The sequence below is a fragment of the Aquisalimonas sp. APHAB1-3 genome, from assembly GCF_048323695.1.
In the GTDB taxonomy this organism is placed as follows: domain Bacteria; phylum Pseudomonadota; class Gammaproteobacteria; order Nitrococcales; family Aquisalimonadaceae; genus Aquisalimonas.
In genome coordinates, this window is sequence record NZ_JBLWFT010000001.1 from 1 (window position 1) to 57,671 (window position 57,671).

46 protein-coding genes and 1 pseudogene (1 of these 47 running past the window's edge) are annotated in these 57,671 nt (G+C 66.1%); 17 read left to right on the forward strand and 30 right to left on the reverse strand.

The window, feature by feature from the left end; genetic code table 11:
* Positions 1–172: 172 nt before the first annotated feature.
* Positions 173–589, reverse strand: a complete 417-nt coding sequence (locus ACNSTU_RS00005; RefSeq protein ID WP_418211946.1) for a type II toxin-antitoxin system VapC family toxin — start codon at positions 587–589, stop codon at positions 173–175.
* The gene (locus tag ACNSTU_RS00010) at positions 586–828 is read right to left on the reverse strand and encodes a DUF6364 family protein (RefSeq protein ID WP_418211947.1); all 243 of its coding nucleotides are present in this window, start codon (positions 826–828) and stop codon (positions 586–588) included. Before ACNSTU_RS00010 ends, ACNSTU_RS00005 begins: the two co-directional genes overlap by 4 nt.
* A 150-nt stretch (positions 829–978) precedes the next feature.
* Between ACNSTU_RS00010 and ACNSTU_RS00015 the strand changes: the two genes are divergently transcribed.
* Complete coding sequence (locus tag ACNSTU_RS00015) at positions 979–1,572, forward strand: hypothetical protein (protein WP_418211948.1); 594 nt, start codon at positions 979–981, stop codon at positions 1,570–1,572.
* 124 nt (positions 1,573–1,696) lie between these two features.
* On the opposite strand, the gene ACNSTU_RS00020 is transcribed toward ACNSTU_RS00015, so the two are convergent.
* The 9 genes from ACNSTU_RS00020 to ACNSTU_RS00060 all read right to left on the reverse strand — a co-directional run bounded on the left by ACNSTU_RS00020 (position 1,697) and on the right by ACNSTU_RS00060 (position 12,219).
* Positions 1,697–2,932 (reverse strand): type II toxin-antitoxin system HipA family toxin, encoded by a 1,236-nt coding sequence (locus ACNSTU_RS00020; RefSeq protein WP_418211949.1) that lies wholly within the window; start codon positions 2,930–2,932, stop codon positions 1,697–1,699.
* Complete coding sequence (locus ACNSTU_RS00025; protein ID WP_418211950.1) at positions 2,929–3,213, reverse strand: helix-turn-helix domain-containing protein; 285 nt, start codon at positions 3,211–3,213, stop codon at positions 2,929–2,931. The genes ACNSTU_RS00020 and ACNSTU_RS00025 overlap by 4 nt, the downstream gene beginning before the upstream one ends.
* A 144-nt stretch (positions 3,214–3,357) precedes the next feature.
* Positions 3,358–4,557: a Wadjet anti-phage system protein JetD domain-containing protein gene (locus tag ACNSTU_RS00030; RefSeq protein ID WP_418211951.1), complete on the reverse strand. Its 1,200-nt coding sequence runs from the start codon at positions 4,555–4,557 to the stop codon at positions 3,358–3,360.
* A 3-nt stretch (positions 4,558–4,560) separates the two neighbouring features.
* A complete protein-coding gene (locus tag ACNSTU_RS00035) occupies positions 4,561–4,929 on the reverse strand; it encodes a type II toxin-antitoxin system VapC family toxin (RefSeq protein WP_418211952.1) in 369 nt (122 codons plus the stop codon).
* Positions 4,926–5,147 (reverse strand): ribbon-helix-helix domain-containing protein, encoded by a 222-nt coding sequence (locus ACNSTU_RS00040; RefSeq protein ID WP_418211953.1) that lies wholly within the window; start codon positions 5,145–5,147, stop codon positions 4,926–4,928. The genes ACNSTU_RS00035 and ACNSTU_RS00040 overlap by 4 nt, the downstream gene beginning before the upstream one ends.
* A gap of 131 nt (positions 5,148–5,278) precedes the next feature.
* Positions 5,279–8,662: an ATP-binding protein gene (locus ACNSTU_RS00045; protein WP_418211954.1), complete on the reverse strand. Its 3,384-nt coding sequence runs from the start codon at positions 8,660–8,662 to the stop codon at positions 5,279–5,281.
* 94 nt (positions 8,663–8,756) lie between these two features.
* Positions 8,757–9,350, reverse strand: coding sequence for a DUF4194 domain-containing protein (locus ACNSTU_RS00050; protein ID WP_418211955.1), 594 nt, complete (start codon positions 9,348–9,350; stop codon positions 8,757–8,759).
* Entirely contained in the window at positions 9,347–10,792 is a 1,446-nt protein-coding gene (locus tag ACNSTU_RS00055; protein ID WP_418211956.1) for a DUF3375 domain-containing protein, read from the reverse strand. The genes ACNSTU_RS00050 and ACNSTU_RS00055 overlap by 4 nt, the downstream gene beginning before the upstream one ends.
* 368 nt (positions 10,793–11,160) lie before the next feature.
* Positions 11,161–12,219, reverse strand: coding sequence for a TRAP transporter substrate-binding protein (locus ACNSTU_RS00060; RefSeq protein ID WP_418211957.1), 1,059 nt, complete (start codon positions 12,217–12,219; stop codon positions 11,161–11,163).
* Positions 12,220–12,532: 313 nt separating this feature from the next.
* On the opposite strand from ACNSTU_RS00060, the gene mntA reads away from it, so the two are divergent.
* Positions 12,533–12,943, forward strand: coding sequence for a type VII toxin-antitoxin system MntA family adenylyltransferase antitoxin (gene mntA, locus ACNSTU_RS00065; RefSeq protein WP_290630348.1), 411 nt, complete (start codon positions 12,533–12,535; stop codon positions 12,941–12,943).
* Positions 12,944–13,025: 82 nt separating this feature from the next.
* Positions 13,026–13,349: a type VII toxin-antitoxin system HepT family RNase toxin gene (hepT, locus tag ACNSTU_RS00070; RefSeq protein WP_290630350.1), complete on the forward strand. Its 324-nt coding sequence runs from the start codon at positions 13,026–13,028 to the stop codon at positions 13,347–13,349.
* A 108-nt stretch (positions 13,350–13,457) separates the two neighbouring features.
* On the opposite strand, the gene ACNSTU_RS00075 is transcribed toward hepT, so the two are convergent.
* Positions 13,458–14,105 carry an outer membrane beta-barrel protein gene (locus ACNSTU_RS00075; protein WP_290630352.1) on the reverse strand — a complete coding sequence of 216 codons (648 nt, stop codon included), beginning with the start codon at positions 14,103–14,105 and terminating at the stop codon, positions 13,458–13,460.
* Positions 14,106–14,487: 382 nt separating this feature from the next.
* Here ACNSTU_RS00075 and ACNSTU_RS00080 point away from each other — a divergent pair, with 382 nt between their 5' ends.
* Complete coding sequence (locus tag ACNSTU_RS00080; protein WP_290638108.1) at positions 14,488–15,318, forward strand: alpha/beta fold hydrolase; 831 nt, start codon at positions 14,488–14,490, stop codon at positions 15,316–15,318.
* A gap of 37 nt (positions 15,319–15,355) precedes the next feature.
* Positions 15,356–15,988, forward strand: a complete 633-nt coding sequence (upp, locus tag ACNSTU_RS00085; RefSeq protein ID WP_290638106.1) for a uracil phosphoribosyltransferase — start codon at positions 15,356–15,358, stop codon at positions 15,986–15,988.
* 19 nt (positions 15,989–16,007) lie between these two features.
* Here upp and ACNSTU_RS00090 read toward each other — a convergent pair whose 3' ends face one another.
* The 3 genes from ACNSTU_RS00090 to ACNSTU_RS00100 are packed head-to-tail and all read right to left on the reverse strand — an operon-like array spanning position 16,008 to position 18,462.
* Entirely contained in the window at positions 16,008–16,460 is a 453-nt protein-coding gene (locus ACNSTU_RS00090) for a methyltransferase family protein (protein ID WP_290638104.1), read from the reverse strand.
* Positions 16,460–17,644, reverse strand: a complete 1,185-nt coding sequence (locus ACNSTU_RS00095) for a YbfB/YjiJ family MFS transporter (protein ID WP_418211958.1) — start codon at positions 17,642–17,644, stop codon at positions 16,460–16,462. Before ACNSTU_RS00095 ends, ACNSTU_RS00090 begins: the two co-directional genes overlap by 1 nt.
* A gap of 8 nt (positions 17,645–17,652) precedes the next feature.
* Complete coding sequence (locus ACNSTU_RS00100; RefSeq protein WP_418211959.1) at positions 17,653–18,462, reverse strand: prolipoprotein diacylglyceryl transferase family protein; 810 nt, start codon at positions 18,460–18,462, stop codon at positions 17,653–17,655.
* A gap of 161 nt (positions 18,463–18,623) precedes the next feature.
* Here ACNSTU_RS00100 and ACNSTU_RS00105 point away from each other — a divergent pair, with 161 nt between their 5' ends.
* Both ACNSTU_RS00105 and ACNSTU_RS00110 read left to right on the forward strand, forming a co-directional pair.
* Positions 18,624–19,322 carry a hypothetical protein gene (locus ACNSTU_RS00105; RefSeq protein ID WP_290636958.1) on the forward strand — a complete coding sequence of 233 codons (699 nt, stop codon included), beginning with the start codon at positions 18,624–18,626 and terminating at the stop codon, positions 19,320–19,322.
* A gap of 329 nt (positions 19,323–19,651) precedes the next feature.
* Positions 19,652–21,997, forward strand: a complete 2,346-nt coding sequence (locus ACNSTU_RS00110; RefSeq protein WP_418211960.1) for a S8 family peptidase — start codon at positions 19,652–19,654, stop codon at positions 21,995–21,997.
* A 104-nt stretch (positions 21,998–22,101) separates the two neighbouring features.
* On the opposite strand, the gene ACNSTU_RS00115 is transcribed toward ACNSTU_RS00110, so the two are convergent.
* The 8 genes from ACNSTU_RS00115 to ACNSTU_RS00150 form a co-directional block, all read right to left on the reverse strand.
* Complete coding sequence (locus ACNSTU_RS00115; RefSeq protein ID WP_290635809.1) at positions 22,102–22,806, reverse strand: RES family NAD+ phosphorylase; 705 nt, start codon at positions 22,804–22,806, stop codon at positions 22,102–22,104.
* Positions 22,806–23,216, reverse strand: coding sequence for an antitoxin Xre/MbcA/ParS toxin-binding domain-containing protein (locus ACNSTU_RS00120; protein ID WP_290635811.1), 411 nt, complete (start codon positions 23,214–23,216; stop codon positions 22,806–22,808). The genes ACNSTU_RS00115 and ACNSTU_RS00120 overlap by 1 nt, the downstream gene beginning before the upstream one ends.
* 76 nt (positions 23,217–23,292) lie before the next feature.
* Positions 23,293–24,708 carry a PP2C family protein-serine/threonine phosphatase gene (locus ACNSTU_RS00125; RefSeq protein WP_290635813.1) on the reverse strand — a complete coding sequence of 472 codons (1,416 nt, stop codon included), beginning with the start codon at positions 24,706–24,708 and terminating at the stop codon, positions 23,293–23,295.
* Entirely contained in the window at positions 24,705–26,162 is a 1,458-nt protein-coding gene (locus ACNSTU_RS00130; RefSeq protein ID WP_418211961.1) for a class I SAM-dependent methyltransferase, read from the reverse strand. The genes ACNSTU_RS00125 and ACNSTU_RS00130 overlap by 4 nt, the downstream gene beginning before the upstream one ends.
* Complete coding sequence (locus ACNSTU_RS00135) at positions 26,143–26,535, reverse strand: hypothetical protein (protein ID WP_290635817.1); 393 nt, start codon at positions 26,533–26,535, stop codon at positions 26,143–26,145. Before ACNSTU_RS00135 ends, ACNSTU_RS00130 begins: the two co-directional genes overlap by 20 nt.
* Positions 26,536–26,570: 35 nt before the next feature.
* Complete coding sequence (locus ACNSTU_RS00140) at positions 26,571–27,047, reverse strand: hypothetical protein (protein WP_290635819.1); 477 nt, start codon at positions 27,045–27,047, stop codon at positions 26,571–26,573.
* Complete coding sequence (locus ACNSTU_RS00145; RefSeq protein WP_418211962.1) at positions 27,037–29,103, reverse strand: putative bifunctional diguanylate cyclase/phosphodiesterase; 2,067 nt, start codon at positions 29,101–29,103, stop codon at positions 27,037–27,039. Before ACNSTU_RS00145 ends, ACNSTU_RS00140 begins: the two co-directional genes overlap by 11 nt.
* A gap of 171 nt (positions 29,104–29,274) precedes the next feature.
* Positions 29,275–29,853 (reverse strand): chalcone isomerase family protein, encoded by a 579-nt coding sequence (locus tag ACNSTU_RS00150; RefSeq protein WP_290634666.1) that lies wholly within the window; start codon positions 29,851–29,853, stop codon positions 29,275–29,277.
* 251 nt (positions 29,854–30,104) lie between these two features.
* Here ACNSTU_RS00150 and ACNSTU_RS00155 point away from each other — a divergent pair, with 251 nt between their 5' ends.
* The 3 genes and pseudogenes from ACNSTU_RS00155 to ACNSTU_RS00165 all read left to right on the forward strand — a co-directional run.
* The gene (locus ACNSTU_RS00155) at positions 30,105–31,865 is read left to right on the forward strand and encodes an AMP-binding protein (protein ID WP_418211963.1); all 1,761 of its coding nucleotides are present in this window, start codon (positions 30,105–30,107) and stop codon (positions 31,863–31,865) included.
* A gap of 50 nt (positions 31,866–31,915) precedes the next feature.
* Complete coding sequence (locus ACNSTU_RS00160) at positions 31,916–32,818, forward strand: bile acid:sodium symporter family protein (protein ID WP_418211964.1); 903 nt, start codon at positions 31,916–31,918, stop codon at positions 32,816–32,818.
* Between the two features lie 192 nt (positions 32,819–33,010).
* Positions 33,011–33,526 (forward strand): annotated as a pseudogene (locus ACNSTU_RS00165) (alpha/beta fold hydrolase); the annotation flags it as partial.
* Between the two features lie 20 nt (positions 33,527–33,546).
* On the opposite strand, the gene ACNSTU_RS00170 reads toward ACNSTU_RS00165, so the two are convergent.
* Entirely contained in the window at positions 33,547–35,142 is a 1,596-nt protein-coding gene (locus tag ACNSTU_RS00170) for an HAL/PAL/TAL family ammonia-lyase (protein ID WP_290635424.1), read from the reverse strand.
* A 120-nt stretch (positions 35,143–35,262) separates the two neighbouring features.
* Positions 35,263–35,757: a copper chaperone PCu(A)C gene (locus ACNSTU_RS00175; protein WP_290638099.1), complete on the reverse strand. Its 495-nt coding sequence runs from the start codon at positions 35,755–35,757 to the stop codon at positions 35,263–35,265.
* A gap of 111 nt (positions 35,758–35,868) precedes the next feature.
* Here ACNSTU_RS00175 and ACNSTU_RS00180 point away from each other — a divergent pair, with 111 nt between their 5' ends.
* Positions 35,869–36,261 carry a DUF423 domain-containing protein gene (locus ACNSTU_RS00180; RefSeq protein ID WP_290635428.1) on the forward strand — a complete coding sequence of 131 codons (393 nt, stop codon included), beginning with the start codon at positions 35,869–35,871 and terminating at the stop codon, positions 36,259–36,261.
* A 208-nt stretch (positions 36,262–36,469) separates the two neighbouring features.
* The gene (locus tag ACNSTU_RS00185) at positions 36,470–37,789 is read left to right on the forward strand and encodes a glycine cleavage T C-terminal barrel domain-containing protein (RefSeq protein ID WP_290638098.1); all 1,320 of its coding nucleotides are present in this window, start codon (positions 36,470–36,472) and stop codon (positions 37,787–37,789) included.
* A gap of 129 nt (positions 37,790–37,918) precedes the next feature.
* On the opposite strand, the gene ACNSTU_RS00190 is transcribed toward ACNSTU_RS00185, so the two are convergent.
* From ACNSTU_RS00190 to recC, 4 genes are all read right to left on the reverse strand, one after another.
* Positions 37,919–38,323 carry a thiol-disulfide oxidoreductase DCC family protein gene (locus tag ACNSTU_RS00190; protein ID WP_290638096.1) on the reverse strand — a complete coding sequence of 135 codons (405 nt, stop codon included), beginning with the start codon at positions 38,321–38,323 and terminating at the stop codon, positions 37,919–37,921.
* A gap of 116 nt (positions 38,324–38,439) precedes the next feature.
* A complete protein-coding gene (gene recD / locus ACNSTU_RS00195; protein ID WP_418211965.1) occupies positions 38,440–40,260 on the reverse strand; it encodes an exodeoxyribonuclease V subunit alpha in 1,821 nt (606 codons plus the stop codon).
* Positions 40,257–43,847, reverse strand: a complete 3,591-nt coding sequence (gene recB / locus ACNSTU_RS00200; protein ID WP_418211966.1) for an exodeoxyribonuclease V subunit beta — start codon at positions 43,845–43,847, stop codon at positions 40,257–40,259. Before recB ends, recD begins: the two co-directional genes overlap by 4 nt.
* Positions 43,844–47,152: an exodeoxyribonuclease V subunit gamma gene (gene recC, locus ACNSTU_RS00205; RefSeq protein ID WP_290636938.1), complete on the reverse strand. Its 3,309-nt coding sequence runs from the start codon at positions 47,150–47,152 to the stop codon at positions 43,844–43,846. Before recC ends, recB begins: the two co-directional genes overlap by 4 nt.
* Positions 47,153–47,371: 219 nt before the next feature.
* Here recC and ACNSTU_RS00210 point away from each other — a divergent pair, with 219 nt between their 5' ends.
* Both ACNSTU_RS00210 and ACNSTU_RS00215 read left to right on the forward strand, forming a co-directional pair.
* Complete coding sequence (locus ACNSTU_RS00210) at positions 47,372–50,437, forward strand: EAL domain-containing protein (RefSeq protein ID WP_418211967.1); 3,066 nt, start codon at positions 47,372–47,374, stop codon at positions 50,435–50,437.
* Positions 50,434–51,492, forward strand: a complete 1,059-nt coding sequence (locus ACNSTU_RS00215; RefSeq protein WP_418211968.1) for a diguanylate cyclase — start codon at positions 50,434–50,436, stop codon at positions 51,490–51,492. Before ACNSTU_RS00210 ends, ACNSTU_RS00215 begins: the two co-directional genes overlap by 4 nt.
* A gap of 17 nt (positions 51,493–51,509) precedes the next feature.
* Here ACNSTU_RS00215 and ACNSTU_RS00220 read toward each other — a convergent pair whose 3' ends face one another.
* Positions 51,510–53,114 carry a diguanylate cyclase gene (locus ACNSTU_RS00220; protein ID WP_290630560.1) on the reverse strand — a complete coding sequence of 535 codons (1,605 nt, stop codon included), beginning with the start codon at positions 53,112–53,114 and terminating at the stop codon, positions 51,510–51,512.
* A 291-nt stretch (positions 53,115–53,405) separates the two neighbouring features.
* On the opposite strand from ACNSTU_RS00220, the gene ACNSTU_RS00225 reads away from it, so the two are divergent.
* The 3 genes from ACNSTU_RS00225 to ACNSTU_RS00235 form a co-directional block, all read left to right on the forward strand.
* Positions 53,406–55,490, forward strand: a complete 2,085-nt coding sequence (locus tag ACNSTU_RS00225) for an EAL domain-containing protein (protein ID WP_418211969.1) — start codon at positions 53,406–53,408, stop codon at positions 55,488–55,490.
* 130 nt (positions 55,491–55,620) lie between these two features.
* The gene (locus ACNSTU_RS00230) at positions 55,621–56,679 is read left to right on the forward strand and encodes a hypothetical protein (RefSeq protein WP_418211970.1); all 1,059 of its coding nucleotides are present in this window, start codon (positions 55,621–55,623) and stop codon (positions 56,677–56,679) included.
* Positions 56,680–56,986: 307 nt separating this feature from the next.
* A protein-coding gene (locus ACNSTU_RS00235; RefSeq protein ID WP_418211971.1) for a hypothetical protein crosses the window boundary here: on the forward strand, positions 56,987–57,671 show its beginning. 1,247 nt of this gene lie beyond the right edge of the window; only the first 685 of its 1,932 coding nucleotides appear in the window; its start codon is at positions 56,987–56,989; the stop codon falls past the right edge of the window.

The following is a 57,671-nucleotide window of genomic DNA, read 5'->3' on the forward strand; positions in this document are numbered from 1 at the left end:
CAGGTCAAAGAGAGGGCCGGGGGCTGAATCTACGTCACAGAGTCAACGCTCTTCGGGTGGACTCGAGCTCACCCGGCCCTTGTGTGGTCGTCCTCTTCCACACAACCGATAAGATACAAGGGTGGACGTTCACGTCCACCACAGGTTGTGTCGGTACTACGGAGGAGCGGCTTCAGCCGCGATCGGTTCCGTCGAGCAGGTACTCTTCGGGCGTGAAGGCGGGCACTGGCGAGCCGGAGAAATCCCGTACGTTCCGTGTGACGATCGCTTCGCATTGCACCGTCTTCGCCGCAGCAGCGACAACGGCGTCCTCGAAATCCTCCCATGCAAGCGACCGTGCGCGAATCTGTTCTGTGCGGCCCACCGAGGCGACGTCGAAACGCGCCAGTATCCAGTCGACGACCTGGGATGCCGTTGTCTGGTTCTGATACCGCTGGACAAGGAAGTGAATCGTGGTAATTGCGTGTGCGGGAAGAGCCGCCAGAGTGCGCTTCCGGACGACCCGGTCAATCACGGCTGCCGATGCCCGGTAGTGAGGTTCCCGCTGCTGGATGACGTCCAGAATGACGTTGGTATCGATCAGTATCATCGATGCTTACGGTCCAGGTGATCGCGATGCGCTGCCTCGGCGTCTACATCTGGGGGGACGAGGCCGGTGATGAACTCCAGCTCCGGGGAGGGTGCGCTTTCTTCCAGCGCCCGCATACGGCGTAGATAGCGATCAATCACCTCGGTGACTGTCAGCCCGTGGGCCTTGGCGTACGTCTTCGCGAACTCGACGTCCCGCCGTGGCAAGCGAACGGTCAATTTGGTGGTCTCGTTGTCCATGGCAGCCCTCGTTAATACGGCTAATTGAGTGAAAATGTACGGCATCAGCGGTATTGGATCGACCACCACGACGCTTTGCGATACAGGTCCGACTCCCTCCGCCGATAACCGTTACGTTAACGCCTTTCAGGGTCCTCTCGGAGTAACGGTATGCATCTGGCCATCGTGGTAACTATCTATAGTGCTTCGCTGCCACTATGGCTATTGGTGTGGTGGGCCGTGGACGGCTATGCGCTGTTCCGGCGCGCTCCGCTGTTGTGGCTGCCGTTCGGATTCGGTGTGTTCTATCTGGTGGGCAATCTGGTCATGGTGCTGGTGTTTGGCGCAGATACCGGATCGGCGGAATACGAGGAAAGTCGGTTCCAGTTCATCGGTGAGCGGGCAATGATTGCGGTGCAGGCGACGGCGTCGGTGCTGATTGTCGCCACCTTGGTCTACGGGCTAACCATCCGCAAAGTGCCGGTGGATTTCATTCGCTTCATGGTTTATTCGTTCGTGGCACTGCTTGGCCTGATGGCACCGATCATCTGGATACCGGAGGGGTCGGCCACGGGCCTGTTCACGCTGCGGCACTTCCAGACCGTGGCGCTGACGTTCGGGCTGTTCCTGTGCGTGGGTGGGATCGTGATTCTGCTGCGCGACCTGTTAGCCCATGGCGATGCGCGGATCAGCTTCGAGGAGCCCTCCGGGTTCGCCACCGGCAGCCCCGCATCCGACCCGGAGCGCGCGCGGCGGGATGAATGATTGAATGGGGCGTGCGGACCGGCGCGTGGGTTTTGGTGGACCTGAAGGTCCACCCTACGCCTCCTACGTCTCCCTCCCGCACGGATCATACGCCGAGCCGTAGGGTGGACGTTCACGTCCACCATCATGCCTGCGCCAGGTCCAGGCGAAAGCACGTTTCCATTGTGAGTATGTCGGTGCGGGAAAATCCCAGCGCGCGCGCCCTGGATTCCCAGCCGCTGACGGTTTCCGCGACGGTGTCGATGATTGCGTCTGCGGCGCGCGCGGTGAGGGCGTAGTACTCACTGGTTTGGCGCAAGGCATGAAGGCTCGGCGCCGTGCTGATCTCGTCGAGTGCCAGGGCGTGCTCCGGTGCGTCCGGGTTCGGGTTGACGTCGAATGCAGGAGCAAGCGCGAGACCGTTAGGGGTAACCAGGAATCCGTGGTTGCGCAGATGGTCGTCGGTGTTGCTGATGAGCACGTTGAATGCGGCTCTGCGAAAGAGTTCATGCAGGTCGGATTCGATGCGCTGAGGCGCACCCTGTGTCTGGATAATTTGTGCGATTTCCGCATATGACGCGGGTTCTGGATCGTTATCTTGCCGCTCCAGCAGCGTCATTGCCGATGCATAGGGGATTCGCTCGGCGGCGTTGCGATCAAACCGCTCAACGCAAAACGTACGAAAGCGGTGCCCGGGGACGTCCTGCAGGGTCGCGTGCGGTACGGTGATGCCGGCCGTCACCGCGAGTTCGTGTGCGAGATATTCCCAGCCGCCCATGTCTGCTGCATCGGATTTTGAGGGGAACTTGGCGATCCAGTAGGCGCCGTTGTCTGCCCGGAAGTTGGCTTTCGGGCGAGCGCCGCCCAGTGAAGCGCCCGGTGCGACCAGGACCGCGAGCCAGCGCCGGAGCGCGTCGAGATCGTCTACCGAGTCGTCAGACGCTGCGTAGGCGATGCTGGCCAATTCTCTGAGTTCAGTGATCGGCGGCACTGGTAGAGGGTCGTTGGCGACGAACTGGTGGCCATCAGACAGGCGCAGGGCACCCTGACGGGTTTCGTCCTGCACGCTTGCGAGAATATCCAGCTCACTGAGTCGCCGTGGTTTCCGCCCCTCATCACGCGCCCGTAGCGCTTCCCGGCGTTTGATGAGTGTGCGGCCCCAGCGGTCCGGTGCCATGTCCTCGAACACGCCAAAGGTTTGGCGTCGTCCGCGGGGGTACTGCATCCCATCGACGAGCGGGAGCTGTGGGTCGATGGGGAATGCGTCATGCTGGGCGAGGTGCTCGGGCGAGTACGCGAAGCCGAGCCTGCCCCGTGTTTCGCGCAGCGTGCCGACGCGTGCCGCGTTGAGGACGACGTCCAGTTGATCGGCTTCGCTCATGATGACCGCCCCCTGGATTTCATGCCCGCGTCCTGAAGGTCTCGTCCGAGCCTGTCATCGGACGCGATCAGATCGAGGTCACCTTCAAGGCCGTAAACCGCGAGGATGCGCAGGTACACACCCATGCTAATCGCGGCGCTGCCTTTTTCCGCACGGTAGAGCGTAGTGCGCGAGATTCTTGCGCGGGCCGCGACGAGTTCCGTCGAGAAACGACGCCGTTGCCGTGCCAGACGTAGTCGCTCGCCCAGACGCTCAAGGATGCGTTGGTCCGACGGAAACATGACTGGTGGTTTGCTTGGCATGGGATGGTTGCCCATTGAATGTGTTTCGCATAATAAACATTAGGTTGTTTTTTGTCTATTATGAGAAACATTCGTGTCTGCAAGGGTTAGGCGTGATTGGGGGTTAAGGGGCGTCCAAGGAACTCAGAGCGTACGCCCGGTGACTGCCTCGCAGACGTGCGTATACCCGATGCGCTCCTGCTCGAGACGGATTCGCTCGCCGATTGTGTTTTCCCGCAGGGCGGTGAACAGGGTGTGTTCCTCCGGCGTGAGGTGAAGGAGCTCCCCGGTGAATCGTTGATGGGTGGCTTCCTCGCCCCAGAGTCCGTGGTGGGTGTCGAGGGTCTCCCGGTCCATGAGCAGGGAGCGGGTGTGCGTTACGTGCTGGCGCAGGCGGCTGAGCATGGCGAAGCCATGGGTGTCGATATCACCCCAGTAGTGAACGGCAGCCTCGTGGAGCCAGGGAATGTCCGCGAGCCGATCCAGACCGTAGCCCAGGCCGAAAATCACCAGGCCGCCGGGGCAATCGGGAAAGGCGAGGCCGTTGATCTCGTTTTCCGTGATGAAGACGTGCCGGACCGGCGGCCGCCAGGCCGCCAGCTCCTCCACGGGGACGGTGAGGTCGCTGAACGGCCCGACGTTCAGTGCCGCATCCAGCGCCCGGAAGCGCACCAGAACGGGCTTGTCGCGCAGGCCGTACCGCTGCTCGAACCGTGCCGCGCCGGTGGCCGTCGCGTCGATGGCCGCCTCCGGCAGTACCTGATCCAGCAGTTCGCCCAGGAGCTTGCGGCGATTGCCGATGAACTTGGTGTCCACACCGGGGATGTCGAGCTGGCGGAGGTAGACGCCCGGGCGTGGATGGGCGGTGAAGTGGTCCAGGATGGCGAGGATGCCCGGCCACTCGTCGGCGCGCTCCAGCGCAGTCAGTGGTCGGCGCGCGAGCCAGTCCTTCAGTGCGGGGTGTCGCCGGAGCGTCTCGCGGGCGAGTTCCTGGAACCGCGCTAGCTCCCGGGTGCGGCCGATCAGCCGCAGGCCGTCGGCCTCGGTGGGCACGGTGATGCCAGCGGGCAGGTCGTTGCTGCCGTGCACGCGGTGGTTCACGCGCTCCCAGGTGATGTCGTAGCCAAGTCCCCGTTGCTCGCGGCTGCCGTCGCGCAGGGTGCGCACCCAGTCGCGGACCTCCATGAAGCGATCAGCAATGTCCTTGGCACCGGGGCGCTTCAGGCGGAGTTCCCGCGGGAATAGCGGCTCGCCGGTGACGTGAGAGGCCAGCCAGTCGCCCTTGTCCCACAGCCGCTGGAGTTGTTGGCGGATGGCGTCAGGTGTCGTCCAGGATGGCTGCATGGCTCAGAGCGTGTAAGGAATACGAATGCCTGGATGCGTTGCCTCGAAGTCCTTGGTGTTGCGCGTCACCAGCAAGGCATTCTGTGTTTCCGCGCTCGCCTGAATGATGGCATCGGGGAGGCGGATGCGGTTCTGCTGTTGTCGAAGGGTGATGGCCTTTTCAGCGATGCTGCCGTCGAGCTCGATGACCTGGAACCCGGCGAGGAAACCACGAATCACGTGTTCCTCGTTTTCATCCTTGGCGCCGACGAGCACTTCCATCCAAGTGACAATACTGATGGCACGGCTCTGGTGACGCCCGAGTTCGATGCGCGCTTCGTCGATGCCGTTGAGGTAATCAATGAGTATATTGGTATCGAATAAAGCCTTCATCGTTCCCACTCGTCCCTGAGTGCGTCTTGATACGCCAGCCCATCTGCCCGGTCGCTCCAGATACCAAACGCCGTGGTGTCGATGGGCCCCTTTGATTGTGCCTCGAGGTAGGACCGAACGGCGCGGCGAATGGCCTCGGCCTGGGATATGCGCTCACGCTTGGCCATGGCCTTGATTGCTCCGAGATCTTTGTCCGGAATATCGATAACCGTTCGCATAGCTTCGCCCTACACATGATGTCAGATGATGACATCATGTGTTAGGCGCCTGTGCAAGTAAAGCCGGCACAGGCACCCGTAGGGTGGACCTTCAGGTCCACCGCGCCGAGGGTAACTCCGGCCACCCTGGTTTACGTGTTACCTGCGAGCCGACGCCAGGCGTCTTTCTCCGCGTGATATTCCTCGATGGTGAGATTGCGCAGCAGCGATTCACTGTTGTCGTTGCTGTGCACGAAGCCGACGCTTGCCACAAACGGCTCGATGATGTGGATCTTCTGCAGTGGGGTGACGATGAGGAGCTGGAGGTTGAGCCGCTTGAACAGCTCCAGTCCGTAGCGGGCGGAGTCGTCGGAGCCGCGGCCGAAGGCTTCGTCGATGACCACGAAGCGAAACGAACGTGAACGCTCTTCCCCCCACTCCAGGCCAAACTGGTAGGCGAGGCTGGCGGCGAGGACGGTGTAGGCGAGCTTCTCCTTCTGCCCGCCGGACTTGCCGCCGGAGTCGGCGTAGTGTTCGTATTCGCTGTCGTCCTCGCGCCAGCGCTCGGAAGCGGAGAAGGCGAACCAGTTGCGCACGTCGGTAACCTTGCGCGTCCAGCGCTGGTCGGCATCGGTGGTGCCTTCACGACCGCGGAAGCGCTCGATGATGGCTTTCACCTGCAGGAACTTCGCCTCGGAGTACTGTTCGTCATCGGAGCCGGTGATGGCGCCCTCCGTGCAGGCGCGGAGCTCCTGCTGGAAATCGCGGATGTCGGCGTCGGTGGCCGGCTCGGCCAGCAGTTTGATGTAGCGGCCGCGGTTGTACTCGATCTCGTGCAGGGAGCGGTTGATGGTGTCGATGCGCTCGCGGATCGCCTGGCGCTGGCGGTGCAGCTCGCTCTGAAAAGCGGCCACCTCGCGGATGGTGTTCTCGTTCAGCAGGTCCTTGAAGCGCGCTTCGAAGCGGGGCAGGTCGTCGCCCTGGAGCTGCTCCAGCATGGCCCGGTAGTCGCCGGCGGCGTCCACGCTCACGTCCACCTCGCGGGTCTCCAGCGGCCAGGCGTTCTGGAAGCCGCGCATGGCGTCGATGATGCGATCACGCAGGGTCTTGAGGCGTGACTCGCGGGTGTCAATGCGCTTCTGCAACCACTCGCGCATCTCCCGCTCGCGGTTGTCGCAGGACTCCACGGTGAGGGTGTGCTCGCCCAGAGCCTCGTAGCGCATCGCCGCGAGCTTCGGGAAGTAGTGGGACTGGGCGTCCTCCGGGGTGGCGGCGAGCAGGGTGTTGCACTCGGTGCGCTGCTGCTCGGCTTCCTCGCGCCGGTGCTCGGCCTTGCTGTGCTCGCGGTTAGCCTCGGTAATGGCTTCGTCGGTAGTGGTCTGCTCCTTCTCCAGTTCCGCGAGCTGCTGCTCCAGGGTGCGCAGGATGTCGGACTGTTCCTGGAGGCTGCGGTATTCGGCGTCCAGCCGGTGGATCTCCTCGGCCGAGGGCTGCCAGTCGATCTGGCGGAAGTCCGTGTAGTGGGCCAGCGCGTTGATGCGGTCGCGTTGCTCCTGCAGGGAGTCTTCCTCCTGCTGCAGGGTGGCGATGCGCTCTCCGGCTTCCTGCATGCGTCGGGCCAGGCCCTCGGCCTCGTGCTCCAGGGCGGCGATCTTGGCCTCGTTGCTCCAGCCGAGCACGAAGCGGGAGCGGTCGTCGATGCGGTGGCGGTCGTCCTTTTCGTGGCGCTCGCCGCCGGCCTTGATCTGCCCGGCCCGGGTCAGGGCGTGGGTCTCGCGCCGGAACTGCTGCAGGTCGGTGCAGCAGGCATAGTCGAACCGGCGCGCCAGTTCCCGCTCCAGCCAGCCGTAGTAGGCGGACTCCGGCCGGATGGCCAGCTTGCGCACCAGCGAGTCCGGCCGCAGGTCCGGTGCGGCCGACTGCTTCGGCTCACGCACGCGGAAGTACACCAGGCGCCCGCGCAGGTGGGTGCGCTCCACCCAGTCGGCCACGTTGCGGTACTGGCTGTCGGGCACCAGCAGCGACAGGCCGAAGTTGTGCAGCACCCGTTCGATGGCGCCTTCCCAGTCGCGTTCGTCGTCGCGGACTTGGATGAGTTCGCCGACGAAGGGGATGTCGTCGGCGCCCAGCTCCAGGGCCTCGCACAGGCGCTCGCGAATAGTGAGCATGTTGGCCGGGATGTTGGAGCGGCGCTGGCGCAGGGAGGCCAGCTCGGTGTCGATCTCCTCGTGCTGGGTTTTCAGGGTGCGCAGGTCGACGCTGGCCTCGGTGATGGCGTTCTGCAGCTCGGTTCGACGGGACTCAGTGCGCTCCAGGGCAGTATCCAGCGCTTGGCGGTTGGCCGCGAAGGTACCGCTGTCGGTGGCGTCTGGCAGCTCCAGGGCGTGGGCCAGCTCCCGGTAGCGCTCGGCTTGGCGCTGGCGGTCGTCCCGCTCGCCGCGTTTGCGTTCGAGCTCTGCCTTGATGCGCTCGAGCCGGTCGCCGCCGTTGTCGGCGATGGCCTGCTTGAGTTCATCTCGCCGGGCGCGCTGCTCCCGGCGTTGTTCGTCGAGGCTGTCGATGCGGTGATTCAGCCGGGCGAGGGTCTGCTGCAGGTTCTCCAGACGCTTGTCCAGCAGTTCGCGCTTGAGGCTGGCGAACCAGGGGCGCAGGGCCTCGCGGCAGCCCTTGAGTGCGTCGATGTCGGCGGCCACGGTGGCGTGCTCGTCGGTGTCCGCGACCAGCGGCTGCAGGGCCTGGATCTGCGCCTTGGCCTTGAGCACGGCCTCGTGGGCGCGATTGAGGTCATCGAAATGGTCGATGAGGGCGCGGATGCGTTCGGCCACTGGAAAGGCCTCGAGCATGTGGCTGCGCACGAACTCGGTGAGGTTGCCCACGGACTTCATGGACACGGTCTGGTTGAACAGCTCCAGGGCCTGCTCGGAGTCGATGCCGAAGCGCCGACGGAAGGCGCCGCCGTAGGGTGGGAACGTGTCGAACAGCTCCACGTTGGGCATCTGCCGCAACCGCTTGCGCAGGTTGGCGAGATCGCTGCCGAAGCCGGCGAAGTGCTCGGTGATGGCGAGCGGTTGGTCGGCGACCACATAGAAGCGCTCTGGCTGACCCTGCGTGTCCCGGAAATGGAACACCTGGGCCAGAGTGACGTTGAGATCGAAGCCCTCATTGTAGAAGTGCGCCAGGATCACCGAGTAGCTGTTGTGGTCGCGCAAGGCGACGGAGCGGCTGGCGGCGGAGTCTTCACCGCGTTGGGACTTGTAGTGGCCCAGCACGTACGAGCGCAGGCTGCGCTCCTTCGCCTCGGCACCGGCGGCCTTGTTGTAGGTGATGCGCTGGGCGGGCACCAGCAGGGTGGTGATGGCGTCCACCAGGGTGGATTTACCGGAGCCGATGTCGCCGGTGAGCAGGCTGTTCTCGCCCTCGGGCTGGATGCTCCACACCCGGTCGTGGAACGTGCCCCAGTTGTAGACCTCCATGCGCTGCAGCCGGAACCCGGTGCGGGCGGTGTCGGTGGCGAAGTCGAGGGATTGGAGTTCCATTACGTGTCCCGTTTTACCGCGTGCACCGGGTCTCTGAGGATGACGGGCGCAGATTGGATGTGGTCAGAGTACAACGGGCCGTGTAGGCCGGTCATCAGTGGTTATCCCTTTCTTCCGCATGCCCACGATACTCACCCAGCCGCGCATCCAGTTCCGACAGCCACTGGGCGTCCACGAACGACTTCAGAATCCGCCGCACCTCGAACTGCCCCTCCTGGCCACGCAGGCGGCGGAGAAAGCCGAGTTCCACCACGCGATTGATGTCGCTGTCGATGCGATTGGTGAGCTTCACTTCGTTGGCCGTATCCGGCAGGAACACGCGCACCAGGTCCACGATGGCGTCGCGGTGGAGGATGAGCCTGGGGTCGCCGCCGGTGGCGTCGTGTTCGGCGAGCTTTTTGCGCAACAGCGCCAGCAGCAGGCTGACCGGGTAGCTCAGTTGCCGCCGCGGGACCAGGCGGGGGAGTTCGGGCTCGTCCTCCCGGGGCTCGCGGTGGCGCAGGAAGGCGTAGCCCTCAGCTTCGTCGAGCATGAGCTCAAGCCCCAACACGCTCACGTGGTCGCGCACGCGCGCCTGGTGATCTAGCATGGCCTGCCAGTATTGCGGGTGCTGGTCCTGGTAGAGCACGCCCTTGAACAGCGTGATGAGCATGGGCGAGAAGCGGTTGTCTGCTGCGGTCTCCGTCATGGTACTGCACTCCGTGTGAAGATCACCAGGGGCACCCGGGCGCGGCGCAGGGTGCCTTCGCTGTCCAGCCACTCCACGGCCTGTTCGCGACCTTCCTGAATGGTGGCTGCGGCGTCGTCGGTGGCGACGCTGATGTAGGTGACCAGCTCGGCCAGGCCCTGCTCGAGCGGGTAAGCGTCCACCAGGTCGGCCAGGCTGATCTGGTCCTGAGTCTGTAGGGCGTGGCGGATTTGGCCGCGCAGGCGGTCTCGGTCCACGTAGGCCTGCTCGAACAGGGCGTCGGTGGCCACCGTCTCTTCGCCGGCCAGCAGCGTTTCAGACTGGATCACCGGCTTGATCGGCGGGGTGAACAGCCGTCGCTCCATGGCCAGCTCCGCCTGCGGTGCAGGTTCGTCGACGGGCATGGTGAGGTCCGGCATGTCCTCGCGCACGGCCAGGGCGTGCTGTTCCACCTCGCGGATGAGCGTCATGATGCGACGATCCTCCAGCCACGCCTGGTCGTCCAGGTAGCGGCGCAACTGCTCGGACAGCCGCGCCACGGTGCGCTGGGTGCTTTCGCCGGCGGCAAGCCAGTCGTAGTGTATGCGGCGCAGGCGCGCGTCCGGTTCCAGTTCGGCAACGGGCTCCAGCCCGAGGGAGCGTTCCAGCAGCTCGGTGAACTCCTCCTGCTGCGCCGGGGACATGAGGAAATCCCAGAAGGCCCGGAAGCTGCGGCCCTGGTCGGAGTCGGTGATGGCGTCGCGCTCGCCGAGCACCTCCGCGAGGATGTCGCCCTTGTTGCCCTCCCAGGTGGTTATGCGCTCGCGCACCTGGCGGTCCAGCTCGCGGAAATTCTGCTCCACCTGGCGGAAGTCGCCCAGCAGGCCGCGGGCGGTGGATTCCATTTGCAGGAAGCGCTCCCGGAGCTGAGTGTCGTCCATGAAGGCCATGTGCCCGGCGCGGATCTCGTCGATCTCCGCGTCGATGGCGTCGCGCTTTGTCTCCAGATCCCGGATGCGGGCCTCCGGGTCGGTTTCGGCACCCTGGACGATCTGGTGCAGAAGGTCGAAGACCAGTTTGAGCCGTGATTCGGCACCGATGAACGCTTGCTGCTCCAGCCCGGCGATCCACTGGATGGCGCGTTCCGTGGCTGGGGTGAGGTCGTAGTGGGGTTCATCGCTGTTGGCCGGGAAGTATTTCCGCAGCCAGGCGCGGTCGTCGCCGGACCAGTCGCTAAGGTACTCCAGCGCGGGTTTGGGGAACGCGTCCTCGCCCAGTTCGTCGCGAAGCCGGAACAGGGTGTCGTCGAGCCGTGTAGCCACGTCCTGCTCCGGCAGGCTGCGCACGTTGGGCACGATGAAGCTCTGATAGAGGAAACCGATGATCAGCGGCGCGTGGTCGGCCAGTAGCAGTCGCCAGGCGGGGTGTTTGCGGCGCAGGGTTTCAAGGTACGCGTAGTCCAAGATGTGACGGCTCACGCGGCTTCGGGTTCGTGGTGTACGGTAGGGTGAACCCTCATGGGTTGCAACAGGGTGGCGGGCGTCCGCGCCGCTCCACCGCCCGTTTGCTTGAGCTGCACGAGCAGGTGACTGAGGAAACCTTGCTGAACCCTGATGCAGCCGGGCGGCCGCCGCGTCCTCAGGAGCCGAAGGTAACCGTGCAGGATCACGTGTCGGGCCGGGTAGTACATCATCCGCCCGCGGCGCATCCATACACCGACCCGTAGGGTGGACGTTCACGTCCACCATCACACCCGCAAACACCTCGCAGCCAAAAAAAACGGCGGGCCACCCGGCCCGCCGCTCTCTCGTGTCGCCTTTCCGGTAACGCCTTAAAGCTTCCCGGTGAGCTCCATGAACTCGTGGAGGATGTCGCCGACGCGGCCGGAGTATTCCGGATCGTCCTCGGAGACTTCGTCCACGACGTCCATGGTGTGTCGGCGCATCTCGCTGATGACTTCGTCGTCCATGTGGATGATCTCGCCGTCGTACTCGTCCACGAACTCCTGCATGAGCTGGAAGTCCTGGTGGCGGAACTTGGCGCTGGAATCGGCGCTGGTGGCGCGAATGGCATCGTGCATGACGCGCTTGTGGTCTTCGCCCAGCTCGTTCCACTTGTTCATGTTGACGATCACTTCGCCGTTGGTGTGGCTCACCAGGTCCGGCTGCATGATGTAGCTGTTCACTTCCTGCAGGTTCATGCCCCAGCCGGCTGCCACGCCGCCCCAGTGCACGCCGTCGGCGACGCCGGTCTGCAGGGCCTGGTAGAGCTCGCCGCCGTCGATGGCCACGGGCGCGGCGCCCATGCGCTGGAACACCCGTGCCGCCGTGCCGGTGGAGCGGATGTTGAAGCCTTCGAAGTCGGACACGCTCTGGATCGGCTCGCGTGCGTAAATGGCGATGCCGCCGGACGACCACGGGCCCACCTGGTAGACGCCATGGTTGGCGTAGGCTTCACGGATCACGTCCAGCGCACCCATCTCGTAGAAGAAGAAGTGCATCTCCTCGTGGCTCTCGAACGTGGCGAGGTTGCCGTTGAGGTGCCCGGCCACCGGGATCTCGCCGATCCAATACGACGGCCAGGTGAAGGCGCTGTCCAGCGTGCCGCGGCGCACCGCGCGCAGGGTGTCGCCGGTGGACACGACCGAGCCCGGGCGATGGGTCTCGATCTCCAGTTCGCCGTCCGTGGCTTCATAGACGCGGTTGGCCAGCTCCTGGAAAACCGCTTCGTAGTACCAGGTCCCCGTGGGCCAGTGAGTCTGCATCCGCCATTTGAAGCTGTTGTTCGAGGCGATCACCGCCGGCGCGCCAATGGCGGCCGTGGCACCCGCCGTGGCGGCGGCACTGGTCTTGAGAAAATTACGGCGCGACATGGATTTGTCTTGTGTCATTACGGCTTCTCCTCCGGCCTGCGAAGGCAGGCTTGGTTCTATTGAGCGTAAGAAAAACGCCGTTATCAAGCTACTGAGAAGCACGACAATGTCAAGCGTGGCGAGCTGGAGAGTCCAGCGGCCGTGTGGTGGTGGACCTGAAGGTCCACCCTACGACTACTCGCCACCGCCCTCCCATCCGTAGGGTAGACCTTCAGACAGTAGGGTGGACCTTCAGGTCCACCAAGCGGCCTACTGAGTCAAGCGCTGGCGCTTGCCGGGGTCGACACTCACCCTTACTGTAGGATCTACATATGATGAGCGACGGCAGGGAATGGTGAGAGTGACACGGGACGATGCATTGATTGCGCGCCTGAGCAGGGCAATAGCCGGGAGCGACCTGGATGTGGCCTGCGTGTACCTTTACGGAAGCAGGGCCAGAGGAAACGAGCGGTCTGATAGCGACATAGACCTGGCAGTGCTGTTCCGTGACGTACAGCCAGCTCGCCTGGTAAGTCCTCTGAGCGGGTTGGCGGAGAGTGTCGAGCGGGCGACCGGTTTGACGGCGGATGTTATCGATATGGAGCACGCGCCAGTCGACCTGATCCACCGAATCCTCAGGGATGGCCACCTCATCGCAGACTACGCCCCCGCACGCCGGATTGCGTTCGAGGTTAACGCCCGCAACCAGTACTTCGACCTGTTGCCCTACCTTCAGGAATACCGCAAAGGAACTGCTGCGTGACTGATACGGCCCTTCTGCAGAAAAACTCGCGTTCATCGAGACCTGTGTCCGCGAGCTCAGAGAAATCGCCCGGCCGGAGCTTGTGGGTGCGGATCTGCGCGAAACCCGTTTTGTTGAACACACGCTGCAACTGGCGATCCAGGCGGCCCTGGATGCCGCGTCCCACGTCGTTTCATCCAGAAGGCTAGGGGAGCCGGAAACGAATCGCGCATTGTTCTCGCTCTTGCAGCGTCATGGCGTGATCGGTGCCGATCTCGCTCGTTCGCTGAGCGCCATGGCTGGATTCAGGAACATTGTGGTTCACGGTTACCAGGAGGTCGACACGAGGGTCGTGATCGATATCCTTGAGAATCACCTCGACGATTTAATCGCTTTCGTCCATGCGATCCGATCCCAGGCAAGTTGAGAGCCGTAGCCCCAAGCCCGTAGGGTAGACCTTCAGGTCTACCAGGCCACCTCAGGCAGGAATCCGGCCCGGGGCTGGCAGGCCCCGAGCACCCCGGGTCGGATTTGATCAGTACCGGAAGCCGGCGCCGAAGTACATCACGTCGAACTCCATTTCGGCTTCGCCGCCGCCGACGAGGTCGAAGTCTGCAGCGTAGTGGCGGTAGCCGAAATCGGCGTAAAACCGGCCGCGAACGGGAATCTCCACGCCCACATCGAAGTAGGAACCGAATTCAGTGGCCGAACGCGCCGAGTTGTCGGCGCTGGCCCGCACGAGACTGACACCCAGGGAGCCGTAGATGCTGCCGCCACGCAGTGGTAGCTGGATCAAGTCAAACGGCACGTGTAGCCGCGCGGCCAGGTTCGCGCCACCGAAGCTGTCCGACGTCTGATCGGACTCACCGAGCATGTCGAGACCCGCCTTGAGGCTGAAGAAATTATTGAGCCGCTGGCCACCATGCGCCCACGCCGTGAGCTCACCGTCGTTATCCAGTTGCGGCGCGGTGCCGGATGCGTCCTCTAGGTCGACGATGGCGAAGCCGGCGGAGACGAAGTTATCCGCACCCATGGCCCGGTCGCTCAGGTTGAGCCAGCCTGGGTCCCCGTCGTCCGTGCCGGCCAGGGAGTCCAGGTCGATCTCCTGGGCGAGCGTTGCACCGGGCAGGGCCAGGGCGCTGGCCACAAACAGCGTGGTGATGTGCTTTTTCATTTTCATCATGGGTGTATGCCCTTTTCTAGTTAAGATAAACAGGCACAACTTCCCCCCTTTCCGAAATCTTTGGGGTGATTCCGGATTCGCAATTACCGGCGTTTTCCATTGAAGAACGCGATCTGTGCGTGTAGGTGTGTTGTGCCACTTCCCGCGCTACTGAATGTTCTTTTAGCGGCTATTCACTGTCAATTCGCCCGATCCCGGGTTGTGAATGCTCTCTCACAACCGCGACAACGGGGTTGCATTCCGGATGCACCGCGTTCCATGCCGCATTCGTAGGGTAGACCTTCAGGTCTACCACCCAATCCCATCAATTCCCCATCCCCCTTCTTCTCCCGCCACCAACCCCCTACAATCCCCCTGATCCCACGATCCCGGAGCCTCGCCCATGCCGTACCTCACCACCAACGGCTTCCAGTGCTGGTACGACCACCGCGTGGTGGACACCGCTGCGCCGACGGTGGTGTTCTGCAACGGCATCATGAGCACGCTGGAGGGCTGGGACCGGCAGCTTGAAGTCACGGATCGGCTGGGTTACAACGCGCTGCGGTTCGAGTATCGCGGGCAGTGGCGCTCCGAGTTGACGCGGCCGTGGCCGTGGACGTTCGACACCCATGCCGACGATCTGCTCGCGCTGCTGGACGCCCTGGATATCCGCGGCGCCTGTCACGTGGTGGGCACCAGTTACGGCGGTTTCGTGGCCATGCGGTTTGCCGCGCGCCACGCTGCCCGCACCGAGAGCCTGATGGTGCTGACCACCGCCGCCCGTATCCGCCCGCTGCCGCAGCGGATCGTGACCAACTGGCGCGCCTGGGCGGAGGCGGGCGATCTCCACGCCAAGTTCCATGGCATGATCCCGGATCTCTACTCCGAGGGCTTTCTGGCCCGCTTCGGCGAGCGGATCAACGCAGGGATGGAGGCCACACGCGAGGGCGCGGAGGGCCTGGCGGATTTCTGCGAAGGGCAGGTGGCGCTGCACGACACCAGCTTCCGGGAGCTGGTGGACGGCGATGCGTTTGACGCCCTGGGGCGGATCCAGTGCCCCACCCTGGTGGTGGCCGCCGAGGCGGACCGGCTCTACCCGCCGGAGGACAACCGGGCCGTGGCCGACGCCATCCGCGATAGCCAGTTCGTGACTGTCCCTGGTGCCGGGCATGCGCTGGTAGTGGAACGCCCGCGGCTGGTGAACCTGCTCCTTGCCGGCCACCTGACGGTATGAACCAGACCCTGCAATCAACCAACAACAAGGCCGAGCCATGACCGCAACCACCCATGTGATCGACCATCCGCTGGTGCAGCACAAACTGAGCGTGCTGCGCATGAAGGAGACCTCAACCTCCAAGTTCCGCGAGATTCTGCGCGAGACGTCGCTGCTGCTCGGCTACGAGGTCACCCGCGACCTGCGACTGACCACCGTGCGCATCAATACCCCCCTGCAGTCCATGGACGCGCCCATGCTGGACGGCAAGAAGCTGTGCTTCGTGTCGATCCTGCGTGCGGGCGAGGGGCTGCTGGAGGGCATGCTCGATCTGGTGCCATCGGCGCGGGTCGGGCACGTGGGCCTGTACCGTGATCCGAAGACCCTGGAAGCGGTGGAGTATTACTTCAAGATGCCCTCGCATCTGGACGAGCGCGAGGTGATCGTGGTGGACCCGATGCTCGCCACCGGCCACTCCGCCGTCGCCGCGATCACGGGCCTGAAGCAGGCCGGTGCAAAGCACATCCGGTTCGTCTGCCTGCTGGCAGCGCCGGAGGGCATTGCGGTGCTCCACGAGACCCACCCGGACGTGGACATCTACACCGCCGCCGTGGATGAGGGGCTGAACGAAAAGGCCTACATCGTCCCCGGTCTGGGCGATGCGGGCGATCGCATCTACGGCACCAAGTGAGGCGCCCGGCGGATAACGCCTAAAGCCACCGCCGGACCCGCCGGCGGTAGTCCCGGAACGCGTCGCCGAAGTGCTGCTCCAGTGCCGCTTCTTCCGGCCGGATCTGGAAGTGGTTGATGTAGAGCACGAACACCGGCAATAGCGCGAGCGTCAGCGGGTTGCCCAGGTACACGGCCCACGCCGCCAGCAGGACAAGGTCCGCAAGATAGATGGGGTTGCGGCTCCAGGCGAATGGCCCCGTGTTCACCAGGTGGCTGCTGTCCGCGGGGCGCATGGGGTTGATGGTGGTGCGGTGGCGGTGAAGGGCCCAGGCGGCCGCCACGGCGAGGGCGATGCCGGCGGTGGCCATGCCCATGGCCAGCCAGCCCATGCCGGGCAAGCTCAGCGTGAGCGCCGGGGTCCAGCGTGCCACAAGCCACATGGCGGCGCCGACGAGCACCATGACCACGGGCGGCGGAATGCGCGCGTCCATCAGTGAGCCTCCTTCGGTTTGCGTGCCACCAGTGTGACCACCAGCCCCAGCACCAGCGATGCCCCGCCGATGATGAACACCGGCGGGTAGCTGCCCACGTAGCCGAACACCGCCGCCAGGGCGTAGCCGCCCACGGCCTGGGCCAGGGCGAACGACGTGGTAGCCCAGCCCCAGGCGCGGCGGTGCTCCTCCAGCGGCACCAGTTGCGACAGGTAGCCGGAGGTCATCGACACCAGCCCCGGCACCATGGCGCCGACCACAAACGAGCAGAGAGAGGCCAGCCACAGGGTGTCGGCGACACTGGAGCCGAGCACCGCGGCCGCCATGAACGCCACCGATAGCAGCAGCGCACTGTACCAGCCCAGACGTGCGGCCACCCAGCCGGCGAGAAACGGCCCGGCGATGGCGCCCAGGGCGAAGATACTCCACTGCACCGAGGCGAAGCCCATGCCCAGGTCCTGCTCGCGGGCGAGAAAATCCACCCAGAACAGCGTATGGGGCACGTAGCCCACGGACTGCAGCCCGTAGCCCACCACCACCAGCATCACCGCCAGGGGCAGTGCGGCGCTTGCCGATGACGCGGCCTGGGTGGCCTGCGCCGGAGATGCGCCGGCGGCCGTGCTCACGCCGCGCCACGCGCCCCAGGTGGCCGCCGTGAGCAGAAGGCACAGCACCCCCAGCGAGACCCACGCCCAGCTGATCGAGACCGTGGTCAGCCAGGGCACCACGTTGGCGGAGAAGAGAATGCCCACGCCCACGCCGCTGAACACGATGGCTCCCGCCAGCGGCCGTTTCGACGGCGGCGTGGTGGTCAGCACCGTGGAGGCGGCCACCACCATCAACACGCCGCCCGCCCAGCCGGAGATGAACCGCCAGATGAAAAACCACGCGAAGGGCGCCGCCCAACTCAGCACCAGAAAGCTCACGGCGATCAGCAGCAGCCCCAGGCGGATGGCCGCCGCGGCACCGACCCGGCCGGCGAAACGGGACGCGGTGAGTGCGCCGAGCAGGTAACCCAGCAGGTTGGCGGCGCCCAGATACCCCGCCGCGGCGGCGGTGAACCAGTCGGCATCCACCATGCCCGGCACCAGCGGCGGATAGCCGAAGCGTGCCAGCCCCAGTCCCACAAGAATGGCCACCGAGCCGGCCAGGACCCGGTCCATGCGCATCTGCTCTGTCGTCATTGTTGTTCTCAGCCGTCGATGTCCTGCAGGTACTGGTGCAGCCGGGCGCCCGAGACCTCGCCCATGTGCGCGTCCACGAGCTGGCCCTGGCTGTTGAAGAACAGCGTCACCGGCATGCCGTGGGCGCCGAAGTGATCCGCGACCCGGCTGGCCTGATCCAGCACTACGTTCTCCAGGCCCAGGCCTTCCTCGTCCAGATAGGCGGCCACGTCGTCCGGCGACTCACCCTGGTTGGCAAACACGAAGTGGATGTCGTCTCGCTGGGACTGGGCCGACTCCAGCACCGGCATCTCCCGGCGGCAGGGCGGGCACCAGGTAGCCCAGAGGTTCACCACCACCGGCTTGCCGGTGAAGCTGTTCAGCGCCAGTGGCTGGTCGTCCAGATCGTAGACCACGATATCCGGAATGGGGTGCTCGGACGTGTCGCTGAACTGCGCCGCGCCCAGATTGAGGCCGAACCACAGCACCGCGCCGGTGAGCAGCGGCGCCAGCAGGTGGCGCTGCGGTGCCCGGCGCCATACGCCCAGCAGCACGGCGGCCACCAGGGCTATTGCGATGCCTGCGGCGGCCGAGTAGCCCTCCTGCCACAGGTAGAGCATCTCCACGGGCGCATCGCGGTAGTAGCTCCAGTGCTGCACCACGTAAACGGCGCGGCCGCCCAGAAAGCCTGCCACCACGGCGGCCGTCAGCGGCGCGGTCAGGGCCACGTCACGGCGCCGCTCCCACCAGGAGGCAACCACGAACGCGGCGACAACGGAGAGGATCAGGAACAGACGCGGCAGCGAGATGACCAGTGGCCCAAGTGTGACGGATTCCATTGCGACCTTCGATTCTGCGGGAATGGGATACCGACCGCACTATACAGTACCCGCTGCAATCGGGACTGCTTCACAGTCTCGCTATTCCGCGGTCCCCGGCGGCCGGGGGGCGTGCTAGCGTCGATCGGCAATGCAGGGCAACAAGTAAAAAAGGTGCGTGTATGTCGATTGTGAGTCAGGTGCTTGGGCTGTTGAAGAAGAATTCCAACGTTGCACGGCAGGCGGCGCGCCAGGTGGACAGAGCGCGCCGTTCCACGGCCGGCGTGACGGCGAAAGAGGCGCTGGAGCGCAGCGTGTCTGCGGTGACCACGTCGCAGACGGCGCGGGCGCTGTCGCAGCTGAACCTGAAATGGTCCGACGCCAGCCGCTATCACGACCGCGGCGATGGCCGCGTGCTGAACAACGAGCAGCACGGGCTCACGGAGGAGTTCGTGGACCTGTACCTGAGCTGGGAACCGCAGGATATCGGCTTCGTGCGCTACCACGTGGTGGTGGGCTGGAAGGGGTGGCCGGACCGCGTCATCGACCCGGCCGACGACCTCTTCAATCCGGACTACCTGGACGCCCTCTGGGAGAACGAGCTCAACACCGTGCGCCGGGTGCCGTTTGAGGCCGGCGACGTGCCGGATCGCTGCGTGCGGTTTCCCGCCAGCGAGGAGCGCAACGCCTTCGCCCATGTCAAACTCATCGGTGAGGCCGCCGACGGCGCGCTGCACGACATCCGTGGCGTGGTGTTCGCCAGCGAGGGCAAGCGCGCACGGGAGGAGCACCTCCCCGCAGTGGACGCCCATGCCATGCCGGACATCACTGTGCCCGGCGGCCCCGAAAAGAACGCCCGCGAGGAAGCCCTGACCGCCTGAGGGTACCCGTGCGGTGGACCTCGTTCCGGTAGACCTGAAGGTCTACCCTACGGACTGACGGTGCCCGTAGGGTGGACCTCGTTCCGGTAGACCTGAAGGTCTACCCTACGGCCTGAGGGTACCCGTGCGGTGGACCTCGTTCTGGTAGACCTGAAGGTCTACCCTACGGACTGACGGTGCCCGTAGGGTGGACCTTCAGGTCCACCGGAAAGGCCTCGATACGCACGCAGGGCGAAGGCGTAGACGTAGGGTGGACCTTCAGGTCCACCAAAGAAAATCGGAGACCCCTGTCCGTGCCCCCAGCGCGACAACAACGCGGCACCGCGGCAATGACGGCACTCCTGGCCGCATTGGGCGCCGCCGCGCCCGGCACCGAGGCCCGACCACCCCAACCGCCCGCCGCGGCTGCGGAGGCCGCCGCGCCGGCGTTCAGCCCCGTGGTGGCCGCCGGCGTTGGTGCTATCGCCGGAGTGGCGCTGCTCACCCTGGCCCGTAGCGGCAGCAGCGGCGGCGCCGGCTCCGGTCTGCCGAGCCAGTCCTGCACTGCCGACGACCGGGAGCCGGACGCCCTTACGCCCGGCGCCATCGAGCCCGCTCCGTCCGGGCAGGATTTCAACAGCACACGGCCCGCGCCGCGGCCGACCAGCGCGTGGCTGTGCGCGCCCCGGCACGACCCCGAAGACTTCCGCACGGCGGTGTACACCGATCACCCGCACCTGGAGCGCATCGGCCTGGCCGAGGCCTACCAGTGGGGCTATTTCGGCGAAGAGGTGACCATTGGCGTGGTGGACTCGCTGCCGGAGGCGTCCCATACGGCGTTTCGCAACCGCATCCAGGTGGAGTCCATTGTTGGCGGGTCCGACGACGAGAGTCACGGTACCGAAGTGGCGGGCGTGGCGGCGGCCAATCCGGTGGATCACGATCAGACCCGCCCGGTGCATGGTGTGGCGCCTCAGGCAAAGGTCTTCGGTGTGGGCGTGGTCGATGAGGCGGACACGATCTCCCAGAACGCCCTGCGGAGTGGCGTGGAGCGCATGGTCGCGCGTGATGTGCCGATCATCAATGTCTCGCTGGGTCTGACCGGACAGCAGGCTCTGGTCGGTCGCGACTCGGTTTCGCCCTCTTTGCAGCGCGCCATGGAGTCCGCCTATGGCGCGGTGCTCGGCGAGGACAGTGTCATCGTGCACGCAGCCGGCAACAGCGGCCTGGAGGGCCTGGCCGCCGACGCCGGCCTGCCCGCACTGAACGACGACTTCGAGTCGCATTTCCTCACGGTCACCGCCGTGGATCGTGACGGCCGGATCAGCGGTTTCTCCAACCGCTGCGACGGCCACGCCTGGTGCCTGGCGGCGCCGGGGGAGGGGGTGCGTACCACCACGCTGGACGACGGCAGTGCCACGGTCAGCGGCACGTCGTTCTCCGCGCCCATGGCGGCCGGCGCCATGGCGGTGACCATGAGCCGGTTCCCCGGGCTGACGGCCCGGGAGGCGCGGGTGCGGCTGCTGGAATCCGCCGACAGTACCGGGCGCTACGGTGACGAGAGCGTTTATGGCCGCGGGCTGCTGGATCTGGCGGCGGCGCTGGAGCCTATCGGCGGGCTGGCGCTGCAGACCGGCGGCACCCTCTATGAAGAGGAGGTGGCGCTGGAGCATTCGGCCATGACCAGCAGCCAGGCGTGGGGCGGGGCCGTTGCGGCCGGCCTGGGGCAGGTGCGCACTCTGGCCTTCGACCGCTACGGCGGCGGCTTCGAAGTGGCCCTGGACGCCGGCGTGCGCGAGCAGCCGTACCGTCACGATCTGGACGGCTGGATGCGGCGGCATCTGCAGCGGCCGCCAACACCGGCGGCCGCGTCCGGTGTCCGCCTCAATGCCCGCCCGCCCGCGATGGATGCGGCGACCGCAGGGCTGCCTGCCGGACCAGAGGGGCTGGCCCTGGATGCCCTGGCGGATCACGGCGTCTACTATGGGCTGGTGCACGATCGCATCGACCTGACCGTGGGCTATGCCAGCCACGACCCGGACGGGGCGCTGACCGCGGCCGCACCGCGCACCCAGGGTCTCTGGGCCGACAGCGTCGTTCGCGGCCCCGTGCTGGGGCTGTCGGCCCCGGTGTCGGCGGCGCACCCGCACGGTCCACGGCTGGGGCTCCACTGGGCGCGGCTGGACGAGCGCGACGGCGCCCTGGGGTTGCGCGGGGCCGGCGGGCTCGCCGTGGACGACAGCCGCCACCGGGTGCTCGGCGGCGAGCTGCTGCTGCCCGCCGGCGCAGCCACGGCGCATTTCACCTACGAGCGCGTGGAGGTGGACGTGGGCCGCGCCGGCGTTGTCGCCCTGGACGACGTCACCGCCCACGGCTGGGGCGCGGCGCTGACCCTGCCCGGGGTCACGGCCACGGACACCGTGCAGTTCGGCTTCCAGCGGCCCGTGCACGTGGACGGCGGCAGGCTGTCGCTGCGCTCGGTCATCGGCCGGGATGCGGACGGTGCGCTGAGTTACGCCACCGACACCGCGACGCTCGCGTCACCCCGGAATCCCGCCCGCTGGCACGCGACATACACCCGCCCATTGACCGGCAGCGCAGTGCAGGGACGGCTCGCGGTGGGATACCAGCACGACCGCCTCGGCACCGGGGCGCGGGTGGATGCGGTGAGTGCGGGGGTAGTTCTGGAGTGGTGATCGGGGTTCGCACGACATGCACGACATGGTGGACCTGAAGGTCCACCCTACGGATGCCGCAAGCCCGGAGCCGTAGGGTGGACGTTCACGTCCACCGTCGAAACTCACAACCCCTCAAACCACAGCCTCTGATACACCTTCCCCGGGCTGCGCTCCACCACCAGCTCCCCCGTGCGCGGGTCGAACAGGTAGCGCAGGTAACAGGCGAGCTTCGGTGCCGACAGCACGGCCTGGCGGAAGATCACGGTGTTGATGCCGCCCCGGTGGCGGGCGGAGGGGGCCAGCAGGCCGGGGTGGCCCTCGTGGCTGATGCGCCGGCCCAGCGCCTGGGTGTAGCCGTAGTCGTGATCGTGCACCAGCTCCGGGTGTCGCTCGCCCGCGTCGCTCAGGTCGATGAGCAGGGCGCGGCAATGCACGGTGTACACCGCCCGCTCCCGCACCACCACCTCGTTGACGCCTTCCACCGCCAGCTCGTGGCGCGCCATGTGGTAGCCCGTCTCGGCGATGGTGGTGTCCTTGTCCAGGGAGGCGTACCACACGGGAAAGGTGCCGTCGCTGTAGCGGCTCTGGTGCCACGGTTCGGTGCGGAAGGGGTACTCCACGGCCGTGGCGTAGAGAAACGCGCGGGAGAGCTGGTCCGGCGGGGCCAGCTCGCCCTTCACCTGCGCTTCCAGCGCCGCGGCCGTATAGCTCAGCCCGGCGTCGCCGTCGGTGAGGTCGTCGAACAGATCCTGGCTGGTGCGCAGGCCCACCACGTTACGGCTCACCCGACGGTCGAAGTCGGTGATGCGCGTGAGCAGCTCGTCCATCACTGGCTGCGCAGCTGATCCAGGAAGCGGGCCACCCGGGCGATGCCGATCAGCCCCTGCTCGCGCATGATGTCGATGGGGGCGACGTTGTTCAGCAGGTCGTTGCGCCGGTGCACCCAGCTGTAGCGCAGCTCCGGGTTCTCCGGGTAGAGCAGGCGCAGCGCCTTGTGGATGGCGAGCAGATAGGCCACGCGGTCGCGGGCGTCGCGGCCCTTGGGCAGCCCGGTCTTGCCGCTGGCGAAGTCCGCCAGTTTGCTGCGGCTGTTGGGGCTGAGACCGAGCAGTTCCAGCTTGGTGCGGGAGTCGAGCTGCCAGTGATCGAACAGCCGCATGATCACCCGCGCGAGGTCGCGCCGGGTGTCCGGGCTCTCGTAGGCGACCGGTGGCAGCTCCTGTGCGGCGTTCTCCATGGCGGCTCCGTGTGCATATTTAGCCATTTGCTGACTATAAATATACACTTCAAAGCCGTTGTGTCCAGTGAGCCGGTTACGCTTCCCGGGGCTTGTGTTCCACCACGGTCCACACGGCTGCGTCGTCCACCACCTCGGCGGTCTTGCGCAGCAGCAGGACGGTCATGTCGTCGTTCTGCGCCGCCTGGAAGGTGCGGATTTCGTCGAGAATGGTGGTGGTGGCGTTGTCCGGCGGCGTCTTGGCGTAGCGGGCGAACAGCCGCTCCAGACGGCCGTCGCCGAACATCTCGCCCGAATCCGACGACGCCTCGGTGAGCCCGTCGGTGTAGAGCATGATCACGTCGTTCTCAGTGATGGGCACGCGCGTGGTCTCGACGAAGCCGTCCAGGTTGTCGACGATGCCGAGCCACGTGCCGGATGTGGGCTGCACCGTTACCGATCCGCTGTCGGCCTTGTGGATGAGGATGTCCTGATGGTGGCCGGCGAACTCGATGTGATCGTCGCCCAGCCGCAGGATGGTCATGGTCATGTAGTGGTGCGAGCCCAGACGCCCGACGTTCTCGCGCAGGGCGCTGTTGATGGTCTTGAGGGCCTCGGCGGGCGGACAGTCCGGGTTGGCCTTGAGCACGGTCATCAGGCTGGTCTGCGCCATCATCATGATCAGGCCGGCGCTCAGCCCGTGACCGGCCACGTCGCCGATGGCCACGTAGCGCCCGCCGGTCGCGGTGGTGATCACGTCGTAGTAGTCGCCGCCCACTTCCTTGGCGGGCTGCATGGTGGCGGCGATCTCGTAGCCGGGCACGTCCAGCCGGCGGGGCAGCAGGGTGAGCTGGATGTCCCGCGCCAGCTCCATCTCGCTCCACAGGGAGTCGCGCGCTTCCTTGAGTTTCACCAGCAGGGCGAATTCGTTGGCGATGAGCCGGTAGCGCAGCTCGGTGATGGCCACGGCGATGATGGCGGCACCGAGCAGGAAGAACATGTTGTTCACCAGCGAGGCCTGATCGTAGGGCTGCGGCCAGATCAGGTTGAAGGCCACGTACATCAGGATGATGATGCCGGCGTTGATGGCCGTGTGCTTGCCGCGCCACGGCAGCACCAGGCTGACGCCGATCATCACCAGGATGAGGCCCACGTAGTAGCTGGAGTCGAAGCCGCCCAGGTAGACCGTCATCATGGCGATGACCGCGCCCACCTGCGTGGAGGCGAAGTAGCCGTGCAGGTACGAGAACCGGCTCGGGGGCGTGTTGATGATGATCAGGAACTGCCCCAGGGCCAGCGCGGTGGAGATGCCACGGTAGATGGCGAACCGCGCCAGGTTGTCCCCGGGGAGGATGATGGTGTCCAGCAGAAAGAAAATGGGCACCAGGCAGAAGACCAGGGCGGTGACCGTTCGCAGCCAGTCGTGGACCAGGCCGATCTGGTAGGTGCCGAAGTCGTTGGTGTTGATTGCCGCTGTGACGTCGGTCTTGTCGTTATGGTTTGTGAAAATCAAGTAGTCGCCTTCCGTATTCGCAGAAGCATCTGCACGCCGGTGTCGTCGTATTCAATCCAGGCCGTCGCGTCGCCGAAGTCCTCGGTCAGGGCCAGGAAGTCCTCCTCCGTGCGGTAGTACAGCGGCCAGTCCAGCCAGTAATCCATGTACCGCCGGGTCGGGTTGGTGACATGGAAGTTGCCGATGGCCATTTCTCCCCCGGGCAACAGTAGCGCATGGAGCTTGCTCAGCACAGCCTTGGCAACCGGGGGGGTGAGGTAGTCGAACAGGCCCATGGAGTAGATGAAATGGAATTCGCCCCAGCGCTCGCGCAGGGCGCGGGTGGCAAGCAGTGTGCGCACAGACTCCTGGATGTAGTTCACCTTGACCGGTGTCTGCAGACGCTTCTCCACGGCACCGAGCGCGGCGGCCGCCTCGCCCAGGGCGAGGTCGTCCTGATCCAGCAGGGAGTATTCCACCTGCTGACAGCGCTCGCGGCTGTTCAGCAGATCGTGCAGTTCCAGGGCCGGCCCGCACGCCACGGACAGCAGCCGCATCCGGTTGTCGGCGCTGGCGCCCATGCGGTCGGCGAAGTCGCCGGCCATGGCGGCCACCAGCGGGCGCCGGTTGCGCACGGCCTGGGCGGCGGCCGATGACACCGGATGGTGGTGCAGCAGCTTGCCGAAGGTGCTGTCGCCCTCGTAGGTGTTGCGATAGCACATCTGCATCATCTCGGAGTCGCCGATGTAGCCGCGCGGCTTGAGGTTGGTGCGCGCCATGAACGGCGCGGTCAGCAGTTCGCCCCAGAGCTGCTTGCGCAGGTAGTAGCCGTGCTGGCTGTGCTGCTCGCCTTCGAAGTTGTCGATGATGCGTTCCATGTCCGCCACGTGGGCGTTCAGGCAGTCGATGAACTCCTGCCCGGTATTCCGGATCAGGCCCTGCTGGATGACCTCGCGCACGGGCTCCGGCTCGCCGGCGTACTCGGCATCAAGCCGGTCGAACAGCTCCTTGTAGACGCTGATGTCGTAGGCCACGTCGCCGACAAAGGTCCGGAACGCCGGGTCGATGTTGTTGCGGTACTGCAGGATGAGCGGCAGGTTGCGGGCCGCCAGGTCGAGAACGTCCGCGCGGGACTGCTGAAACAGCTTTTCGAAGTCGTGAATGGACGCCATGGGGACCAGCCGGTAGTGCCCGTCCGGCGCGTCGGCGTCTTCCAGCACCTGGCAGGGGCCCAGGGCGATGGTGTGGGCGTCGGTCTCGAAGGTGAGGCTGTCGAAGGCGCCAGTCGCCGGGTGGGGTGGTTCGTCCCGGTAGGCGAGCCAGAGGGAGTAGCGCGAGGCGCACTGAAGGTCGACGGCTGTGGTCTGCCCGCCGCGCTTGATGGCGCCTTCGGCGTGGTTTGCAGGGGCTGCAGCCGTTACCGGAGCCGCCGTGTCCGTGGCGTTGTGGTCGACGTCATTGTGTTCGCTCATCATGATCCGCACCCGTGATTGAGATTCGTCCGTCCTGTGTCTGGAAGATCGTCAGTGCCGAAAACGACACGTCCTGCCATTTCTGCTCGCTACTGTAGATGATGGTGACCGGCGTCTCCCCCATACGGGCCTTCTCCAGCACCTTGATGATCGGCGCAAAGGAGGAGGAATTCATGTATGACAGCCCGCGGAAGTCCAGCACCAGGCGCAGACCCTGTTGATCGGCCTGACCCATGGCGTCCAGTACCACGGGCAGCAGTGAGTCGTTGGCATTGCGCACAATGCTCTTGCCCTGGAAATGCAGCGTCAGCGCCGTCGCCGTGCTCGACTCCTGAATGCTCAGGGCGCCCTCGCTGAGTCGTTCGATACTCGTCATTCGCTTGCTCCGCAGTGTGTCGTTGCGTTCGTCTCTCACCGGCTCCTGGACAGAGCGGAGACGTTGAGGGTGTCGTCATCGAGCACGAAGTCCACGTCGGAATGCCCTTCATACATGATGCGGATCAGGCCCAGGCAGCTGCGCGCGTTGGCAATGGGTTCGCGCGAGAGTTCGCGGATGCGCTCCAGGTAGGCCTGATAGGGGTCCTGCACGCCACGGATCCATTGCAGGGTCTGGTCCAGCTCCCGGAGATGCCCGTGGGCTTCACTGCGAACCTTGTTCTTCACCTGTACGCAGACCGACTTGTCCCGCACTTTCACGTTCAGGCAGATGGGCTGGCTGCTGTCGCCGTACTTGATGCTGTTCTCGGCCAGTTCGCAGATCACCATGGTGTAGGTGTCCACTTCGGCGTGCGCCATGCCGGTGTCGGTGAGGAACGTCATGGCCTGCTGGTTGAGCTGTTCCACTTCCTGCCAGTCGGGGCGCAGGGTGAGATCCAGTTCATGCGTCATGGGGCGGCTCGCTGTCCGTGGCGTGTGGGGCCCGCAGGCGCGGGGTGGGCAGGTAGGTCCTGTTGGTGATCATGTCCGGGATCCGGTCGGCGGGCACGGGTCGGCCGCAGTAGTAGCCCTGGATGCAGGGGGAGCCGTTGGTGAGCAGGAAATCCAGTTGCTCCCGGGTCTCGACTCCCTCAGCGATCACGTCCAGGTCCATGGATTTCGCCATGGAGACCACCGCGGAGACGATGGCGGCCGAGCCGATGTCGTCGGGCAGGCCGTCGACGAAGGCCTTGTCGATCTTGATGCGGTCCACCGGGAGCTTGGTGATGTAGGCCAGGGATGCGTACTTGGTGCCGAAGTCGTCGATGGAGACCGTCACGCCGAGGTCGCGCAGCCGCTCCAGCTTGGCCACGACCTCGTCTTCGCCCTCGATGTACATGGTCTCGCTCAGTTCGAGATCGAGCCTGGACGGCGGGAAGCCGGTCTGCTCCAGAATGCCCTCGACCATGGGTACGAACTGTTCGTGACGGAGCTGACGCACCGCGACGTTGACGCTCATGGCGCCGGTGTCGATGCCGTCTGCCAGCCATTGCGCACCCTGGCTGCAGGCGTTTCGCAGGAGCTGTTCACCGAGCTGATGAATGAGTCCGGATTCCTCTGCCAGAGGGATGAAGTCGCTGGGCGGTATGAAGCCGTCGGTTGTTGTCTGCCATCGCGCCAGCGCCTCCATGCCCAGGACGGTGCCCTGTTCCACGTCCACCAGCACCTGATAATGCAGGGTGATCCCGTTTCCCTCAAGGGCCCGGCGCAGACGCGACTGCCAGGTGAGGCGGGTACCGATGCGGTCGCCGCCGTCCCGGGAGACGAACCGATAGCCGTTCTTGCCGTCCGATTTGACGCCGTACATGGCGTTGTCCAGGTCGCGCAGCAGGGCCTCGGTTTCGATGCCCCGGCAGTCGCTGTGAACGCCGATACTGGCGGTGAGAAAGAACTCCTGGCCTTCCAGCACCACCGGTTCGGCGATGCGGCCAAGCAGCTTCTCGGCGATCTGGGCGGTGCAGTCGGGGCCTTTCAGGCCGCGCAGGAGGACGAGGAACTCGTCGCCACCCATGCGGGCGATGGTGTCGGTGCCACGCAGGCAGTTCTCCAGCCGGCTGGCGACGATGCGCAGCATCTCGTCGCCGGCGCCGTGACCGAGCTGATCGTTCACCAGCTTGAAGCCGTCCAGGTCCACCAGCATCACGCCGAAGCGTTCGCTGGCTTCGGCGTCCCTCACCTCGGCCAGCCGGTCATGGAACAGCCGCCGGTTGGGCAGGCCGGTGAGGGTGTCGTAGTGGGCCATCTCGAACAGCTGTTCCTCGGCCTCTTTCTGGCCGGTGATGTCCGAGAGAATGCCGGTGTACTGGGCGACGCGACCGCCATGGTCGTGGACGGCAACCACCGAGAGCCATTCGGCGTAGGCGCTGCCGTTCTTGCGGCGGCCCCAGACCTCGCCCTGCCACTTGCCGTTCTGGCACAGGGCGCTCCAGATCTGCTCGACCAGCTCGGGGTCGGTCTGTCGGGTATTGATGAAGGCGGCCGGCTCACCCAGCGTCTCCTCCGGGCTGTATCCGGTGATGCGGGCGTAGGCGGGGTTCATGTCGATGACGCGCATGTCCTCATCCATGATGAGGATGCCTTCCGAGGCGTGTTCGAAGACCTGCGCGTTGAGGGCGATCTTCTCTGCGTCATGGGTGCGCGAGGTGACGTCCACGCCGAAGACATGAACCATGTTGTCGTCGGGCGCCGGCACGAACAGCAGCTGGGTGCTCACCAGGCCGCAAACAAGTGTGCTCTCACGGGTTTCGCCGGTCGCCACGGCGGCGTTGAGAATGGACAGCCACAATGCGGGGAGGTGGTTGCCAGGGGTGATGCCGAGTTCCTGGAGCACGAGCCAGCTCCCGGCGTTGGCGTCCAGCAATTCGCCGTCGACGCCGAAAGCCATGACCGGGCAGGGGTTCGCACTGGATGCGCGTACAAGGGTGGTCGGCCGACGGGTGTCGGACTGTACGCGGTGCTGTCTGCCCATTGTGTTCCGTCCGCATGCTCGAGTCGCTCGTCCGCTGGCGAGCGAATCCATGCGCCCGCAGCAGGGGCAGAACACCCCTGTCCGCGGAGAACGGTATCACTGCCGGGAAGGCCGGCCAATGGTCCGTGGACCGGCCTGTGACCCGGTATGCACTCTTTCGGGGCGTCCGCCTCAGCCCTCCAGCATGCCGCTCTTGACGTTGCTGTCCGCGGGGTCGTCGCCGAGCCAGATGGCGAGCACGAACTGGGCAAAGGTGTCGCTCTCGATGCGGCCCAATTCCTCGCCATTCATGGAGACAATCAGCCCCTCGCCGGGGATGACGTCGATGTCGCCGGTGTAGCCCTCGTTGAAATCGCCGGGGAAGAACGACTTGAAGGTCTCGATCGCGTCAGCGTAGTCGACGCGCTGTTCGCTGGTCATGGCGCTCTCGAGGCCGTCTTCCAGGGCGTCGACCATGGTGTCCCGGCCCACGTCGCGCAGCATCGCCAGGTGGATGCGCCGGGGCGCGTCCATGGTGATGGCCTCGCTGGCGTCGGTGACCGACTCGGTGGTGTAGAGCGCGCCCACGTAGACACGCACGAAGAAGCGCGAGCGCACGCCGGCGCCGTTGAGGTGCAGCTCGTGATCACCCACGGACACCTGCAGGGGCAGGTCCACGCCGCGTACTTCGCGCACGTCGTCGGCAGTGGCGGTGGCGAGCGGGGCGCACAGCAGCGCGAACAGGGCGAGAGCGGTCAGGATGCGAGTCACGGCGGTTCTCCTCTGTATTGTTGTCTGATCCCTGTGGCCGGATCGCTTGCGGCGATCTGTGCCGGATGGTATCAGAGTTCTTTCCGGATTGGACAAGATGTATCCAGCCGGAAACGGTATGTCGGCAGCAACCGTAAGGCTTTTCGGTTTGATCTCGTTAGGATACGCTAGCGTATGGTTCGGGGCGAATGCCGTAACCGACCGATTTATCAGAACGAGAAGCCGACCGCACGACCGACTGGAGGAGTTTGATGTCGTACGATTCCGTATACGACAGTGCACCGTGGTCACGCCACTACACCGGTGATTACAGCGAGGCTCGCCTGCACGGCTACAGCAATCTGGCCGAGCTGGTGACGGACAATGCCCGGGAGTACGCCGACCATATCGCGTTCACCACGGTGATGCCGAACGGGATGTCCGGCTCGCTGACCTACGCCGAGGCCGACGCGAAAGCGGACGATTTCGCCGTCTACCTGCGGGAGGTGATCGGCCTGGCACCCGGCACGCGCGTTGCGGTGCAGATGCCCAACTGCCTGACCTTCCCGGTGGCTGCCATGGGCGTGTTCAAGGCCGGCTGCACGCTGGTGAACGTGAACCCGCTGTACACGGAATCGGAGATGGAACACCAGTTCAACGACGCCGGGGTGGAGGCCCTGGTGATCGTGGACATGTTCACCGACAAGCTGGCCGCCATCATCGACCGCACCTCGGTGAAGCACGTGGTGGTTACCAGCGTGGCCCAGTGGTTCCCCGGTGTGGTGCGCGGCATTCTCCAGGGCGTGCTCAAGTACTGGAACAAGGCCGTCCCCGATCTCACCATCGACGCCACCTATATCGATGACGCCCTGGAGCAGGCGCGCGACGTGCGCCAGAGCCGGAATGTGGACGTTGCCGCCTGGTGGCGCGACATCACCCGGGACGACGTGGCCGTGCTTCAGTACACCGGCGGCACCACCGGCGTGAGCAAGGGTGGCGTGCTCACCCACGGCAACATCCTCACGAATATCGCCCAGATCGACGCTGTCGCCAGCTCGCACATCGAGGACGGGGAGGAGTGCGTGCTGACGGCCCTGCCGCTCTACCACATCTTCGCGTTCACCGTGAACATGCTGGCCTTCCACTGCCGCGGCGCGCGCAATGTGCTGGTGCCGAGCCCGCGGCCGATCCAGAACTGCCAGCGGGCGCTGGAGAATTACCCGATCACCTGGATCTCCGGCGTGAACACCCTGTTCAATGCGTTGCTGAACGAGGAGTGGTTCCACATATACCCGCCGAAGACCATGAAAGTCGCCATCGCCGGTGGTACCGCCCTGCAGGGCGCGGTGGCGGATCGCTGGGAACGGATTGTCGGCTGTCCCATCGCCGAGGGCTATGGACTCACCGAAAGCTCGCCGGTGGTCAGCTTCAACCCCATCGGCACGGGCGCCAAGCGCAACAGCATCGGCATCCCGGCACCCGGCACCCACGTGCGCATCGTTGACGACAACGGCGTGACCGTGCCCCAGGGCGAGCCCGGCGAAATCATCGTCCAGGGCGACCAGGTCATGCGCGGCTACTGGAACCGCGACGACGAGACCGCCAAGACGCTCAAGGACGGCTGGCTCTATACCGGTGACGTGGCCTACATGGACGAAGACGGCTATTTCCACATCGTCGACCGCAAGAAGGACATGGTGCTGGTCAGCGGCTTCAACGTGTACCCGAACGAGGTGGAGGACTGCATCGCCGAGCTGGACAAGGTCCACGAGGCGGCGGTGATCGGCGTGCCCGACGCGGACACGGGCGAAGCGGTGAAGGCGTTCGTGGTGAAGCGCGACGACAGCCTCACCATCGAGGAGGTGCGCAAGCACTGCAAGCAGAAGCTGGCCGGCTACAAGGTGCCGAAGCAGATCGAGTTCCGCGACGATCTGCCCAAGACCCCCGTCGGCAAAGTGCTGCGCAAGGAACTGCGCGACGGTGGCAGCGAGGCGGCCGGCTCCGCCAGCAGCACCGATACGCGCGCGGCCTGACAGGCCTGACAGGCCTGACAAGAACGAGACAGTAAAGAGGAGCAGACTGAATGCTGAGCCCCGTCGAAGAGGCCCTGCTGGCCATCATGATGATCGTGATCATGCTGGGCATGGGCGCGTCGCTGACATTCAAGGACTTCCGCATCGCGATGCGTCATCCGCAGGCGGTGCTTGTGGGTTTCGCCTCCCAGTACATGTTCATGCCGTTCATTGCATTCACACTGGCGCGCGTGCTCCAGCTCACGCCGGAGCAGACGGTGGGGCTGGTGCTCATGGGCTGCATGCCCGGTGGTACCACGTCCAACATCTTCGCCTACTTCTCCAAGAGCCTGCTGAGCCTGAGCATTCTCATGACGGTCTGCTCCACGCTGGCGGCGGTGGTGATGGTGCCGATTCTCATGGAGTTCTACACCGCCGGCATCGATGAAGCCTTCCGGATCCCGCCGGGCGAGATCATCGGCCTGCTGTTCGTGCTGCTGATCCCGACGCTGCTCGGCATGTGGTCGCGGAAGAAGAACGCTAACTTCGGTGCCGTCACCGAGCTGGTGGGCGGGCTCATCGGCGTCATCGTCATTGTCTTCCTCATGGCTACCTGGGCGCCGCGCAACTACCAGTTGCTGTTCGAAACCGGTGCAGAGGTCTACGCCGCCGTGATTCTGCTCGGCGTGATCGGCTTCGCCTTCGGCTACGTGTTCGCCCGACTGTCGCGGCTTGAACCGCAGAAGGCGCGTACGGTGTCGCTGGAGACCGGTATTCAGAACGGCCCGCTGGGGGCGTTGATCGTGATCCTGGTGTTCTCGGGCGAGACCCAGCAGCTCATTCTGATCATGCCGGTGCTGTACTCGCTGTTCATCATCATCACCTCGACTCTGGCGACGCTGTTCTACCGGCGCCTGACCAAGAAGGAAGAGTTGGCGCGGGATCAGGCGAAGGTGGAACCGGCGAAGGCGTGACGGGGGCGGGACGGTGGACCTGAAGGTCCACCCTACGCCGAACGGCCGACACCGCGGCACACGGCGTAGGGTGGACGTTCACGTCCACCATGAAACACGCTTACGACACCCTACCGGGAGGCTGCCGGCATGTTCTTCCCCGGATTCGAAACACATCGCGTCACCGCTAACGGCACCGATATCCACCTCCGCATGGGTGGTGACGGACCGCCCCTGCTGCTGCTTCACGGCTATCCGCAAACGCATGTTATGTGGCACCCCGTCGCCGCGCGGCTGGCCGAGCGCTATACAGTGATCTGCCCGGACCTGCGCGGCTACGGCGACAGCGCCAAACCGACCTCCGACGATACCCATGCGCCGTACTCCAAACGCGCCATGGCGGCGGATCAGGTGGCGGTCATGGCGCATTTCGGCTTCGAGCGTTTCCAGGTGGTGGGTCATGACCGCGGGGCACGGGTGGGGCACCGCATGGCGCTGGACCACCCGGACCGGGTCACCCGGCTCGCCGTGCTGGATATCATTCCCACCCGGGATGTATTCCGCACCGCCGGCCAGGCCCTGGCTACCGCTTACTACCACTGGTTCTTCCTGATCCAGTCCGACGGCCTGCCGGAGCACATGATCGGCCTGGACCCGGAGTACTACCTGCGCGACAAGCTGCGGCGCTGGAGCCGCGTACCCGGCGCCTTCGATGAAGCGGCGGTGCAGGCGTTTCTGGACTGGGGCGGTCAGTCAGGCCCGGCGAAGGCGTCGAGCTGTTCCACCAGCCCGCCGGGCAGTGCCACCCGGACCGCGACCATCTCGATCTCGTCGTGCAGGGCGCGGTCCGCGTCCAGGGGCGGTGCGATGCGGCGAACCCAGCGGTGCAGTGCCTGCACCGCATCCGACGGCGTCGTCGTGGCCGTCTGGTCCATCTGCCAGCGCAGGTCCACGGCCTGCGCCACCATGAGTGCGTCGATGGCGAGCAGGTGGTGGAGCAGGTCCAGCAACCGCGCGCAGCGTCGGGCGCCGATGGTACCCATGGTGACCACATCCTGATTGTCGCCGTTGGTGGGGATGGACTGGATGGACGCCGGTGTCGCGTGGGTGCGCATTTCGGCGAGAAGGGCTGACGCCGTGACCTGGGCGCCCATGAAACCGCTGTGCAGCCCCGTCTCCCGCGCCTGGAGAAACGCCGGCAGGCCATGGTTCAGCCGGACGTTGGCGAGCCGCGCGATACGCCGCTCGGCATGAACGGCGAGGGTGATCACGGCGTTCGCCAGGGCGTCGGAGGCAAGCGCCACGTGCTGGCCGTAGAAGTTGCCGCCGTGCAGGGCAACATCCGCGTCGTCGGGGAGTACAGGGTTGTCCGTGACGCTGTTGAGTTCCGTGTCCACCACGCTGTTGTGCCAGGCGAGCTGATCCGACACGGCCCCGAGGAGCTGGGGCGCGCAGCGCAGGGTGTACGGGTCCTGAATGGGCTGATCCAGTCGCTCCAGGGCGTTGCCCGCCACCGTCTCGCCGTGCTCGGGTGCAGTAACCCAGCCGCTGCCACGGGTCAGGAAGCGCAGCCACCGGTGCAGGCGCTGCTGGCCGTTGTGGGGCCGCAGGGCGCCGAACGCCGGATCCCACGCTTCCAGCCGGCCGCCCAGCACGTCGGCGTGCCCGGCGGTGAGGAGGCTGCTCCAGCGCAGGGCGCGCTCGCACGCCGCGCCGTTGAGGGCGGCGATGCCGGTCATGGCTGACGTGCCGTTGACCAGCGCGATGGCGTCCTTGCCCTCCGGGTTGAAGGGGGTGAGGCCGAGGCGTTCCAGTGCGGCGCCGGCCGGTTCCGGGTCGCCGCCCTGCACGCGCATGCGGCCGTGTCCCATGAGGGCCCCGGCAATGTGAGCCAGTGGTGTGAGATCGCCGCTGGCGCCCACGGTCCCCATGGAGGGCACCACCGGCAGGGCGTCGGCGTTCAGGCAATCGACAAGCAGCCCGAGAGCGGCCGGGGAGACGCCGGAGTTGCCCTGGGCCAGCGCGGCGACACGGGCGGCCATGGTGGCCCGTGTCTGGGTGCGGGACAGAGGCTCGCCGACGCCGGCGCTCAGATGGGCGATGAGGTTGCGCTGGAGCTGCTCCGAGTGCGCGTGACCCACCAGGGTGTCCGCGAGAGGGCCGTAGCCGGTGGTCACCCCGTAGATGCGCCGCTGCTCCGTGACGTAGCGCTGCAGGCGCTCGTGGCTGGCGACGACGCGGCCGTTCACCGCCTCGTCGAGATGCAGCGGTTCGCCATGGGCGATGGCGTCGATATCCGTGTGGGTCAGCCCGTCGCGGCCGAGATTACAGAACGTGCGATCCATGTGTACCTGTTGTGTATAATTAATGTACAGGTACCGTAATCGGATTGTCCGGCGGGGTAAAGCGTCGAAGCGGGGAAACGGGAACGGCGCCACACAACCGTTCCCGTGCGCCGCTTCCGGTCAGTGGTCGCCGTGATGGTCACCGTGGTGATCATCATGGTCGTCACCGGCTTCGCCATCGGGGCCATGTCGCAGGACAGGCGCCACCACCTCCTGGGTGTGGCCGTCGGCGAAGATCAGGGTGAAGGCGACCTCGTCGCCTTCCTTCAACGGCTCGCCATGCCGGTCGATGAGCATCACGTGGTAGCCGCCGGGCTCCAGGACGGCCTCGCCACCGGCGGGGATCACCAGCTCCTCCCGGTGTTCCATGCGCATGGTGCCGTCTTCCTCGACGCTCTCGTGGATCTCCAGATGGCCGAACAGGTCACTCTCGGCATCCACCAGGCTGCGGTCGGTATCGGACGGGTTCTCGATGCGCATGTAGCCGGCGGAGTTGTCCGCCACCGGCGGCATCTCCCGCACCCACGGGTCGTGGATGACCAGATCCGAGGCGGCGGCGAGCGGGGAGACGGCCAGCGTGGCCACGGTGAACAGGGCAGTGGTGAGGTGTCTCATGGTCTGCTGCAGTCCTTCTTGCATTGGAAAGGGAGTCGGGTGTTCTGGATGCGGTATCGTAACAAGCTTTTCGAAATTCATGCCTGCCAGAAGGAGTGAACCGTGCGTTTGATGCTGATTGTGGGCGCCGTCCTGGGGCTGTTGTCGGTGATGATCGGGGCGTCGGCGGAGCACGCGCTGCGACCGCGGGTGGACGACGAAGTCTTCCGCTACATCATGACGGCCATCCGTTATCACCAGATCGGCGCGGTGGTGGTGACCGCCATCGGCCTCACCCTGTTGGCCCCGCTGGGGCACCGAATCCGGCGGGGCCTGGCGGTGAGCGGCTGGCTGTTCACGCTGGGGACCGTGTTGTTCAGCTTCAGCATCTATCTATCCGCGCTGCTGGGTATGCCGGCCCTTACGGCCATTACGCCCGTGGGGGGCACGACCCTGATGATCGCCTGGGCGTTTCTGATCCGGGCCGGCTGGCTCGGATACCGGCACGCTGACGCCGCCGGGTAACGCGACGACGTTCCCGGATAACTCCCAAAGCCCCGTTCCGCGGGGTTTTTTCGTGATGTCGTGGGTGCAAAAAGGGGTGTCGCACCTGAGTGCCCGCCGCGGTTCACACGGGCATAGCATCCCTCTCAGTGACGGCGGTTTCAGCCGTCACCGGCAGCCGCGCGTTGCCCGACTGGCGCGACACGATCCATGGCGAGGGAGTCCAGACATGGCCGACAGCAGCAAGATCAACTACCAGGACACGGTCGACCAGCGTGACCGGAACGTCCCCATCAATCTTCGCCAGACCGGCGACCCGGGTATCGAGATGCTCATCTCCAACCGGGTGCGGAAGTCGGCGTACTGGCACCTGTCCTGCGAGGCCGGCTGCTGGCGGGCGACCGTGTACAACCGCATGTACCACCCGCGCGGCTACGTCCGCCCCGAGGACGGCGGCGCCATGGTGGAGTACCGGGCGCTGGTCAACGACGTGACGCTCTGGAACGTGGCCGTGGAGCGGCCCATCCGGGTGAAGGGGCCGGACGCGGAGGCGTTCTGCAACTTCGTGTGCACCCGTGACATCACCCGCGTGCCGCCCATGAAGGGCCGCTACGTGATCCTCTGCAACGAGCAGGGCAAGGTGCTGAACGACCCGGTGATGCTGCGGCTTGCCGAGGACGAGTTCTGGTTCACCATCAGCGACTCCGACCTCATGCTGTGGTTCCAGGGGGTGAATGTCGGTGGCCGGTTCGACGTGACCATCGACGAGATCGACGTCTGCCCGCTGCAGATCCAGGGGCCGAAGTCCGAAGCGCTGCTGGTGGACCTGGTGGGCGAGGGCATCCGTGAAGTGCCTTACTACGGCCTGATGCAGGCCAAGGTTGGTGGCGTCGACTGCCTGATCTCGCAGACCGGTTTCACCGGTGAGAAGGGGTACGAGGTCTACGCCTACGATTCCACCGTCCACGCCGAGAAGGTCTGGAACACCATTCTCGAGGCCGGCGAGCGGCACAACCTCATGGTGATCGCGCCGGCACACCATCGGCGCATCGCCGCCGGTATTCTCTCCTTCGGCCAGGACATGGACATGGAGAGCAATCCGTTCCAGTGCTACCTGGGCCATATGGTGCCGAAGTCCAAGGAGGCGGACTACATCGGCAAGAAGGTACTGGAGGAGACGCGCGAGCTGGTGAATGCCGGCAAGCCGCCGTTCACCCATACCCTGGTGGGCCTGAAGGTGGGTGGCAAGCCCATCGAGGACTATGCGCCGGACTTCTGGCTGATCAGCGACCACGCCAGCGACGACCCGATCGGCTGGATTACGTCGCCCTGGTATTCACCGGAGCTGGAGACGAACATCGCCATGGCCTACGTGCCGGTGGAGAAGTCTGCCCTGGGCACACAGCTCCGGGCCTGGCTGCCGGAGGAGTACCAGAACTACCCCGGCTATCCGGAGCATGCGGAAGTGGTGCAGATGCCCTTCCGGCCCTCGGTGAACATGAGCTCCAGAGAGCGGGCGCGTTCCGAAGGGCGCGACTACGCGTACTGATGACCTGACCGTGGCGGTCGGCCAATGCGCGCCGACCGCCGCGCCTCCGTCGCCGGATCCACGCTCATGCGGATCACTCGGCCACCGTAGGGTAGACGTTCACGTCTACCAACCCTGCAAATGCCCCCGTCACGCACACGTGGCACACGCCGACCGCCGTTTCCACCGCCACGCTGCAAACAATCTGTAGGCACCGTCCATGGGCCACACCAGCCCGGTATAGCGGCAGACCGCCCCGAGCCAGCGGTAGCCCGGCAGTCGCTGCCAGATCCGCACGAACCCGTGGGCCCCGACCACGATCCGCCCGGAGGGCTCCACCACGTGGAAGAGCGCCATGGCGTCGCGGAAGCCGATGCCCGTGTCGTTCAGCACCTGTGGCTGGTGGGCGATGTCCTGCCAGAATATGCCGCCTTGGCGGTCCATCCGCCGGTAGTGCCGGATCTCCCGCCGACACAGCGGGCAGCCACCGTCATAGAACACAATCAATCGGCCGTCCGCCTGCGTGAGCAATTGCTGCAATCCTTCCGGTGCCATGGGAGCCTCCAACGGCTTGCGATGTCTGGTGGTATAATAATTGTACATCACGTGTACAGCTCTCGCTGTAGCCGTAGGGTAGACGTTCACGTCTACCATTGATTGCCCGACTCCCATCACACGTCCGGTGACGACCCCCCAAGCCGCTCCGCCAGCCCCGACTCCCGGCGGGTCCGCCGCTCGATCCCGGCCTGGAACACCGCCGCCGGACCAACCACCGTGAGCTGCTCCCGCGCCCTGGTGATCCCGGTGTAGAGCAGCTCACGGGTGAGCACCGGCGTATCCGCATCCGGCAGTAGCAGAGTCACCCGCGTGAACTCGGAGCCCTGACTCTTGTGAATGGTCATGGCGTAGACGGTCTCGTGGCCGGGCAGGGCGGAGGGCAGCAGCGAGCGGGCGCCTTCGCTGGTGCGGAACCAGACCCGCAGGCCGCCGGACCCGTCCGCCAGACAGACTCCGGTGTCGCCGTTGAACAGCCCGGCGCGGTAGTCGTTCTGCAGCACCATCACGGGCCGGCCGTGGTACCAGCGCTGTTGTGGATCGCGCCCCTGTCGGGACGCCAGGCGCTCGTGGATCCGTTGATTGAGGTGTTCGCTGCCCGCCGGGCCGACGCGGGTGGCGGTGAGCAGGCGCACGGCTTCCAGGGCATCCAGTGCGGCGTCACGGTCGGCCGCGTGCTCCAGCGGCAGGTAGGCGGCCGCCATCTGCTCCACCACGTGGTCCACGTCCACGGTGGCGCCCAGTTGCAGGTCCAGATCCGGCGGCGGCTCTGTGCCCACCGCAAGCGCCCCGTGGCCGTCGCCGGCATTGATGGCGGCCGCCAGCCGGCCGATGGCGCTGTCGGCGTGGAAGCGGTGGCTGGTGCGCAGAGTCACCACGTGATCGCCCAGCACTGAGGGCGCCGTCGTGGGCTGCGTGTCGTCGCCCATCAGCTCGCCCAGGGCGCGGTACTGGTCCGCCGAGAAGGCGTTGACCCCGGCGGCGTCACAGAGTTCGGCCAGCACCGAGCCGGACTCCACCGAGGCGAGCTGATAGCGGTCGCCCAGCAGAATCAGGCGCGCGTGATCGGGCAGGGCCTCGGTCAGTTTGGCCATCATCGGCAGGTCCACCATGGAGGCCTCATCGACGATGACCGCATCGGCCGGCAGCGGGTTATCACCATGGTGGCGCGGCTGCGTGGAAGCCTGGGTGAGCCCGAGCAGGCGATGGAGCGTGTCGGCGCGATCCGGGAGCAGCGCGCTGACCGCCTCCGCGTCCGGCAGGCTGCCCAGCCCGGCGCGCACGGACTCGAGCATGCGCGCCGCGGCCTTGCCGGTGGGCGCGGCCAGGCGGATGGCCGGCGCCGGCCTTCCCTGCGCCGCTGCGGATTCGATCAGCAGGCGCATCAGCCGCAGCACCGTATACGTCTTGCCCGTGCCGGGGCCGCCGGAGATCACCGTCAGCCGGTGGCGCAGCGCCGCGGCTGCGGCCACCGGCTGCCAGTGGGTCTGCCCTGGAGCGACCCACCCGTAGTCGAACAGGCCGCCATCGCGTGCCAGACGGGCGGTGTCCACCGGCTCCGGGGGTTGCGCCAGCAGGTGGCTCAGTCGCGCGGCCAGGCGGGTTTCGTACTGCCAGTAGCGCTGGAGGTAGAGGCGCCGGCCGTCGTGGACGAGTGGTGTTGCATCACCGGGCGCACCCACCAGCGGGCTGGCGTCCAGCGCTTCCATGAAGGCGTCGGCGGGCAGCAGCGGCCCTTCACCGGGAATCGCCGGCTCCAGCGTATCCAGGCGCAGGCAGCTGTGCCCGTCGTGGACCGCACGGCTTGCCAGCACCATGGCCAGGGCGACGGGCTCGGTGCCTCCGTGGCGCAGGCACCAGTCCGCCAGGGCCAGTTCCAGCGGCTGGACCTGTCCGGCCGCGGTGCGCTCGCGCAGGCGTTCCATGAACGGGCTCATGCCGCCTCCTCCCCTGCAAACAGCCGGTCCAGCGCGAGGATGAGGTCCGCGGGCGGGTGGTCCGTGAACACGCCGGCCGCGTCCTCGCCGGTCATGCCGCGAACGAACAGGTAGTGCACGCCGCCCAGGTGTTCGGCCGGGTCGTAGCCCGGCAGGCTGCGGGCCAGGTGGCGGTGCAGCGCCAGGGTGTAGATCAGGTACTGCAGGTCGTAATGCCCGTGCCGCACCGCGGTTTGTAGGCCATCGGGCTGATAGGCGCCGGCCTCCGCGCCCAGATCGTTGGTCTTGTAATCAATGATGTAATAGCGCCCGTCGACGGCAACGATCAGGTCGATGAAGCCGTGCATGAGGCCGCGCAGGGTCTGTGCGCGGCGGTCGGCGGGCAGGGCCGTGGCGTAGCCGGCGGCGGTGAGGCGGTCGATTACCGCCGCCACCCGGCTGCCGCTCAGGCCGAGGAAGAACTCCATCTCCCGGCGTTGTTGGGTATCCGGTATGGCGGCGAGCGGGCCGGTTCCGGGCAGTGGTGCATGGGCCGTGTGGCTGAGCATGCCGCCGATGGCGTCGAGCAGCGGGGCCGGTCGTTGGGGGAGGGCAACCCCGGCGTTGCGCAGGTGGCCGGCCATCCAGTCGTGGTGAGCGCTGACCGCGGCGTCGTCCGGTTGCGGCCACGCCGCGAAGTCCATGGCCTCCAGCATGTCGTGGATCGCCGTGCCGAACTGCGGTCCGCGCAGCTCGATCCGGCGCGGCGCCGGTTGCGGCCGCTCGGGATCCGGGGTCTCGTCGTCCGCGCCAGCGGTGTTGGTGGTGTGGCGGCTGCCGCTGACCAGCCGGGAGAAGCTGTACACCGACCAGTCCGGCCGCGGCATGATCGCGTCGCTACGGGGCCCTCCCTCGGGCGGGGGCGGCAGGGGCAGGCGCTGGCCGGCCGGCATGGGCTCCGGCAGCGGTTCCACGGCGATGGCGCCACCGGCGCGCCCGGCCAGTTCCCCGAGCCGCGACTGGACCGTCTCGGCGCCGACCCAGTCCGGTGCTTTCCTGGCGCGACTCCACTGGTCGGGCGCGGCGCCGTCGGGGCCGTGCAGCAGCCACGCAAGCGCGCCGTTCTCGACGCCGGTGGCCGCGCCCCAGGGGAGGTAGCACGCCTGCTCGGCGCGGGTGAGCGCCACGTACAGCAGCCGTATCGCCTCGGCGCGGCGCTCGCGGATGGCGCGGCCGGCGGCGTCGGCGACGCCGTAGTCGAGACAGGCGCGGTGCTGGTCGTCGTGGAAGCTGCGCGGCGGTTTGTCGGGGTTGCCGGTGGCGCCGAGAAAAGGCGCAAACGGCAGGAACACGATGCGGTACTGCAGCCCCTTGACCTTGTGCACGGTGGCGATGCGCACCAGGGCGTCGTCGGATTCCAGCCGCAGCTGTTCCGCCTCGCCGGTTTCGCTCCGCTCGGGGTTGTTGCGGGCGTCGTCGAGCCACTGGATCAGGCCGTTCATGCCGAAGGTCTCGCCGGCAGCGTTCTGCAGCAGTTCGCCGAGCTGCAGGTAGTTGGTCATGCGGCGTTCGCCGTCGTCCAGGGTCAGCAGCCGGGGCGCGGCCGCCTGGAGCAGGGGTTGCAGCATGGCGAGCACGCCGTGGCGGTGCCAGCGCTCATGGGCGGCCTGGAAGCGCTCCACCACGGTCTGCCAGGCGGATTCGTCCTCAGTGAGGGCGATCAGCTCGCCGAGGACGTAGCCGAACAGCGGCGTGGTCAGGGCGGCGCGCAGGCTGCTCTCGTCCGCGGGGGTGGCGGCGGCGCGGAGGACGCGCAGCACGTCCAGCGCTTCGTCGCTGGTGAAGACGCTGGCCTGGTGGAGGCATACGGCGGCGATCCCGCGCCGGCTCAGGGCCTGCTGGGCCGCGGTGGCCTGCTGATTGGTGTTCACCAGCACGGCGATGTCCCGGGGGCGCACCGGCGCGGCGTCGCCGCTGTCGGTCGTGACCGTGGCCGGGGTGTCCAGCAGTGCGTGGATGCGGGTGACCGCGGCCTCCAGAAGGGCTGCCTCGGTGTCGCCCTTGTTGTCGCTGCTGGCGTCGAAGGGCCAGACGGTCATGGCGGGCAGCGGATCGCCATGGACACTGATGACCCGATCGCCGTCGCGCCGGCCCGCTTCGACCGCCTGGAACCGGATGCCCGGGATCAGAAAGGCGTCGTCGCCGGGTGTTTCGAAGACGGTCTGCACCGCCCGCAACACATCGCCGGTGGAGCGGAAGTTGGTGTCCAGGTGGTAGCAGCCGTCGGCGTCCCGGGCGGCGTCCAGGTAGGCGAATACGTCGCCGCCACGGAAGGCGTAGATGGCCTGCTTGGGGTCGCCGATCATCAGCAGGCCACCACGATCGCGACCCCGGTAGATGCGCTGGAGGATGGCGTACTGCAGCGGGTCGGTGTCCTGGAATTCGTCCACCAGCGCCCAGGGCCAGGTTTCGTGCAGGGCGGCGGCCAAGTGGTCGCCGCCGTCCGGGTCGGTTATGGCGTCGTGGAGCGCTTCGATCATGTCGGCGAAGCTGAACTGCCGCCGGTCGCGCTTGCGGCGCAGGCTCTCCGTGCGGACCGTCTCCAGGGCATCGCGCAGGGCGGCGAGGCGGCCGAGGGGCTGCAGGGCGGCGAGCTCCCCGGTGAGCGGCAGGGTGTGCGGCTGGCACCACTTGTCCGCCGGCGCCTTCTTGATGTGCCGGCGCACGCCGGCCGCATCGCCGAAATCGGCCAGCCAACCCGGCAGGGCGGCGTAGCCGACCGCGGTCCCGGCAATGCCGTGATCAAGCAGTGTCAGCACCGCGTCCATGCCGCCATGGGCCTCCACGGCCTTGTGCAGGTCGCCGCTCTTGAGCAGAGCGTCTTCGGCTTCCGCCTGCAGCAGCAGTTCGCGCAGGGCGTCCCCCTCGGTCTGCCAGCGTTGGCGCAGGTCGTCGGTTCGGGCCTGGATGGTGGCCGTGTCTGGCCCGGCGAGGGTGACGTGGGGCTGCTGCAGCGCCGGTCGCAGGGCGTCGAAGAGGGCCTCCGGGCTGCCCCAGAGCTGCAGGAAGGCGTTGGCCCGGGCGGCGGGCTCGCCGATGGTCTGGCTGCGCCAGTAATCGGCGGCGGTCTCACGGAACAGGGCGGTGTCGTCCACCTGTTCGCCGCGGTCGAAGGGCAGGCCGCCATCGAAAGCGTTGTCGGCCGCCGCCTGCTGGGCGAAGCCGTGGATGGTGCTGATGGTGGCCTCGTCCATGCGTGCGGCCGCGTCCCGGAGCCGGCGGGCCAGAGCGGGGCGTTCTTCGTCACTGGCGGCGAGAATGTCCAGGGTCAGGGCGTCCTCGGGGTGTTCCGGGTTGGCAATGGCCGGATCCGTGGCGATGCGTGCGGCGGCCACCAGGCGTGCGCGGATGCGCTCCCGCAGTTCCTGGGTGGCGGCGCGGGTGAAGGTCATGACCAGGATTTCGCGGACCGTCAGGCGCTGTTCCACCAGCAGCCGCAGGTACAGCCCCGCCAGGCTGAACGTCTTGCCGGTGCCGGCGCTGGCCTCGATGAGCCGCAGCCCGTCCAGCGGCATGGTGCGCGGGTCGAATGGCGTGCCTGTGCTCACGGGGTGGCCTCCACGGGCAGGAGCGTTTCCACCATGGGACCGCAGACCTGCGTCGCCAGCCGGCAGAAGGCGCTGGAGCCGGCGTCGTCACCGAGCAGCGTCGGCGGGGGTGCAACCAGCGGAAACCACGGGTCGTTCGCCAGTTCCCAGGCCGGGTACCAGGTGCGGCCGAGGTAACCGTTGCGGTCCTCCAGGGCGGCCTGGGCGTCCTTGGGCTTGCTGGTCCAGTGCGGGCTCTGCTTTTCCATGAAGGTGGTGGCAAGCCCGGGCATGAAGCACAGGGGCTGCTGCCGGGCCTGGTCGTGGACGTCCACCAGTGACTGCAGCAGCGTCAGGGCGTGGGCCGGCTCCACCTGTGCCCCGAGGATCTGAACGGCGCCGTCGGCGAGGCCGGCACAGCGCAGGCTCCCGGGAGCGCCGCTGGCGGCCAGCGCCAGGTAGTCGATCCAGTCCGCCAGTCGGTGGTTGGCGCGCAGTGTGCCGGGCCGGACGCGGCGCAGGCCGTCGGGACGCGTGTCCGCCAGCCTGCCGGCCAGCCGTCGGCCGTCGGGCAGGGTGATGTCCACGTCCACCGGTGTGGGCTCCGGGTGCTCGGCGTGCCACTGCTGCCACAGGGGCAGGAGCGGATTGATCTGTTCCATCTGCTCCCGGTAGATGCCCAGATCCAGGGGCGGTGGCGGGAGCACGCCGCGGGCGCGCAGCACCGGGTCCGGGGCGGGAGGCAGCGGTTCACCGCTGCTGCAGGCGGCCGCGAACAGTTCGTGCCGGAGCTGGTGGGCGGTGAGGCCGTCCAGGGTGTGGGGTTCGTCGTCGTCCACGGTGGTGTCGTCTCGCTCCAGCCGCAGCCGCAGGCAGTCCCTCAGGAAGTGCCGGGCCGGGTGGTCGAGAACCCGCTTCAGGTTGTCCAGTGCGATGACCGCCTCCGGCTCCGGGGCAAGCCGGGCGCCGTCCACGAAGGGGCGCGGGTCGTCGCGCGTCTCGTGCATGGCGAGGGTGGCAGGGTGCCAGTCGCCCTGGAAGGTGAAGACGGCCGCATCGGCGGTGCTGAAGTAGCGCGGGCTGAAGGGCTGCATGGGCTGGGTGGTCACCAGCTGTTCGCCGGCTGCGCGCCTTGTGTGATCCGGGAGATGGTGGCGGTGCAGGAAGTCGAGCAACTCGCCCACCACCGGGGCGGGTTCCAGGGTTTCGCCGGAGCGCACGTCCTGCCCGGTGTAGCTCACGTAGAAGACATCCCGCGCCGCCATGAGCGACTGCAGGAAAAGCAGCCGATCGTCGTCGCGCACGCTGGCGTCGCCGGTACGCGGGAAGCGGCGAATAAGGTTGAAGCTGCGGTTGCGCTCCTGCCGGGGGAAGTCGCCGTCGTTCATGCCCAGCAGGGCGATCATGCGGTAGGGGAGTGCGCGCAGGGGCATGAGGCCGCAGAAGGTGATGCCGCCGCCCAGGAAGGGCTGGCGTTCGCCGCTGTCCTGCAGCGCGGCGCCGACCGCCTCGCGGACTGCCTCCCAGCCCAGCGGTTCGTCGCCCAGGCTTCGGTGGGCCTCGCCCAGCACGGCCACGGCCTCGTGCACCGCCTCCAGTGCGGCGCGCTCGTCGGCGTCGTCCCGGTCGGCGAGGAACAGCGCCTCCATGATGGCATTCAGGCGCTGGTGCCACGTGTCGGCCGGCGCGGGTTCGGTCATGGTGTCGCGCCACTGCCGCAGTGTGTCCACCAGCAGCCACAACCGTCCCAGCGCGGCGGTGCTGCCGCCTTCCAGGTCCGGCCAGGGGGCGACGCCGTCCACCAGCGTGTCGCTCCGGGGCTGGGCCAGGCCAAGGAGCAGGCGGTCGAGCCCGAAACGCCAGGTGTTCTGCTCCCAGGACCCGGCGCCGTGCTGCGTGCGCGTGTCCGCGTCCAGCCCCCAGCGCACGCCGGCCTGCTGCAGCCAGTGGCGCAGCAGGTCGAGGTCGCCGTCGTCGAGGCTGAACCGCCGCATGACGGCAGGGACGGCCGCCAGCGCCAGCACTTCCGACGCACTCCAGCGCGACAGGGGCAGGTTGAGCAGCTCGCTCACGGTCAGGGCGATGGGGTGGCTGCTGAGCCGCGGCTGGTCGGACACGGTATAGGGCAGGCGCTGCTGGTTGTCCGGGTTGCCGAAGACGCTGTGAATCGCCGGCGCGTAGGCGGCCACGTCCGGCAGCATGACCAGGATGTCGCGGGGTTGCAGCGTGTCGTCGGCGGCGAGGCGGTCGAGGATCTGGTCGTGGAGCACCTGCACTTCCCGCAGTGGCCCGTGGCAGGCGTGCAGTTGCAGGGAGGCGTCGTTCTCGGCGCAGCCCGGGGGCGTGGCGGCTGCGTTCATGCGGATGACGCCGGACTGCAGTCGGTGCAGCAGCGTGTCGTCACCCGGTGGTTCGTAGGCCAGCGCGTCGCCCAGCTCCGGCTCCTGGATGGCGGCCAGTTCGTCGGCGTAGAGCACGCGCAGGAAATCCCGGGCGGAGTGGCCGAGGCTTGCCAGCAGTGGGTGCCCCTGGGTGATCGGTGCCTCGCCGGGCTCCGTGCCCGGCTCCGGGGTGTCGAACACGCTCACCGGCTGCCGCTGGATGTCGCCCCAGTAGGCTTCGCTGGGGTTGGGGAGCAGGTAGTGGATGTCGATCTCCCGGCCCAGGGCGTAGAGCAGCCGCAGGTAGTCCGGGGGCAGGTTCATCAGGCCGAAGCAGTAGATCCGCGCCGGCCAGCGGCTGCGCTCGAGTGGTTTGCCGGCTTCCACCGCGTCGATGAACTCGCCGAGCAGCCGCGCCCGATGGCGTTCGGTGAGGGCGTCCACCAGTGCTCGCCAGATGGGCGCCTGCCAGTCCGCCGGGCTGCGCTGTTCCCCTTCGCCGCGCTCCCACGCCAGCAGCATGTCGCGGCGGTAGATCAGGTACTGGTCGAAGACGTCCGCAAGCTGGTCGGCGAGCTGCAGGCGGCGGAGCTCCCGGGGTGTGCCGTCCAGGTAGCGGGCCACGCGCGGTTGCGATGCGGCGATCCGCGGCAGCAGTGTATACAGGTGCCAGCGGAGGTTGCCGCGTTCGAACGCGGAGCTGTCCGGTGTCTCCGGCAGGCTGCTGCTGAGAATGCCCCAGACGAATTTGGCCGGCAGCGGCAGGCTCAGGTTGGCGGCCACGCCCTCGCTTCCGGCGAGTTCCATCTGCAGCCAGCGCCCGACGCTGCGATTGGGCACCAGCACGGTGTCGGGTGCCAGTGGTGCCGCCGGCTGGCGCTGACGCAGCACTGCCAGAAGCTCCGCAAGCCGGATCTGGTCGTGGTGGTGGTAGACGTAGAACATGGCCGTCCTTTTCCGCTCGGGTGCAGTGAACCACAGCCGGTCGCGTCTTCGCCATGCCACCGTGCCGGGATGGCGCGAAGGTCGGTGTTGTGCGGCCCGCCGTCAGCGTTGTCACGTGATGTGAACAGGCAGATGGTTTGCACCCTGCGCCCCGTGGTCAAATCGCGCCCGAAGGGCATTTTGCCGACAGAATGGGCGCCAGGCCTGCGAGCGGTGGATATGACGGGTGATAACGGGAGCGGCTGGCTGCACGAGCTGGCGGATGTGGTCGACGAGGTTTTCTGGGTCTCCGGGCGCAACAGCGCACAGGTTTACTATCTCAGCCCTGCCTTCGAGCGCCTGTGGGGCGTTCCCCGGGAGCGGGTCTATGCCGAGCCGCGAGCCTGGCTTGATGCGGTGCACCCGGACGATGTGGGCCGCATTCGCCGGGCGACGGACATTGGTACAAGCGCGGAGTACGAGCAGGAGTTCCGCATTGTCGACCCGAATGGCCAGGTGCGCTGGATCATGGAGCGCGGTGCGCCGGTGCGCGACTCCGAGGGCGGCCTTCTGCGGTTCGCCGGGACGCTGCGGGATATTACCCGCCGCAAACAGGCCGAGGAGGCGCTGAAGGAGAGTCAGCGGAAATTCGAGACATTGGTGGGGAATATGCCGGGCGCCGCCTGGCGCTGCCGTGACGATGCCGACTGGACGGTCGAGTACATGAGTGCCGGCGCCAAGGAGGTCTTCGGTCACCCGCCCGAGGCCTTTCTGGACGGTGACGTCACACTCGCCGGATTGATCCACGCCGACGACATCGCCTTCGTGCGCAAGGCGGTGGAGCAATCCCGGACGTCGGATCGCCCCTACAACGTGAACTACCGCATCTGGCGGGCGGACGGCTCCGTGGGCTGGGTACGCGAGCAGGCCCGTTTCGTCGGTGACGATGACCGAATCGAGGGCGTGATCGTGGATCTGACGGAGCTCAAGCGCAACGAGCTGGCGCTGCAAAGCAACGTCCGCGCACTGCGCATGTTGAGCCGCTGCAATCAGGCGCTGATTCACGCCGACTCCGAGTGTGAGCTGCTGGAGACGGTCTGTGAGGTGGCAGTGGAGGACGGCGGCTACGCGCTGGCCTGGGTGGGGCAGGTGCGCCATGACCGGGCCCAGGAGATCAGTCCGGTGTGCGCCAGCGGCGAGACCCGCCACTGTCCGGGCGAAGGGCGGGTGTGTTGGTCCATGGAGGCGGTGGAGTCCGGAGATCCGGTTGCCCGGGCCGTGCGGCAGGGTCGGCCCGTGTTCGTGGATGATGTGAGTACGCTGACGGACGGCCCGCGATCACAGTACGGGCGCGGTAGCTGCATCTGCCTGCCGCTGCTGGCCAACGGCGCGCCCTACGGCGTGTTCGTGCTCCTGCGGGATGTGCCCACCGCACCCACAGAGGAGGAACGGAGCCTGCTGCGGGAACTGGCCTCCAACCTTGAGTTCGGGCTGCAGGTGCGGCGGGTGCAGGAGCGGGAGTCGCGGCTGCAGCGCGTGCTCGGAGGCATGAGCACGGCCGGCTCGGCCCGCTCCAGTGGGGCGTTTTTCGAGCAGCTGGTGCTGGCCATGACCGAGGCGCTTGATGCGGATGTGGGCGCCATTGCCCGGTTCGTGGACGGCGAGTTGTGGATGAGTGCGCCCGTCGCCATGGCCGTTGACGGGGACGTGGTGAACGGTGAGGTATATCCGCTTCATGGGACGCCCTGTGAGGCTTATATCACCCAGCGCGAATGCGTGCACACCGCCGGTGTCGTGTCGTCGTTCCCTGACGATCCCATGCTGCGCGAGCTGGAGGTCGAGGGCTACGTTGGTCTTCGCCTGGAATCTGCATCGGGGAAGCCCGTCGGGGCGCTGTTCGTACTCTATCGTCAGCCAGTGGACGACGCGCAGGTGGCGCTGTCGGTGCTGCAACTGGTGGCGACCCGGGCCGTGGCCGAACTGGAGCGCATGGATGCGGAAGAGCACATGCGGGCACTGGCCTATCACGATCCGACCACAGGGCTGGCCAACCGGGCGGCGTGCATGGCGTACCTCGCCCGGTGCCTGGATGGTGCGTCCGTGGGACCCTCGTCCGAGCTGCTGCTGGTCTCCATCAACCTGCGTCGGTTCAAGGAGGTGAACAACTCCCTCGGGCACTCCGCCGGCGACGACCTGCTGGCCCAGGTGGGCACGCGGCTGCAGTCCGCCGCCGCGCCCGGCGAGTTCGTGGCGCACCTCGGGGGCGACGAGTTCGCCGTGGTGGCCTCCGGTGGGGGCCGCGATGCCGTGCCGGAGCTGCTGCAACGTGTCCGCGGAGTGTTTCGTGCGCCATTCCACGTCGGTGGCATGGGGATCGCCATGGACGCCACCGCCGGTGTTGCCATGGCGCCCGATGATGGCCGCACCGCTATGGAACTGGTCCAGCACGCGGATATCGCCCTGCACCAGGCCAGAAAGGAGGGCGCGGACTACTGGCTCTACGATCACGCCCTGTTCGATGACCTCAACACCCAGCTGCAACTGGCGCGACGGCTGCGCGATGCACTGCGGCGCGATACGCTGGAGATGCATTATCAGCCGCAGGTGGATCTGCGCACGGGAACCCTTATCGGGGTCGAGGCGCTGCTTCGCTGGCACTGCCCCGATCAGGGCTGGGTTCCACCGTCCCGGTTTCTGCCGGTGGCGCAGCAGCGCCAGATGATGGGGGCGGTCTTCCGGTGGGTGTTACGCGGTGTGGCACGGGATGTGGCCGCGTGGCGGGATGCCGGTCACGCTCTGCCGCCAGAGGTCTCCGTGAATGTTGCCGCCGAGCAGCTCCATGACGACAGCCTTGTCGAGCAGGTGGACGCGGTGATTCAGGAGTATCGCCTGCCGCCGGGAATCATCGCCGTGGAGATCACCGAAACCGGGATCATGCGTGATCCGGAGACCGCCGCCGCGCTGGTGGATCGCTTGCGGGCGCGCGGCAGCAGTATAGCCATCGACGATTTCGGCACCGGCTACTCCTCACTCAGCTATCTCAAGAACCTGGCCGCGGATACACTCAAGATCGATCTTTCCTTCGTACTCGGGATGCTCAATGACCGCAGCGACCACGCCATTGTCGGTACCATCATCGCCATGGCCCATGCCCTGGAAATGAACTGCATCGCCGAAGGCGTGGAGTCCGAGGGGCATCGTGAGGCACTCCTGGAAATGGGTTGCGAGCGTGGGCAGGGGTATCTCTTCGGGTATCCGCAACCGGCACAGGCGTTTTCTGCACACTGGCTGAGGCGCCCCTTGTGACGGTCAGGCCCGGACAGCCCCCGCCGGACGATGGGCGCGCCTTGCTGGACGACGACCGGGAAATCCGCCGACGGCGCTCAACCCTGCAGGCGCTGCTGGTTTTTACCCTGATCGCCGGAGGCACCATTTTCGTCTATGCGCTGGCGCAGGGCCTGGTGCTGTTGCCCATTGCCCACGCCGTGGTGTTCGTGGCCTGTGTCGGCCTGGTTGTAGCCAATCGGCGTGAGGCACCCTACGGGCCGCTCGCCGTGACGTACCTGGTCCTCGTCATCGCGGTCATTCTGATGCTGATCCTGCGGCCGGATCTCCATCCCGTGAGTTACGTGTATCTCCCCGCCATTCCCGTATTGAGCTACATCCTGCTGGGGCATCGGGGTGGGTTGTGGATGACGCTGGCGGCACTGATTGCCGGTGTCGCGGCGTTCGTGGTGGGCGGACAGCGGGTGCCGGAGCTGCTTGGTGCCGACGTGGCCGTGGATCTGGTGACGGCCACCCTGGGCATGTTCGTGCTCTGCCATTTCTGGTTCCGCAGCCAGCATCACGCCAACAGCGCGATGCTGAAGCAGTCGTTGTCCGACTCGCTCACCGGGCTCTACAACCGTCAGGCCCTGGAGCGGATGATGCTCAGGGAGCACGACCGCTACCGGCATGACGGCCATGTCCTCTCAGTGATTCTCATCGACCTGGATCACTTCAAGGACATCAACGACCGCTTCGGCCATGATGCAGGCGATCATGTGCTCGTCCACGTGGCGCGGTTGCTGAGGACCCATCTCCGCCGTGCCGACGTAGCCTTCCGCATGGGGGGTGAGGAGTTCGCAGTGCTGTTGCCCGGGACGCCGATCGAGGGCGGCATGAAAGTGGCCGAGGATATCCGCCGCGCGATCACGACCCGAGCGGCGCGGTGGCAGGGGGAGCGCATTGACCTGACCATAAGTGCCGGAGTCGCCGAACTCGGCCTGGACGGAAGCGTCTGGACCGATCTGTACCGCGTTGTTGATGCGCGCCTTTACGATGCCAAAACCCGCGGCCGCGACCGCGTTGTCGGCCGCTGAAACGGCGGATTGCGCTGTCAGGCGGCGACTACTGTGTTACGCCCCGACTCCTTCGCGGCGTACAGGGCGTCATCGGCCCGGATAACGAAATCCCGGCGCCGCTCGCCCGCGTTATGGCTGGCAACGCCGATGCTGACCGTGAGTGGGCTTCCCGACGCGAACGGCGTGGACTCGATGATCGCGCGCAGCGACTCGGCGACGGCCTGGGCGCTCTCCAGGTCCGAGCCGGGTAGGATGACCACGAACTCTTCACCGCCCCAGCGGCCGAGACAGTCCAGGGAGCGCAGCCGCTTGCGCAGCAGCTCCCCCACGCCCTCCAGGACCCGGTCTCCCATGTCGTGGCCGAAGTTGTCGTTCAGCGCCTTGAAATGATCGACATCGAGCATCAGGATCGACAGCGGAATCCCCAGGTGGGACGTGCGCTCCATCTCCTCCTCCAGTCGAGCTTCGATCCGGAAGCGGTTCATGACGCCGGTCAGGTGATCGTAGCTCGCTTGGTACTGGAGCTGATTTTCCAGCGTCTTGCGCTTGGTGACGTCCTCGACAAATCCCTCCAGGACCGGGCCCTCACCCTCGATCGTGGTGCGCGAGCCGCGCTCCCTGATCCACCGGCGGTGACCGTCGCGACGAATCAGTTGATAGTCGATCACGTAGCCTTCCGGCCCCGCGTTCCGTCGCGCGGAGAGCACATTGACCCGGGACTCGGCGATGATCAGTTCATCGTAGGAGACGTCGCGCTGCTGGAATGCCTCTGCCGGGTACCCGGTGATGGCTTCGGCACCTTCGCTGATGTAGGTGAGATAGTCGTCCGCGCCGTACCCGGATCGGAAGGCCATGGCTGGCAGGTGCAGCATGATGCGCCGCAGGGTGCGATCCCGTTCCGCCAGCAGGCGCTTGCTCTTGCGCCACTGGGTGAGCAGGGCGAGCCAGAGGAGGATGAACAGGATCACGATCATCCCGGCACTGACCAGGATAACCAGAGTCTGCGCGTCAATGGCCAGGGCAGCGTGCTGCTCGGGGAGGCTGTGGGGGTCGAAACCGGCCATGCCGATGAAGTGCAGTCCGGCCACGGCGATACCGAAGCACATCGAGGCAAGCGGCAGACGTTGAGGTTTGCAGCCATGCTTGCCGCGCCGTGCGTTGGGCGGGAAGGCAACCAGGAACCCGATATAGGCCACTGTGGTGCCCCAGGCGAGGGAGCCGGCCATGGCGGGGAGCGTATGGGCCTGTACGATACCTCCTCCCATAGCGGCCATGCCCGTGTAGTGCATGGCCGTGATGCCAGCGCCGAAGACGAGCGCCATCACCGGCCGGACATCGAACCGCGCGGGCCTGCGCCACAACAGCCCGAACGCCAGCATGGTGGCGCCGCAGCCGATCATCAGTGAGATCAGCGTGCGGAAAGCGCCAAGACTCAGATCAACGGGGAGCTTCATCGCCAGCATGGCGACGAAGTGCAGTGTCCACGCGCCAAGCCCGAGGGTGAATCCGGCGGCCATCATCCACCAGAACCCGGACCGGTCTCCGAGATCGTCGATGAAGTCGAGGCTCAGCAGCGTGGTATAGGCGGCAAGGGCGCCCACGGCAATCGCGAGTCCGACCAGTGCTGGATCGTGTTCCAAAGTGAGCGGAAACCCCTGCATTTATCGGAGAACGTTATTGTTGTGGATCCGGGAAACCCGGAATCGAGACGCTAGTCCCAAAGCTGCGCCGGCTTCGTTGAGCTGGGTCACAATACGTGGCTGCCGGTCGATACCCTTTCCCGTGCCGGGTATGGGGCCCCAGGTTGGGAGGCAGTAACCGGAACGCGGGGGATGGTAACGGAGTTACCTATCCCGTGTGTAATAGTTTTTGACTACCTCGAAAGGTATAATCTCGTGCTTGCCGTCACGGTCAAGCTATTCGGAGACTCCATGACAGATGTGCCCAGGTCCCAGCTCGCGACATGGGAACACTGCCTGCTCGGCTCGGCCGCGGAAGCGACAACCGACGCCGTCGTCGTCACTACTGCGGAGTTGAATGCACCCGGCCCCGAAATCATCTACGTCAACCCCGCCTTCTGCAGCATGACGGGGTACAGCAGGGATGAACTGGTCGGGCAGAGCATCCGCATGCTCTACGACCAGAAGCCTGATCCGGCGTTTTTCCAGGATCTGCGCAAGACGATCCAGAGCGGGCGATCCTATCGGGGAGCCACGCTGAAACACCATAAGGACGGTACGCCCTATCTCTGTGAGGTAAGCATCACGCCGGTCCACGACAAAGTGGCGGATTGCATGCGGCTCGTCTCCATCCAGCGTCGCGTCGAGGATGCGTGGGGGCAGGACCGCTATCTGGAGACCGTGTTCCACGCAGCGCCAGTCGGTCTGATACTGGTCCGCGGGGATGGCCGCATCGATCGGGTCAACGAAACCGCGGAAGAGTTGTTCGGGTACAGCGCCGGCGAGCTTGTGGGCCGAGAGGTCGAACTGCTGGTTCCCGACGAAGCCCGGGCCCACCATCGCGATTACCGCACAGCATACTCCCACCAGCCCCGTGCGCGGCAAATGGGGGCAGGGCGTGATCTCGAAGGCCAACGAAAGGACGGATCCCGCTTCCCGGTGGAGATCGGGCTGGCGCCACTCGAGACGGTCGAACGCGCGGCCGTGCTGGTGTCCGTCATCGATATTGCCGAGCGCAAGCGCCAGGAGGCCGAGATCGAGTTTCTGGCATTCAATGATCCCCTGACGGGGCTCGCGAACCGGCGCCTTTGTATGGACCGCATCACCGAGGCCATCGAGGGCCTGACCGACTCAGGGCAGTTCGGTGCTCTGGTCGTGATCGATCCGGATCGCTTCCAGGCGCTCAATGACACCCGGGGCCACAGTCGCGGGGACCAGTTACTGTGTGACATGGCGGGGCGGCTGACTGCGTTTGCGGGGCCAGGGCGGCTGGTAGCGCGCGTTGGCGCCGACGAGTTCGCTGTGCTGCTGGACGATCTCGGTCAGGCCAGCGACGCCATTCGCTACGCGGAACGCTTTGCCCAGCAGGCGCGCGACATACTGGGTGCGCCATACAGCTGGAAGCAGGGGGGCTATTACGCCACCGTGTCATCGGGCATTACGCTGCTGCACCCGGAGGACGACACGGTCGAGGATGCCCTGAAGCGCGTCGACCTGGCCCTGCAGGACGCGAAGCGCGAGGGCCGCAACCGGATCAGCGTGTTCGACCCGGTTCTCCAGCGCAGTGCCGAAGAGCGCGCGCGTATCGAACACCAGATGCCCGCTGCACTGGCCAATGAGGAATTCGTACCCTACTACCAGCCCTGTGTGGATGCGGCGGGGCGCTGCGTCGGGGCAGAAGCCCTGATCCGCTGGCAGCACCCGACCCACGGCCTGATCTCTCCGGGCTCGTTCATTCCCGTGGCGGAAGAAAGCGGCCTGATCCACGCCATCGGGGAATCGATGCTGCGTCAGGTCTGCGAGCAGGTGGCACGGTGGGCTCTCGATGAGAGCCTGAGCCGGCTCGAAGTGTCCGTGAACGTCAGCCCGAAACAATTCCGGGATCCGGATTTCGTCCACTCCGTGAAAAGCATACTCGACGAGACCCGGGTCAATCCTCATCAACTCTGCCTGGAAGTCACCGAGTCACTGCTCTTTGATGACGCCGACGAGGCCATCGCGCGCATCGCGGCGCTGCGCCGCATGGGCATCTCCTTTGCGCTGGACGATTTCGGTACGGGGTACTCCTCCATGGCCTATCTCAAGCGGCTGCCCCTGGACCTGCTGAAGATTGACCAGAGCTTTGTCCGCGAAATGCCGGCGGATTCCGATGCCACCGCCATCGTCGAGACCATCATCGCGCTGGCCGACAACCTCGGTCTTACCTGCATCGCGGAGGGCGTGGAGACGGAGGAGGCCTGGCGGTTTCTCAGGGAGGCCGAGTGCCAGCGGTTCCAGGGCTACCTGTTCAGCCCGGCGATACCTGCTGAGCAGTTCGAGCGTCAGGTCGCTCGGTAGCCGGATGTAAGGTGAATGTAAGTTGCGGGCCTATATGCTCGCTCACACGTTGGCAGAGCTGTGCGCCACGCGTAGACCCCTCGCATTTCAGCGCCAGACGGACACCGTCGGCACGGTGGAGAACAAACCCATGAACAACAAACGAGCCCGGTATTCTTATCACCTGACCGCTTTCACTGCCTTTAGCGCCATCGCCCTGGGCGCATCAGGCTGCCTGGGCGGTGGCAGCAGCAGTGGATCCGGAGGCGGTGGCAGCAGCCTCGCCGATTTCGTCACCGCCGCCGAGATCTATGATGGGGACTACAGTGGCCCACAAGATCTGGCGGAGCTGGCCACGGTCGAAAAGGCGGCGCAGGCCATGGATCTGGCATACCTGGCCACCCGTGTAGAGGATGTCATCTTCACGCTGGAACAGGTGGTTTCCGAAATCGAGCTTGAGGATACGCCCGTCAATATTCCCAGTGACCGTCCAGATGCCAAAGATGCAGTGGAACTTGTCTACGACAGTTCCGGGGACGCTGACGGTTTCAGCGAAACGTGGACCATGGAGGGGGGCGACGGCTTCTGCACCGAGAAGATGGATACGAGCGGACCTGTCTGCATCATGGGCGTGGTCGAGCGGGAGAGTACCTTCGAGTCCTCGGCAGGCCAGGTTACTGTGGGGAGAGCGGAAACGTTCTTCGACGGACTGAAAGCGACGTTCCGAGGCGGCAAGATCGTGATGACCGGCACGGAGGTATCGGCCGGGGATTCCTCATCAAACGAGAATAGAACCGCCATGGCGGTGGACCTGGTGTTCACCAGTGATGACGAGAAAGGCATTGAAGCCGAAATACGGCTACTCTGGGACCAGCAGGCGACAGGTGTCGACATTCAGAATCCGCAGGACCTTTCCCGAACCAGCACCATGGACATTGCCACGCCGTTGCTCGGTGGTCGGATCGAGGTCGAGCAAACCCATGGGGACGGTCAGAACGGGTTTTTTGCGGGTTTCACCTGCACGAACGGCCTTTTTGGAGACGACTACAGGGATGCCGACAACGGACGGGTGACGATGACCCACGATGGCCCCGAGATCGTCGCAGACCTGAGTGAAACGGGTGAGTGTGAGAAGTTCGTGATTTCGGGCGGGCAGTCTGACACCGCCACCCTCCTGGACACGCTGTTCACCGGAATCTCCGGCAATTGATCCATTGGTAACCAGCAAAGCCGCTGGCGGCACCCGCCGCCAGCGGAGGCCTCATACGCGTTCACCAGAAGCACACTGGCCCGGACGGCAGACCGCCGCCACGTGTCATGGCCGCCTTCCCCTGTAAGTCTCCTGCCCGACCGTTTGTAAGGTGTGTGTAAGGCATCGTCCGGCATCCTCCCCGCATGACCCTATGCCTCCGCGCGCGACATGCGCCGGGCCTTTGGTTGGCCGCGAGTTGTAAGGCCCCTGTAAGGCGCGGGCGCGTAGGGTCGCGTGCAGAAAAACCAACACAAGGGATGTCGTTATGGCCGCCGAAACCGAACACGATCAGATGACCAGCCGAATCCGTCACTCGCTCGCCATTGTGGGGGCCGCAAGCGCGCTGGCCCTCGCGGGCTGCTTCAGTGGAAGCAGCTCATCCAGTGGCGATGGGGATTCGGATAACGGTGGCGATGACAGCAACTGGGGCGAATCCGACGTCTTCATGACCCTCGACCGGCTGAGCGGGCTCGGCGTCGAGGAGACCCGGGACGAGCTGCTGTTTTACAAGATCGGCGGTACCGGTGGTGGCCTAGGCGGTGGCGAGCTTCGGGCAATCCATCCGGATGACCCCCTCGATTACACAACGTTTGATATTCAGGTCAGTGCCGCACAGCTCCAGACCACCACGCCGGTCATCTCGGGTGACTGGGATGAGGACGACTTCGATCTGACCGGCATCGAGCGTGAACTGATCGCTGCGAAGATTGATGTAGATGGGCCTTTGAGCGACGACGGTGTCGCAACCATTCGCACCGGTCCCAGCTCTGCAGGTGATCCTGATGCGGCGGAGAAAATCGGTCAGCAGCAGTTCCTTAATGCGGCTGCGGGTGTTGGCTTCGTCGGTGTCACCCAATCACCGGGGAACATCGATGCGGCGCAGCTTTTTGTCGGGATAGAGGACGACAATTTCTTCTACAACCCTGGTATGAATGACGGCGACACCGTCC

Bases quoted from the DNA above. Each gene is read 5' to 3' on its own strand.
- ACNSTU_RS00005 (WP_418211946.1), bottom strand. From the start codon at position 589: ATGATACTGATCGATACCAACGTCATTCTGGACGTCATCCAGCAGCGG.
- ACNSTU_RS00010 (WP_418211947.1), bottom strand. From the start codon at position 828: ATGGACAACGAGACCACCAAATTGACCGTTCGCTTGCCACGGCGGGAC.
- ACNSTU_RS00015 (WP_418211948.1), top strand. From the start codon at position 979: ATGCATCTGGCCATCGTGGTAACTATCTATAGTGCTTCGCTGCCACTA.
- ACNSTU_RS00020 (WP_418211949.1), bottom strand. From the start codon at position 2,932: ATGAGCGAAGCCGATCAACTGGACGTCGTCCTCAACGCGGCACGCGTC.
- ACNSTU_RS00025 (WP_418211950.1), bottom strand. From the start codon at position 3,213: ATGTTTCCGTCGGACCAACGCATCCTTGAGCGTCTGGGCGAGCGACTA.
- ACNSTU_RS00030 (WP_418211951.1), bottom strand. From the start codon at position 4,557: ATGCAGCCATCCTGGACGACACCTGACGCCATCCGCCAACAACTCCAG.
- ACNSTU_RS00035 (WP_418211952.1), bottom strand. From the start codon at position 4,929: ATGAAGGCTTTATTCGATACCAATATACTCATTGATTACCTCAACGGC.
- ACNSTU_RS00040 (WP_418211953.1), bottom strand. From the start codon at position 5,147: ATGCGAACGGTTATCGATATTCCGGACAAAGATCTCGGAGCAATCAAG.
- ACNSTU_RS00045 (WP_418211954.1), bottom strand. From the start codon at position 8,662: ATGGAACTCCAATCCCTCGACTTCGCCACCGACACCGCCCGCACCGGG.
- ACNSTU_RS00050 (WP_418211955.1), bottom strand. From the start codon at position 9,350: ATGACGGAGACCGCAGCAGACAACCGCTTCTCGCCCATGCTCATCACG.
- ACNSTU_RS00060 (WP_418211957.1), bottom strand. From the start codon at position 12,219: ATGACACAAGACAAATCCATGTCGCGCCGTAATTTTCTCAAGACCAGT.
- mntA (WP_290630348.1), top strand. From the start codon at position 12,533: ATGGTGAGAGTGACACGGGACGATGCATTGATTGCGCGCCTGAGCAGG.
- ACNSTU_RS00075 (WP_290630352.1), bottom strand. From the start codon at position 14,105: ATGATGAAAATGAAAAAGCACATCACCACGCTGTTTGTGGCCAGCGCC.
- ACNSTU_RS00080 (WP_290638108.1), top strand. From the start codon at position 14,488: ATGCCGTACCTCACCACCAACGGCTTCCAGTGCTGGTACGACCACCGC.
- upp (WP_290638106.1), top strand. From the start codon at position 15,356: ATGACCGCAACCACCCATGTGATCGACCATCCGCTGGTGCAGCACAAA.
- ACNSTU_RS00090 (WP_290638104.1), bottom strand. From the start codon at position 16,460: ATGGACGCGCGCATTCCGCCGCCCGTGGTCATGGTGCTCGTCGGCGCC.
- ACNSTU_RS00095 (WP_418211958.1), bottom strand. From the start codon at position 17,644: ATGACGACAGAGCAGATGCGCATGGACCGGGTCCTGGCCGGCTCGGTG.
- ACNSTU_RS00100 (WP_418211959.1), bottom strand. From the start codon at position 18,462: ATGGAATCCGTCACACTTGGGCCACTGGTCATCTCGCTGCCGCGTCTG.
- ACNSTU_RS00105 (WP_290636958.1), top strand. From the start codon at position 18,624: ATGTCGATTGTGAGTCAGGTGCTTGGGCTGTTGAAGAAGAATTCCAAC.
- ACNSTU_RS00110 (WP_418211960.1), top strand. From the start codon at position 19,652: ATGACGGCACTCCTGGCCGCATTGGGCGCCGCCGCGCCCGGCACCGAG.
- ACNSTU_RS00115 (WP_290635809.1), bottom strand. From the start codon at position 22,806: ATGGACGAGCTGCTCACGCGCATCACCGACTTCGACCGTCGGGTGAGC.
- ACNSTU_RS00120 (WP_290635811.1), bottom strand. From the start codon at position 23,216: ATGGAGAACGCCGCACAGGAGCTGCCACCGGTCGCCTACGAGAGCCCG.
- ACNSTU_RS00130 (WP_418211961.1), bottom strand. From the start codon at position 26,162: ATGATGAGCGAACACAATGACGTCGACCACAACGCCACGGACACGGCG.
- ACNSTU_RS00135 (WP_290635817.1), bottom strand. From the start codon at position 26,535: ATGACGAGTATCGAACGACTCAGCGAGGGCGCCCTGAGCATTCAGGAG.
- ACNSTU_RS00140 (WP_290635819.1), bottom strand. From the start codon at position 27,047: ATGACGCATGAACTGGATCTCACCCTGCGCCCCGACTGGCAGGAAGTG.
- ACNSTU_RS00145 (WP_418211962.1), bottom strand. From the start codon at position 29,103: ATGGGCAGACAGCACCGCGTACAGTCCGACACCCGTCGGCCGACCACC.
- ACNSTU_RS00155 (WP_418211963.1), top strand. From the start codon at position 30,105: ATGTCGTACGATTCCGTATACGACAGTGCACCGTGGTCACGCCACTAC.
- ACNSTU_RS00160 (WP_418211964.1), top strand. From the start codon at position 31,916: ATGCTGAGCCCCGTCGAAGAGGCCCTGCTGGCCATCATGATGATCGTG.
- ACNSTU_RS00170 (WP_290635424.1), bottom strand. From the start codon at position 35,142: ATGGATCGCACGTTCTGTAATCTCGGCCGCGACGGGCTGACCCACACG.
- ACNSTU_RS00175 (WP_290638099.1), bottom strand. From the start codon at position 35,757: ATGAGACACCTCACCACTGCCCTGTTCACCGTGGCCACGCTGGCCGTC.
- ACNSTU_RS00180 (WP_290635428.1), top strand. From the start codon at position 35,869: ATGCTGATTGTGGGCGCCGTCCTGGGGCTGTTGTCGGTGATGATCGGG.
- ACNSTU_RS00185 (WP_290638098.1), top strand. From the start codon at position 36,470: ATGGCCGACAGCAGCAAGATCAACTACCAGGACACGGTCGACCAGCGT.
- ACNSTU_RS00190 (WP_290638096.1), bottom strand. From the start codon at position 38,323: ATGGCACCGGAAGGATTGCAGCAATTGCTCACGCAGGCGGACGGCCGA.
- recD (WP_418211965.1), bottom strand. From the start codon at position 40,260: ATGAGCCCGTTCATGGAACGCCTGCGCGAGCGCACCGCGGCCGGACAG.
- recC (WP_290636938.1), bottom strand. From the start codon at position 47,152: ATGTTCTACGTCTACCACCACCACGACCAGATCCGGCTTGCGGAGCTT.
- ACNSTU_RS00210 (WP_418211967.1), top strand. From the start codon at position 47,372: ATGACGGGTGATAACGGGAGCGGCTGGCTGCACGAGCTGGCGGATGTG.
- ACNSTU_RS00225 (WP_418211969.1), top strand. From the start codon at position 53,406: ATGACAGATGTGCCCAGGTCCCAGCTCGCGACATGGGAACACTGCCTG.
- ACNSTU_RS00230 (WP_418211970.1), top strand. From the start codon at position 55,621: ATGAACAACAAACGAGCCCGGTATTCTTATCACCTGACCGCTTTCACT.